This is a genomic window from Aeromonas sp. 604443 (assembly GCF_049170315.1).
GTDB classification, from domain to species: Bacteria; Pseudomonadota; Gammaproteobacteria; order Enterobacterales; family Aeromonadaceae; genus Aeromonas; species Aeromonas veronii_A.
In genome coordinates this window covers 1-57,373 of record NZ_JAAKMI010000017.1, presented here as the reverse complement: position 1 = coordinate 57,373, position 57,373 = coordinate 1, and the positions used below count along the sequence as shown (strand labels likewise).

General features: G+C 61.0%; 50 protein-coding genes (1 of these 50 cut by a window edge). 27 read left to right on the top strand and 23 right to left on the bottom strand.

Annotated elements, in window-relative coordinates; all coding sequences use genetic code 11:
• Positions 1-3,250 carry the 5' portion of a pullulanase-type alpha-1,6-glucosidase gene (gene pulA / locus G5380_RS18615; RefSeq protein WP_421352999.1) on the bottom strand. 815 nt of this gene lie to the left of the window's left edge, so 3,250 of the gene's 4,065 nt are visible here — the first part of the coding sequence; the start codon lies at positions 3,248-3,250; its stop codon lies off the left edge, out of view.
• Positions 3,251-3,512: 262 nt separating this feature from the next.
• Here pulA and G5380_RS18610 point away from each other — a divergent pair, with 262 nt between their 5' ends.
• Positions 3,513-3,926, top strand: coding sequence for a hypothetical protein (locus tag G5380_RS18610; protein ID WP_216952830.1), 414 nt, complete (start codon positions 3,513-3,515; stop codon positions 3,924-3,926).
• A 142-nt stretch (positions 3,927-4,068) separates the two neighbouring features.
• On the opposite strand, the gene G5380_RS18605 is transcribed toward G5380_RS18610, so the two are convergent.
• Positions 4,069-4,581 carry a mechanosensitive ion channel domain-containing protein gene (locus G5380_RS18605; protein ID WP_005354921.1) on the bottom strand — a complete coding sequence of 171 codons (513 nt, stop codon included), beginning with the start codon at positions 4,579-4,581 and terminating at the stop codon, positions 4,069-4,071.
• A 13-nt stretch (positions 4,582-4,594) separates the two neighbouring features.
• Positions 4,595-5,560 (bottom strand): zinc transporter ZntB, encoded by a 966-nt coding sequence (zntB, locus tag G5380_RS18600; RefSeq protein WP_162895478.1) that lies wholly within the window; start codon positions 5,558-5,560, stop codon positions 4,595-4,597.
• A gap of 140 nt (positions 5,561-5,700) precedes the next feature.
• Between zntB and G5380_RS18595 the strand changes: the two genes are divergently transcribed.
• A complete protein-coding gene (locus G5380_RS18595) occupies positions 5,701-6,150 on the top strand; it encodes a YaiI/YqxD family protein (protein WP_005335916.1) in 450 nt (149 codons plus the stop codon).
• A gap of 125 nt (positions 6,151-6,275) precedes the next feature.
• Positions 6,276-6,776 carry a metal-dependent hydrolase gene (locus G5380_RS18590; RefSeq protein ID WP_216980260.1) on the top strand — a complete coding sequence of 167 codons (501 nt, stop codon included), beginning with the start codon at positions 6,276-6,278 and terminating at the stop codon, positions 6,774-6,776.
• Positions 6,777-6,840: 64 nt separating this feature from the next.
• Here G5380_RS18590 and G5380_RS18585 read toward each other — a convergent pair whose 3' ends face one another.
• Positions 6,841-8,046 carry a NupC/NupG family nucleoside CNT transporter gene (locus tag G5380_RS18585; RefSeq protein ID WP_216952829.1) on the bottom strand — a complete coding sequence of 402 codons (1,206 nt, stop codon included), beginning with the start codon at positions 8,044-8,046 and terminating at the stop codon, positions 6,841-6,843.
• Between the two features lie 544 nt (positions 8,047-8,590).
• On the opposite strand from G5380_RS18585, the gene dbpA reads away from it, so the two are divergent.
• Positions 8,591-9,970 carry an ATP-dependent RNA helicase DbpA gene (gene dbpA / locus G5380_RS18580; protein WP_421172272.1) on the top strand — a complete coding sequence of 460 codons (1,380 nt, stop codon included), beginning with the start codon at positions 8,591-8,593 and terminating at the stop codon, positions 9,968-9,970.
• A gap of 89 nt (positions 9,971-10,059) precedes the next feature.
• Complete coding sequence (locus G5380_RS18575; protein WP_005341481.1) at positions 10,060-10,350, top strand: YkgJ family cysteine cluster protein; 291 nt, start codon at positions 10,060-10,062, stop codon at positions 10,348-10,350.
• A 26-nt stretch (positions 10,351-10,376) separates the two neighbouring features.
• Here G5380_RS18575 and G5380_RS18570 read toward each other — a convergent pair whose 3' ends face one another.
• The gene (locus tag G5380_RS18570; RefSeq protein WP_323936299.1) at positions 10,377-10,784 is read right to left on the bottom strand and encodes a hypothetical protein; all 408 of its coding nucleotides are present in this window, start codon (positions 10,782-10,784) and stop codon (positions 10,377-10,379) included.
• A 268-nt stretch (positions 10,785-11,052) separates the two neighbouring features.
• Between G5380_RS18570 and G5380_RS18565 the strand changes: the two genes are divergently transcribed.
• A complete protein-coding gene (locus tag G5380_RS18565; protein ID WP_323936301.1) occupies positions 11,053-12,447 on the top strand; it encodes a PepSY domain-containing protein in 1,395 nt (464 codons plus the stop codon).
• 75 nt (positions 12,448-12,522) lie between these two features.
• Here the strand turns inward: G5380_RS18565 and G5380_RS18560 are convergent, their stop codons facing one another.
• Positions 12,523-13,428 carry a 1,4-dihydroxy-2-naphthoate polyprenyltransferase gene (locus G5380_RS18560; protein ID WP_182963191.1) on the bottom strand — a complete coding sequence of 302 codons (906 nt, stop codon included), beginning with the start codon at positions 13,426-13,428 and terminating at the stop codon, positions 12,523-12,525.
• A 208-nt stretch (positions 13,429-13,636) separates the two neighbouring features.
• Between G5380_RS18560 and G5380_RS18555 the strand changes: the two genes are divergently transcribed.
• The 8 genes from G5380_RS18555 (at position 13,637) to G5380_RS18520 (ending at position 24,821) form a co-directional block, all read left to right on the top strand.
• Complete coding sequence (locus tag G5380_RS18555; protein ID WP_421352998.1) at positions 13,637-14,959, top strand: isochorismate synthase; 1,323 nt, start codon at positions 13,637-13,639, stop codon at positions 14,957-14,959.
• A gap of 32 nt (positions 14,960-14,991) precedes the next feature.
• The gene (menD, locus tag G5380_RS18550; protein ID WP_421208978.1) at positions 14,992-16,749 is read left to right on the top strand and encodes a 2-succinyl-5-enolpyruvyl-6-hydroxy-3-cyclohexene-1-carboxylic-acid synthase; all 1,758 of its coding nucleotides are present in this window, start codon (positions 14,992-14,994) and stop codon (positions 16,747-16,749) included.
• Positions 16,709-17,506 (top strand): 2-succinyl-6-hydroxy-2,4-cyclohexadiene-1-carboxylate synthase, encoded by a 798-nt coding sequence (gene menH, locus G5380_RS18545; RefSeq protein WP_421208979.1) that lies wholly within the window; start codon positions 16,709-16,711, stop codon positions 17,504-17,506. Before menD ends, menH begins: the two co-directional genes overlap by 41 nt.
• Entirely contained in the window at positions 17,499-18,359 is an 861-nt protein-coding gene (gene menB, locus G5380_RS18540; protein WP_005363149.1) for a 1,4-dihydroxy-2-naphthoyl-CoA synthase, read from the top strand. The genes menH and menB overlap by 8 nt, the downstream gene beginning before the upstream one ends.
• Positions 18,359-19,288 (top strand): o-succinylbenzoate synthase, encoded by a 930-nt coding sequence (menC, locus tag G5380_RS18535; protein ID WP_005335937.1) that lies wholly within the window; start codon positions 18,359-18,361, stop codon positions 19,286-19,288. Before menB ends, menC begins: the two co-directional genes overlap by 1 nt.
• Entirely contained in the window at positions 19,281-20,708 is a 1,428-nt protein-coding gene (menE, locus tag G5380_RS18530) for an o-succinylbenzoate--CoA ligase (protein ID WP_421352997.1), read from the top strand. The genes menC and menE overlap by 8 nt, the downstream gene beginning before the upstream one ends.
• A gap of 218 nt (positions 20,709-20,926) precedes the next feature.
• Complete coding sequence (locus tag G5380_RS18525; protein ID WP_421352996.1) at positions 20,927-23,686, top strand: collagenase; 2,760 nt, start codon at positions 20,927-20,929, stop codon at positions 23,684-23,686.
• Between the two features lie 187 nt (positions 23,687-23,873).
• The gene (locus tag G5380_RS18520) at positions 23,874-24,821 is read left to right on the top strand and encodes a SanA/YdcF family protein (RefSeq protein WP_263084830.1); all 948 of its coding nucleotides are present in this window, start codon (positions 23,874-23,876) and stop codon (positions 24,819-24,821) included.
• Between the two features lie 84 nt (positions 24,822-24,905).
• On the opposite strand, the gene G5380_RS18515 is transcribed toward G5380_RS18520, so the two are convergent.
• The 3 genes from G5380_RS18515 to G5380_RS18505 form a co-directional block, all read right to left on the bottom strand.
• Complete coding sequence (locus tag G5380_RS18515; RefSeq protein WP_421208982.1) at positions 24,906-25,520, bottom strand: superoxide dismutase; 615 nt, start codon at positions 25,518-25,520, stop codon at positions 24,906-24,908.
• A 17-nt stretch (positions 25,521-25,537) separates the two neighbouring features.
• On the bottom strand, positions 25,538-26,017 hold the full coding sequence (locus G5380_RS18510) for a hypothetical protein (protein ID WP_005354955.1): 480 nt from the start codon (positions 26,015-26,017) through the stop codon (positions 25,538-25,540).
• A 174-nt stretch (positions 26,018-26,191) separates the two neighbouring features.
• The gene (locus G5380_RS18505; protein ID WP_005335957.1) at positions 26,192-27,208 is read right to left on the bottom strand and encodes a chemotaxis protein; all 1,017 of its coding nucleotides are present in this window, start codon (positions 27,206-27,208) and stop codon (positions 26,192-26,194) included.
• A gap of 201 nt (positions 27,209-27,409) precedes the next feature.
• Between G5380_RS18505 and G5380_RS18500 the strand changes: the two genes are divergently transcribed.
• A complete protein-coding gene (locus tag G5380_RS18500) occupies positions 27,410-28,129 on the top strand; it encodes an SDR family NAD(P)-dependent oxidoreductase (RefSeq protein ID WP_421208983.1) in 720 nt (239 codons plus the stop codon).
• Here the strand turns inward: G5380_RS18500 and G5380_RS18495 are convergent.
• Both G5380_RS18495 and G5380_RS18490 read right to left on the bottom strand, forming a co-directional pair.
• On the bottom strand, positions 28,116-30,182 hold the full coding sequence (locus tag G5380_RS18495; RefSeq protein ID WP_421352995.1) for a tRNA(Met) cytidine acetyltransferase TmcA: 2,067 nt from the start codon (positions 30,180-30,182) through the stop codon (positions 28,116-28,118). The two genes, G5380_RS18500 and G5380_RS18495, sit on opposite strands and share 14 nt — an antisense overlap.
• The gene (locus G5380_RS18490) at positions 30,179-30,490 is read right to left on the bottom strand and encodes an HlyU family transcriptional regulator (protein WP_100652668.1); all 312 of its coding nucleotides are present in this window, start codon (positions 30,488-30,490) and stop codon (positions 30,179-30,181) included. The genes G5380_RS18495 and G5380_RS18490 overlap by 4 nt, the downstream gene beginning before the upstream one ends.
• A gap of 137 nt (positions 30,491-30,627) precedes the next feature.
• Here G5380_RS18490 and G5380_RS18485 point away from each other — a divergent pair, with 137 nt between their 5' ends.
• The 3 genes from G5380_RS18485 to G5380_RS18475 all read left to right on the top strand — a co-directional run bounded on the left by G5380_RS18485 (position 30,628) and on the right by G5380_RS18475 (position 32,085).
• Positions 30,628-30,834 carry a bacterioferritin-associated ferredoxin gene (locus G5380_RS18485; RefSeq protein WP_005335965.1) on the top strand — a complete coding sequence of 69 codons (207 nt, stop codon included), beginning with the start codon at positions 30,628-30,630 and terminating at the stop codon, positions 30,832-30,834.
• Positions 30,835-30,978: 144 nt separating this feature from the next.
• On the top strand, positions 30,979-31,455 hold the full coding sequence (bfr, locus tag G5380_RS18480) for a bacterioferritin (protein WP_005354959.1): 477 nt from the start codon (positions 30,979-30,981) through the stop codon (positions 31,453-31,455).
• Between the two features lie 171 nt (positions 31,456-31,626).
• The gene (locus G5380_RS18475) at positions 31,627-32,085 is read left to right on the top strand and encodes a methylglyoxal synthase (protein WP_005354960.1); all 459 of its coding nucleotides are present in this window, start codon (positions 31,627-31,629) and stop codon (positions 32,083-32,085) included.
• Between the two features lie 89 nt (positions 32,086-32,174).
• On the opposite strand, the gene G5380_RS18470 is transcribed toward G5380_RS18475, so the two are convergent.
• Positions 32,175-33,326 carry an iron-containing alcohol dehydrogenase gene (locus G5380_RS18470; RefSeq protein ID WP_181269305.1) on the bottom strand — a complete coding sequence of 384 codons (1,152 nt, stop codon included), beginning with the start codon at positions 33,324-33,326 and terminating at the stop codon, positions 32,175-32,177.
• Between the two features lie 143 nt (positions 33,327-33,469).
• Positions 33,470-33,925: a hypothetical protein gene (locus G5380_RS18465; RefSeq protein ID WP_019446593.1), complete on the bottom strand. Its 456-nt coding sequence runs from the start codon at positions 33,923-33,925 to the stop codon at positions 33,470-33,472.
• Positions 33,926-34,398: 473 nt separating this feature from the next.
• Between G5380_RS18465 and G5380_RS18460 the strand changes: the two genes are divergently transcribed.
• Positions 34,399-35,871: a C69 family dipeptidase gene (locus G5380_RS18460; RefSeq protein WP_421352994.1), complete on the top strand. Its 1,473-nt coding sequence runs from the start codon at positions 34,399-34,401 to the stop codon at positions 35,869-35,871.
• 61 nt (positions 35,872-35,932) lie between these two features.
• Here G5380_RS18460 and G5380_RS18455 read toward each other — a convergent pair whose 3' ends face one another.
• From G5380_RS18455 to G5380_RS18445, 3 genes are read right to left on the bottom strand one after another with little or no spacing between them, the layout of a single operon-like run.
• Complete coding sequence (locus G5380_RS18455) at positions 35,933-36,679, bottom strand: SDR family oxidoreductase (RefSeq protein ID WP_376899560.1); 747 nt, start codon at positions 36,677-36,679, stop codon at positions 35,933-35,935.
• 56 nt (positions 36,680-36,735) lie between these two features.
• Complete coding sequence (locus G5380_RS18450) at positions 36,736-36,981, bottom strand: DUF3624 family protein (protein ID WP_376899558.1); 246 nt, start codon at positions 36,979-36,981, stop codon at positions 36,736-36,738.
• A gap of 31 nt (positions 36,982-37,012) precedes the next feature.
• Complete coding sequence (locus G5380_RS18445) at positions 37,013-37,534, bottom strand: GNAT family N-acetyltransferase (protein WP_368157408.1); 522 nt, start codon at positions 37,532-37,534, stop codon at positions 37,013-37,015.
• A gap of 186 nt (positions 37,535-37,720) precedes the next feature.
• Between G5380_RS18445 and G5380_RS18440 the strand changes: the two genes are divergently transcribed.
• Positions 37,721-39,160, top strand: a complete 1,440-nt coding sequence (locus tag G5380_RS18440) for a RimK family protein (RefSeq protein ID WP_376899556.1) — start codon at positions 37,721-37,723, stop codon at positions 39,158-39,160.
• An 83-nt stretch (positions 39,161-39,243) separates the two neighbouring features.
• Here the strand turns inward: G5380_RS18440 and G5380_RS18435 are convergent, their stop codons facing one another.
• Together G5380_RS18435 and G5380_RS18430 are read right to left on the bottom strand one after the other, a co-directional pair.
• Positions 39,244-40,872 (bottom strand): alpha-amylase family glycosyl hydrolase, encoded by a 1,629-nt coding sequence (locus G5380_RS18435; RefSeq protein ID WP_421208989.1) that lies wholly within the window; start codon positions 40,870-40,872, stop codon positions 39,244-39,246.
• 109 nt (positions 40,873-40,981) lie between these two features.
• Positions 40,982-42,949 carry a TonB-dependent copper receptor gene (locus G5380_RS18430; protein ID WP_421352993.1) on the bottom strand — a complete coding sequence of 656 codons (1,968 nt, stop codon included), beginning with the start codon at positions 42,947-42,949 and terminating at the stop codon, positions 40,982-40,984.
• On the opposite strand from G5380_RS18430, the gene G5380_RS18425 reads away from it, so the two are divergent.
• A complete protein-coding gene (locus G5380_RS18425) occupies positions 42,938-43,198 on the top strand; it encodes a hypothetical protein (protein WP_421352992.1) in 261 nt (86 codons plus the stop codon). The two genes, G5380_RS18430 and G5380_RS18425, sit on opposite strands and share 12 nt — an antisense overlap.
• Here G5380_RS18425 and G5380_RS18420 read toward each other — a convergent pair.
• Positions 43,195-43,452: a DUF2442 domain-containing protein gene (locus G5380_RS18420; RefSeq protein ID WP_011704466.1), complete on the bottom strand. Its 258-nt coding sequence runs from the start codon at positions 43,450-43,452 to the stop codon at positions 43,195-43,197. The two genes, G5380_RS18425 and G5380_RS18420, sit on opposite strands and share 4 nt — an antisense overlap.
• A gap of 259 nt (positions 43,453-43,711) precedes the next feature.
• Here G5380_RS18420 and G5380_RS18415 point away from each other — a divergent pair, with 259 nt between their 5' ends.
• Positions 43,712-45,676: an LTA synthase family protein gene (locus G5380_RS18415; RefSeq protein WP_421352991.1), complete on the top strand. Its 1,965-nt coding sequence runs from the start codon at positions 43,712-43,714 to the stop codon at positions 45,674-45,676.
• A gap of 91 nt (positions 45,677-45,767) precedes the next feature.
• Here the strand turns inward: G5380_RS18415 and G5380_RS18410 are convergent, their stop codons facing one another.
• Positions 45,768-46,238, bottom strand: a complete 471-nt coding sequence (locus tag G5380_RS18410) for an Lrp/AsnC family transcriptional regulator (RefSeq protein WP_005336001.1) — start codon at positions 46,236-46,238, stop codon at positions 45,768-45,770.
• A 143-nt stretch (positions 46,239-46,381) separates the two neighbouring features.
• Here G5380_RS18410 and G5380_RS18405 point away from each other — a divergent pair, with 143 nt between their 5' ends.
• Positions 46,382-46,900, top strand: a complete 519-nt coding sequence (locus G5380_RS18405) for a cyclin-dependent kinase inhibitor 3 family protein (RefSeq protein ID WP_421352990.1) — start codon at positions 46,382-46,384, stop codon at positions 46,898-46,900.
• On the opposite strand, the gene metA is transcribed toward G5380_RS18405, so the two are convergent.
• A complete protein-coding gene (gene metA, locus G5380_RS18400) occupies positions 46,901-47,848 on the bottom strand; it encodes a homoserine O-acetyltransferase MetA (protein ID WP_227341866.1) in 948 nt (315 codons plus the stop codon).
• 144 nt (positions 47,849-47,992) lie between these two features.
• Here metA and G5380_RS18395 point away from each other — a divergent pair, with 144 nt between their 5' ends.
• The 4 genes from G5380_RS18395 (at position 47,993) to yidA (ending at position 53,300) form a co-directional block, all read left to right on the top strand.
• On the top strand, positions 47,993-49,231 hold the full coding sequence (locus tag G5380_RS18395) for an HD-GYP domain-containing protein (protein WP_201937853.1): 1,239 nt from the start codon (positions 47,993-47,995) through the stop codon (positions 49,229-49,231).
• A 53-nt stretch (positions 49,232-49,284) separates the two neighbouring features.
• Positions 49,285-50,436 (top strand): competence/damage-inducible protein A, encoded by a 1,152-nt coding sequence (locus G5380_RS18390; RefSeq protein WP_421352989.1) that lies wholly within the window; start codon positions 49,285-49,287, stop codon positions 50,434-50,436.
• 285 nt (positions 50,437-50,721) lie between these two features.
• Positions 50,722-52,389: a DUF342 domain-containing protein gene (locus tag G5380_RS18385; protein ID WP_421352988.1), complete on the top strand. Its 1,668-nt coding sequence runs from the start codon at positions 50,722-50,724 to the stop codon at positions 52,387-52,389.
• Between the two features lie 101 nt (positions 52,390-52,490).
• Complete coding sequence (yidA, locus tag G5380_RS18380) at positions 52,491-53,300, top strand: sugar-phosphatase (RefSeq protein ID WP_421352987.1); 810 nt, start codon at positions 52,491-52,493, stop codon at positions 53,298-53,300.
• Positions 53,301-53,410: 110 nt separating this feature from the next.
• Here yidA and G5380_RS18375 read toward each other — a convergent pair whose 3' ends face one another.
• Positions 53,411-56,494, bottom strand: coding sequence for a transglycosylase domain-containing protein (locus tag G5380_RS18375; protein WP_309508295.1), 3,084 nt, complete (start codon positions 56,492-56,494; stop codon positions 53,411-53,413).
• Positions 56,495-56,702: 208 nt separating this feature from the next.
• Entirely contained in the window at positions 56,703-57,020 is a 318-nt protein-coding gene (gene tmaR, locus G5380_RS18370) for a PTS system regulator TmaR (protein ID WP_005336024.1), read from the bottom strand.
• Between the last annotated feature and the right edge of the window lie 353 nt (positions 57,021-57,373).

Genomic DNA, 57,373 nt, shown 5'->3' with positions numbered 1-57,373 from the left:
CAGCGGCAGACCAGGCCCCCAGCGTCAGCTGGCCGTTATCATAGGCGGCGCCGCTGGCGATGCTGTCGACTGCGCGATGCTTGCTGCTTAGCACCATACCGCTCAGATCGATCGGCTGATCGTTACCGTCACGGAAGTCGCCGATGCTCTGGCTCTGGTTGCTGGCGTTGATCATCACCACCAGACCGTCGATGGCCGGATCCAGATCCGCTCCGGCACTGACGCCATCATCCACAGTCATGACGATAAGGCCCGGCACCTGATCCGGGCCGGTATTGCGGAAGTCGACCCGCTTGATCACCTCGGCGCCACTGCCCAGACGCAGCAGGCGGGATGAGTTGCGCAGCTCCGCCAGCTCCTGATAGAAGCTCACCATCTGCGCCATCTCGGCCGAGCCCGGCTTGGCATGCTTGCCGAGCACCTGCTCGATCAGTGGATAGTTGTCGCCATCCTTGTCCTTGCGCGGCAATCCCTTGTCGAAGTTGTTGTCGCCCAGGGTGTAGTCGACCTTGTTGTACCAGTCGCCCGAGTCATAGCTGTCCCGCTCCATGGATTTGGAACGCAGCAGCTCGACACCGGCGTGGGTGAAGGGAATGCCCTGACCCAGCATGGCAGTCGCCAGCGAGACCCCCTGCATCCGCACCAGATCGGCTCCGGCAGGCGCCTTGTAGATCAGGTTGTCGAACAGGGTCTGGTTGTCGTGCTTGTCGACATAGTTCTGCACTTCCACCGGATCCTGGGCATAACCGGCAGGCTGACCGTTGTAGTCGATCTCGGCGCCTTTCTTCGGCATGCCATCCTTGTCGGTCAGCACGAACTCCTTGAGGTTGCCCGCCATGCCGAGCCGCACCAGATCGGACTGGTGCAAGGCCGTCGCCAGATCCACCTTGCTCATTTCGTTAGGATCGACGAAGGCACCGTTGCCAAAGCCCTGGGTCTTGCGAATGGTATCGCCACCGTCGAACGGACTGCCGCCGCGCACCGCATCGCGCAAGCGATCGGAGAAGGAGCCGATACCGGTACCGCCCAGATGCTTCTGGGTAGCCTGCACGAAGCGCTTGTCATCCTGCACTTCGCCGAAGTTCCACCCCTCGCCGTAGAAGTACATCTCGGGATTGACCTTCTTCACCGCGGCCAGCGCCTGCACCATCTGATCTTTCGGATGGTGGCCCATCAGGTCGAAGCGGAAGGCGTCGATCTTGTAGTCGCGCGCCCAGGTGACCAGGGAGTCATCCATCAGCTTGGCAAACATGGCGTGTTCCGGCGCCGTGTTGGAGCAGCAAGTGGAGTTCTCCACCGAGCCGGTCTCCGGATTGAGGCGCTGATAGTACCAAGGCACTATCTTGTCGAGCACCGACTTGGGGCCGAGCCCGGATTCGTTGGTATGGTTGTAGACCACATCCATCACCACGTTCATGCCGATGTTCTGCTTGATGGCCTTGACCATCTCGCGGAACTCCAGAATACGTTTGGTGCCCTCGGCGTTGGTGGCGTAGGAGCCTTCCGGCGTGGTGTAGTGGTAGGGATCATAACCCCAGTTGAAGGAGTCGACGCCGCGCAGGTAACCGGATAGCTCCTGCACCTGCGGATTATCCTTGCTGTCGCCCCCTTGCAGGTCGGCCAGCACATCTCCCACGGTCTGGCCGCCACCGCAATAGCCACCAAATTTGGATGTTTTCACATCCGGATTGACCTGACAGAGCTTGCTGAAGTCATCGCCGAGATTGGCCACCTTGGCCGGATCCTCGTTGACGGTGGCGATATCGAACACCGGCAGCAGGTGCAAGTGGCTGACGCCGCTCTTTGCCAGCGCTTTCAGATGGTTGACCGGTACAGAGTCGGGCTGGGTCAGGCCGACAAACTTGCCGCGCTTCTCTTCATCGGTGGAGGCATCGTTACCGGTCAGGTCACGAACATGGGCCTCATAGATGGTGATATCGGCGGGGTTCTGCTGGCTGTGGGGCGCCTTGAGGCTGTCCCACCCTTCCGGTTTCAGGGCCGGATCGTCGAGATCCACTACCTGACTGAACTCGGAGTTCATCGCCAGACTCAGGGAGTAGGGATCGGTCACCTCGTAGTGCTCAACCTTGCGGCTCAGCGGATGGTAGACCTCCATATCGTAGCGATAGAACTGGCCGATCAGCTCACTGCCCCCTTCGTAACTCCAGCTGCCGCTGGCGCTGTCGAAAGTCATGGCCACCTCACCACTCTTCTGGTGGCTGGCGTTGTAGAGGGCCAACTTGACCGACTTGGCGGTCGGCGCCCAGAGGCGGAAGGTCACCCGGTTACCCTCTACCACTGCGCCATAGCTCAGCTTGGTCGCCTCTGGGGCATAGAGCGCATCGAGAGCGCCGGCGCTCTGCACCAGGGTCGCCCCCTGCAGGATACCGTCGGCATCAGTGCCGATAGCCACCAGTTCCCCCTTGAGCAGGGGCTTGAGATCTTTACCGGCAGGCAGGGCGAAGGCGGCCGCATCCTTGAGGTGCGGATATTTGGCCTGCTGCTCGGCAGTCAGGCTGGTCGCGGTCAGGCTGATATAGGGGAAATCGAACACCCCATCGGCATTGGCCTTGATGGTGCCCGAGTCGGTGTAATAGAGGCGAACGTGGGGCTTGTCCTTGCCCCCTTGCCAAATCAGGGTATTGCCATCGATCAAATGAGCGCTGGCCCCCGCCACGCCAAAGGCGGCGGTAAAGGCTTCGGCACGGCTGCCAAACAGATCTTTCTTGCCCGCGACAATGGCCACGGTGCGATCCGGGTGCTCACTGAAGATCACCTTCATATCGCTGCCGGTCAGGTTGGCCAGATCGCCGTTGCGGGCGATAAAGTTGATGCACCCTTCCACCTTGTTGAGCGGAACGACCCAGGCCGGACCAAAGCTGTCGGCGGTGGCCGGTGTCTTGCTCTTGTCATCCCACCCGGTATTCAGGCCGCTATCTGCCGTTGCCTGGCAGGCGTCGTTGTTCCAAAGGTGCAGGCTGTAGCTGTCAAACGGTGCCTTGGCGCCTTTGGCTGCCGACTGGGTATCCACCAGTGCAATGACCACCTGATTGTCGCCGGCAACCAGCAACTCTTTCGGGGGATCCATCTTGGGCAGACGAGCGACAGGCCCATCGGTGACTTCAGGTGTAGGCGGTGTAGGGGGGACGGGGTTCACACCGGAGGCATCAGAGCTGTTGTCATTACAGCCAGACAAAAGCGCGAGCAGTGAGGCTGTTACCAGCGCCACTTTGGTCTTTTTCATATCCATATTTTTATAATTCCCGCTGTAGTTAGTCTCGATAGTCGAGCACCCGGTCATTGCCAGGCGGTGCCATATTAATCAGCGGCAATCGATTCAAATGTGAGCGAGAGGGCAAAAAAACCATCCAGTTTCAACAAGATAACGTTTTCAGACTGAAACTTCGATCCGGCTCACAGACCTCGCGGCCATTTGGCCTCATATCTGGAAAACGGCAGTCACGGGGTCAGAAAAGCAATGTCTGATCAAGTGGATAGACAAGGAGTAAGCAATGAAACGGATTGAAGAGCAGGCAAGACGACTCGATCAGGAGTATCAGGCGATCGGGCAGCTGTTCGACCAGTTCTGCCAGCAGGCTGGCGCCCTGGCCGAACAGTATCACTTCTTCAACTGGCCCGATTATGAAGACTCACCCCCGCTGAGCCGCGCCTTCACTCTGCTGGGGGAACCCCGCGAACTGCGGCTGCGCTGTCAGCCCGGTGAACGCTCCGCCCTCAATGGCCTGATCCAGGTGGTCTCGGAGGATGGCACCATAGATGCCAGCCTCGGATTTCGCGCCGATGGCCAGTTGCTGCTGGAGTCCGGCAAACTGCTGGACAACCCGCCCGGACTGCTGCTCAAGTTGCTGCTCGGCGCAATCTGGCAACACAAGCCGCAGGCCGATCTCTCACAACAGGAGATCTAGCTGCGGAGCCAACTGTTGAGTCGTTCTGGCTATTGTGGCCGCAGCACGCATCCACAATAGCCTGTGTCGAATGAAGGCGTGGTGGATTTACACCAGAGCATCACTCCTCGCTACGCCCAGCCCCCCGGCAGCAAATGTCCTGCTACTCCGGTTGCAGCGGTTCCGCCACCTTGCCCTCCAGCTTTCTGACCGGCTTTTGCAGGATCAGGTTGGCCGGATAGGTGACCAGATCGCCGTTGTCATCACGCACCCGCACGTAGAAGAGGCCAATCTCGGTGATGACGCCGGTGACCGAATCATCCTTGTCGAGGATGCGGATCCGGTCGCCAATCTTGTAGGGGAAGGCAAAGAAGATGGTGATGCTGGCGGTGATGTTGGAGAGGATCGACCACTGGGCGACCATGGCGACCCCCAATACCGCAAAGAAGGAGGACGCGAGCACCACCAGTCGGGAGAAGTCGAGCCCCCACACCCCGGCCAGCACCAGCAAGGTGGCGCAGCCGAGCAGGAAGTGGAACACATGGGCCACGTAGAGCACCCGGTTCTCGCTCACCTGCCTGCTCTGACCGAGCGCCAGCAGGCTCTTGTGAATCAGCCGCCGGATCAGGGTATGCCCCAGCAACAGCAGTAGGGTCAGACCAATTGATTGCCACATGGGTTATGCCTCCTTACCACCAGCGCCGATGTTTGAGCCAGATAGCCAGCCCGCTGGCCAGCGCCACCAGCGAACCACAGAAGACCCAGAAGGCGGTCGGATTCTCGGCCCCGGGAATGCCCCCCAGGTTGATGCCAAACAGGCCGGTCAGGAAGCTGGCAGGTAAAAAGAGCAGCGCCATCACCGACATCTGGTAGGCGCGGCGGTTGGTCGCCTCCGCCATCAGATTGTTGATCTCGTCTGCCAGCACAGCGGTGCGTGCCACTCCCGCATCGAGGTCGTCGAGCCAGCGCCGCAGCCGATCGGCGATATCGAGCAGACGACGGCGATCATCCTCATCCAGCCAGCTGATCTTCTCGTTGGCAAGGCGCGCCACCAGATCCCGCTGGGGGGAGAGGTAGCGGCGGATCATGATGAGCTGCTTGCGGATCAGCGCCAAGCGGCCATTGGCGGGCATGTCGCGCATCAGCACCATCTCCTCCAGATCGAGGATCTTGTCGTGCAGTTCCTCGACAAACTCCCCCGCCCGATCGGTCAGGGCATCACAAATCTCCACCAGCCAGTCGGCCGGGGTATCGGCGCCGCCCCCCAGCTTGAGCTGGTTGAAGACATCCTGCTCGGAGAGCAGCGGACGACGACGGCTGCTGATGATGAGATCCGGGGTGATGAAGATGCGCAGCGCCACCATCTCTTCGGGCCTGTGATCCTTGTTGTGGTTGATGCCGCGCAGGATCAGCAGCACCGTCTCCCCCATCCGCACCAGCTTGGGACGATTGCTCTGGCCGAGCAGCGACTCCCTGGCCGCCTCGCTGAGCAAGGGGGTCTGCAACAGCCAGCGCGCCGAATCGGGATTGCCGTAATCCAGATGCAGCCAGCCGGGATGTCCCGCCGGGACTTCGCTTCCCGCCATCAGCGGCGCCATGCCCCCCTTGCCATCCAGGGTCAGGGCATAAATCACTTCACCGGGCACCCGATCCATCTCGTCTCCTTCTCGTTTCATGTGCTGGCCCCAGCTTACACCAAAGGCGGGGCCGACTCAGCCCCGCGCCGGGAAGGGGAGGCCTGTGTTAACATGGCCGCTCTCGTTTTCCATCCGCTTTCACTACAGGAAACCATGCCATGCCCATCTGGGTTGATGCCGATGCCTGCCCCATTCCGGTCAAGGAGATCCTCTACCGCGCCGCCCACCGCGCCCAGGTCGTCACCACCCTGGTGGCCAATCAGGGATTGCGGGTGCCCCCCTCGCCTTTCATCAAAACCCAGCAAGTGGAGAAGGGATTCGATGTGGCAGATCATGTCATCGCCCAGCAGGTTCAGCCCGGCGATCTGGTGATCACCGGTGATATCCCCCTCGCCTCCTGGGTGATCGATGCCGGTGGCGAGGCGCTCAACCCCCGTGGCGAGATCTACACCCGCGAGACCATCAAGGCGCGGCTCGGCATGCGCAACTTTATGGAAGAGCTGCGCTCGGCCGGCGTGCAAACCGGCGGCCCGGCCCCCTTCAATGCCGCCGACAAGCAGCGCTTCGCCAACGCCCTCGACAAGTGGCTGGTCAAAGGCAAGTTATAAATAGGCTATAAAGGCGCCCAATTTGGGCGCTTTTTCGCCGTAACATCCTGATTTTTAAAATAAGAGCTGACCACAACCGTCAGGCTGGTAAGATGCGCCGCCATCTTGTCCACGCCGTAATCATCATGACCGCCCAAGGGCACCTGCTCTTCTCCGTTACCTGCACCCTGATCGCCCACAAACTGCAGCTCACCCCGGCCCTGGCAGATGCCAGTCTGTGGCAGACCATCCCTGCCGCGCTGGCCAGCGCCCTGTTGCCCGACCTCGACCACCCCAAATCGGTGCTGGGGCAACGACTGCCGTGGATCTCGAAACCTCTGTCGCGGCTGTTCGGGCATCGCGGTTTCACCCACAGTCTGCTGGCGGTCGCCGCTGCCGTCTGGGGGCTGAACCAGAGCCTGCCGCCGGACACCTTGCCCATGGGGGTCAAGGATGCCCTGATCGTCGGCTACCTCAGCCATCTGCTGGGGGACTGGCTCACCCCGGCGGGCATTCCGCTCTTCTGGCCCATCAAGCGCCGTTACCGCCTGCCAGGCTGGTCGCTGCGCAGTGGCGGCGCCATCGAAACCGGCTTTTGCACCCTCACCCTGCTGGTTGCCGGCTGGTGGTGCGGCTGGCGCCTGTAAGCCAGAAATAAAAAAGCCCCTGACGAGGTCAGGGGCTCAAACCGTGGCAGATGGCACTAGAGGATCAGATCATGATGCCTGCGATAACAGCAGAGAGCAGGCTGACCAGAGTTGAACCGTAGACCAGCTTCAGACCGAAGCGGGAAACCATGTTGCCCTTCTCTTCGTTCAGCGCTTTTACCGCACCGGCGATGATGCCGATGGAGCTGAAGTTGGCGAAAGAGACCATGAAGATGGAGAGGATGCCGACGGTACGCGGGGAGAGCTCGGCAGCAATCTTGCCCAGATCCATCATGGCCACGAACTCGTTGGTCACCAGCTTGGTCGCCATGATGGAGCCCGCTTGCAGCGCTTCACCACTCGGGATACCCAGAATCCAGGCGATTGGATAGAAGAGGTAGCCCATGACGTACTGGAAGTTGACACCAAACGCCAGCTCGAACAGGTAGTTGACCAGGGCGATCAGGGCAATAAAGCCCACCAGCATGGCCGCCACGATAACGGCAACGGAAAAACCGGCCATGATGTACTCGCCCAGCATCTCGAAGAAGTTCTCTCTCTTCGGCGTATGGTGCTCGTCGCCCTCGGCCAGCGCCTTGGCATCGGTCACGGTATTGTCCGGCTCGTACGGGTTGATCAGCGACAGCACGACAAAGGTGCTGAACATGTTGAGCACCAGCGCAGCCACCACGTAACGCGGCTCGATCAGCTGCATGTAGGCACCGACGATGGACATGGAGACGGTAGACATCGCCGTCGCCGCCAGGGTGTACATCTGCTTCTCGTTCAGGTGCGGCAGGATGTTCTTGAGCGCGATGAAGTTCTCGGATTGACCGACGATCATGGAGCTGATGGCGTTGAAGGACTCCAGCTTGCCCATGCCGTTGATCTTGGCCAACACGGTACCGATACCGCGGATCACCAGCGGCAACAGGCGGATGTACTGCAGAATACCGATCAACACGGAGATGAAGACGATGGGCATCAACACCATCAGGAAGAAGGTAAATGAACCTTCATTCATCATGCCGCCAAATACAAAGTCGGTTCCCTGCTTGGCAAACTCCATCAGCTTGGTGAAGCCGGCCGCGAAGCCACCCACCACAGCCAGACCCACTTCCGAGTTCAACATGAACCAGGCCAGCGCCAGCTCGACCACCAGCAGTTGGCCGATATAACGCAGCTTGATCTGTCTCCAGTTGTGGCGGTTAGCCAGCAGAGAAAGAGCGAGGACCATCACCAGTCCGAGCACAAAGTGAACGTATTCCATACCTGTAGCACCTGAGTGAATTGTAATTTTCGACCGGCGCCATCATAGACATTTGCACATTTAAAAATCAGAGAGTCATCACAATCCCGTGTAATAATATGCATGCAGGATAATACAAACGTTTTTAAATTAATTACGCAACAACCTGATATTAATCGCACAACTTTGACGACGACAAATTCATTAAAAAACATGATATTACATAATTAAAATGGCATTTTCATGGCCCTCCAAAATATCTTGATATCATTTTCGCAACATTGTGCTTAATGCCACACTCGCCAATAGAATATTTTTCAACCATTATATTTAAACAACAGAAATGGCAAACGTTTATCCGCAATAAATAATTACACGCATGTTTGAATAATTACCCCGATATCCTTTCACATATTGCTCACAACCAATCTGGCAACAAATACCCCCATAATGTGCCCCCCATGGCCAGCCGTTCAAAAATCCGCCACATCCGGTGCCACATTCTGGTATGATGCGCGGCCTTAGCGCTCGCGCATCCCCGTTTTCTCCGAAATAGAGTCCTTTTGTGAACAACAGCGAATTTAGCAGCCTCAATCTCTCCCCCGCCCTGCAAGAGAACCTCACCAGCCTGGGTTACCTGCAGATGACCCCGATCCAGGCCCAGAGCCTGCCCCTGGTGCTCGATGGCAAAGACCTGATCGCCAAGGCAAAAACCGGCAGCGGCAAGACCGCCGCCTTCGGCCTCGGCCTGCTGGCCAAGCTCAACGTCAACCGCCTCGAAGTGCAGGCGCTGGTGCTCTGCCCGACCCGCGAACTGGCGGATCAGGTGGCCACCGAGATCCGTCGTCTGGCGCGCGCCCTGCCCAACGTCAAGCTGGTGACCCTGTGCGGCGGCACCCCGACCGCACCGCAGTCCGCCACCCTGAGCTTTGGTGCCCACATCGCTGTTGGCACCCCGGGTCGCATTCTCAAACATCTGGAGCAAGGTACGCTGGAGCTCTCCGGCCTCAAGACGCTGGTGCTGGATGAAGCGGATCGCATGCTGGACATGGGCTTTGGCGAAGATATCAACCGGGTCATCAGCTATGCCCCCCAACAGCGTCAGACCCTGCTCTTCTCCGCGACCTATCCGGAAGGGATCGCCCAGATGAGCCGCGGCGTGCAGCGCAATCCGGTCGAGGTGAGCGTGGAGTCCCTGCACGAGGGGAGCGCCATCGAACAGAAGCTCTATGAAGTGCCTGCCGGTCATCGCCTCGACGCCCTCACCTGGCTGCTGAGTCACTACCAGCCCAGCTCCTGCGTGGTGTTCTGCAACACCAAGCGCGCCTGTAACGACGTGGCCGACCATCTGGCCGCCAAGGGCTTCTCGGCGCTGGCGCTGAATGGCGATCTGGAACAGCGCGAGCGGGATCAGGTGCTGGTGCGCTTTGCCAACGGCAGCGCCACCATTCTGGTGGCCACCGATGTGGCGGCCCGCGGCCTCGACATCAAGGAGCTGGGCGCCGTCATCAACTACGAGCTGACCTATGATCCGGAAGTGCACGTGCACCGCATCGGCCGTACCGGTCGTGCCGGCCAGCAGGGTCTGGCCCTGAGTCTCTATCAGCCGAACGAGGCCCAGCGCGTCAACTTTATCGAAGAGTACCAGCAAGCTCCGATGCCGCTGGGTGATCTCGACAGCATCGGCCGCGACATCAAGCCGATCGCCCCGCAGATGGTGACCCTCTCCATCGATGCAGGCCGCAAGACCAAGGTGCGGGCCGGTGACATTCTGGGTGCCCTGACCGGTGAAGGCGGCATTGCCGGCGCCGACGTCGGCAAGATCCAGATCTCCGAGCAGTACTCCTACGTCGCGGTGAAGCGCAGCGTGGCGAGCGCCGCCCTCAAGCGGTTGCAGGAAGGCAAGATCAAGGGGCGCAGCTACCGCGCCCGCAAACTGGGCTAAGGTTCTTTGCAAGTCGTTAGCCAGACCACAGGCGCCTGACAGGCGCCTGTTTCATATCTCCGATGCCGCCATGCGGCAAGACAGGCACCATGACCCAAGCAATCCAAACCGATGTGAGCTGCCAAAACTGCGAAGCCTGCTGCTGCCGCCTCGAAGTGATGCTCTTTACCGATACCGGCGTGCCGGACCGTTATGTACTGGAACGGGATGGCGAGATACCGGTCATGCGCCGGCTGGACGATGGCTGGTGTGCGGCCCTCGACCGCAACACCATGATGTGCCGTATCTACGAGGTGCGGCCGCTGATCTGCCGTGAATTCGAAATGGGTGAGCCCGACTGCGTTGACGAACGGGACAAGTGGTTTATCAAGCTGGATTGAGCCAAGGCCAGTCAGGATAAGGGTGGTCAAGCGCTCGCAGGTTCACAGGGAGCAGTGCTGAGCTGCTCTCCCAGCCACTGTATCGCCGCTGCCTCCTGCTCGAAATAACGTACCGCCCGAAAGGGCAATCCCGTGAAGATATTATCCGCCAGATAGCGCTTGAAGCCCCCCACGAAGACCACCGCCAGAAACTGACAGCCACTCTCGGCACACCAGCCAAACTGGCGACGAAAACGGGCCAGCACCTCGGGCCCGGCCGCTTCAAACTCGGTCGCGACCTCGACAATCCCCCAGGGGCCATCCATCAATCCGGCCAGTTCGTGACGAAATCGCGCCTCATAGGCCATGGCACCTGCCAGATTAAAAGGGCCACTCGGGCGGCAGATCAGCATCTGGCCACTGCGCTCCATGTCAAATTGCCCATGTGGCTGCATGACTGCTCCCATTCCGTTACCACCACCATTGCCTGCAAATTGTTACCACAAGGTAATAATTTATAAGGAAAAGTCCAGCAGCAAACAGGCTTTCCCCAAAGCGTGGTCATCCTATCCAGCAAACCGTCGGCACCTCATGTTACCGACATCCCGCACTGAACCGATCTCAAGATGTGTGATTGCAGTTAACGAAACGTTACTGCTATTATCCGCGCCGCCACAAACATTCCACCTGCCGAAAGGTTTGGCACCTCAACAAGGATGTGCAATGAAAAAAAGGGACTCGAGTCATTACCAACGGATCTGGCGCTGGCACTTCTACGCCGGTCTCTTTGTCGCCCCTTTCCTGATCCTGCTGTCACTGACCGGGATCGTCTATCTGTTCAAACCCCAGCTCGACAACCTGATGTACCCAGAGCTGATGAAGGTCGCCCCCGCCAGCCAGACCCTGAGTGCCGACCAGCTGCTGGCCAAGGCGATGATGACCATGCCCGATGCCAGCCTGCGTAAATATCTGCCGCCTGTCGCTCCCGATCAGAGCGCCCAGTTCATCGTCAATCGGGGCGAACAGGAGCTGACCCTGTTTATGGATCCCGCCAGCGGTGCCCTGCTCGGCACCATGGATAACAAGTGGAATCTGCAAGCGGTGGCTCGCTCCCTGCACGCCGACCTGCTGCTCGGCCCCACGGGGGATCGGCTGATCGAACTGGCCGCAGGCTGGGGAGTGGTACTGCTGCTGAGCGGCCTCTACCTCTGGTGGCCACGCAAGGGGCCCGGGGTGGGCGGCATCCTCTGGCCCAGAGTCAGCCAGCGTGGCCGCCTCTGGTGGCGGGATCTGCACGCGGTGGTCGGCTTCTGGGGCGCCGGTTTCCTGTTGCTATTGCTGCTGAGCGGCATGACCTGGACCGGTTTCTGGGGCGATCAGTTTGCCGCGGTCTGGAACCGCTTCCCCGCCACCATGTGGAATGAGGTGCCCAAATCGGCACCGCTGGCCCGAAGCCTGAATCAGGCCCACGAGCAGACCGTCCCTTGGGCAGTGGAGAACACCCCTATGCCCAGCTCGCAGCCGGTCGATGAGGGGCACGATCACGGTGCCATGAACCACGGCGAGCACGAGGGAGTGGTGATGGCCAGCCAGCGGATCCCGCTGCAACAGGTGGTCGAGATCGCCCATGAGCGGAGAGTCCAACCGGGTTACAGCATCACCCCGCCGGTCGGCGCCACCGGCGTCTACACCATCGCCCTGTTTGCCGACGATCCGCGCAACGACGCCACCCTGCATATCGATCAATACAGCGGCAAGGTGCTGGCCGATGTGCGCTGGCAGGATTACGGCCCGGTTGCCAAGACGGTGGAGAGCGGCGTCATGCTGCACATGGGCAAGCTCTACGGCTGGCCCCATCAGCTCGCCATGCTGCTTATCTGCCTGATGGTGCTGGCCAGCGCCGTGAGCGGCCTCTGGATCTGGTGGTGCCGCCGTCCGCAGGGCCGTCTCGCCGCGCCGCCACTGCCCGCCAAATTGCCGCCGATGCGCGGTGCCATCGCCCTGCTGATCCTGCTGGGAATCGCCTTCCCGCTGGTGGGCGCCTCCATGATCGCCATCTGGCTGCTGGATACCCTGATTTTCTCCCGCCGCCCTCTCAGGGTGGCACGCGCCAGCTAAACCGGCCAAAACCAAAAAGGGCTCCCATCTCGGGAGCCCTTTTCATTATTCGCCTTGGCGCGCTGCGACCAGCTGTCAGGAGAGCGCCAACCCGATGGAGAGCAGCAGGCTGAACAGAAAGGCGCTGATGGCGGTCTTCTTGAGGGAACCGGTCAGCACCTCGCCATCGTAGCTTTCGCGAAGGGTCTTGGCCGCATCGCTGAGAGGCTTCATGGCGGGCAGGAAGATCCACGGCCAGAAACTGGCGGGCTGGATCAGGATAAAGGCGATGGTTGCCAGCAGCGCCGCCCCCAACAGTACCCAGTGATAAGCGATGGCGCGGTTGCGGCCAAGGCGCACCGCCAGGGTGATCTTGCCGCTGGCGGCGTCGGTCTCGATATCGCGCACATTGTTGATATTGAGCACGGCGGTGGCCAGCAGGCCACAGGCGGTGGCGGGCAGCAGCAGATCCCACTCCAGACTCTTGGTGAAGAGGTAGTAGGAGCCGAGCACCCCCAACAGACCGAAGAATAAGAACACCGAGATATCGCCAAACCCGCGATAGCCGTAGGGAGTCTTGCCCACGGTGTAGGTCACCGCCGCGACAATGGCCGCGCCACCCAGCACTACAAATGCCAAAATCTGCAGCCACTGGCCGCCGAAGGCACAGCCCAGCAGCAGTAGGCCACTGGCCACCGCCGCCAGCGCAGTAAGCCCCATCGCCACGCACATCTGCTTTTTGGTGATAAGACCGGAGACCACCGCCCGCTGCGGGCCGATCCGCTCACCGTTGTCGGCGCCGGAAACCGCATCGCCGTAATCGTTGGCCAGATTGGAGAGGATCTGCAGCAGGATGGCGGTCAGCAGAGAGAGCGCCATGATGGTGCCATCGAAGGCACCACGACTGGCAGCCAGCCCGGAGCCCAGCAGGATGGAAGAGCAGGCGAGCGGCAGTGTTCGCAAACGCGCCGCCAGCAACCAAACAGAGAAGGTATTTGTCATTTTGTGATGGCCAAACAATCGGATATTGATCGTGTTAAGGGTTATCGAACCGGATTTGGGTATACTTGGCCCCGGAGAGTGAAGCTCCCGCGGGCGATTTACATGGACGAATGGGCAGATAATATATAGGAAATCATCGCCCTTTGGCATAAACCTACGGCATCCAGCTACCGGATCGCTCGTTACTACCCGGCTCAGAAAAGAATCCATGTTGGCTCAGACCCATATCAAGCAACAACTGGACGCCCTGCGTCACAGCAACGTCAGCGGCTTCGTACGGTTGCGAGTGGCGATCGAAATCCGCTCCTTTCTGGGCTGGCTCGCTGCGCAAACCCTCTATCCCCGCATCTACTGGCAGGCCCGTGGAGAGGCTCGTCCCGAGTATGTCGCGCTGGGCGCCATCCATGAACTGACCGAGCCGCACGCCATCAAGCAGGTGTGCACTAACACAGCCAACCAGCATCATGACGACAGCCCTCGCTACTATGGCGGACTGGCGTTCGATCCGGCCCAATCCGGCTGGCAAGGGTTTGGCCCCTGCCGTTTCGTGCTGCCCCGTATCGAGCTGGTGCGCCGTGGTGAATGCGTCAGTCTCTGCCTCAACCTCTGGCTGGATGAAAACAATCTCGAGGCCGAACTGCAGGCGGCCGAAGCCGCCCTCGATGCCCTGCACCCGGAAGCCCCGCTGCCCGCCCTGCAAAAGCAGCCCTGGCAGCGACAGGATTGCCCCGGCCCCGCCCAGTGGCAAACGCTGGTGGAGCGCGTCACAGCCCCCGATTTTCAGGCCCACACTCCCAAGGTGGTGCTGTCGCGGGAGAGCGTGCTGACCAGTCCGAACCATGATGCGGATATCAATCCCTGGGCCATGCTCGACCAGTGGGCCCGCCACGCCCAGGACTGCTTCCACTTCGGTTTTCAATTCTCCCCCGAGCAGGCCTTTATCGCCTGTTCTCCCGAGCGGCTCTACCGCCGGGAAGATCGCCACCTCTTTACCGAGGCGCTGGCGGGCACCATTCGCCGCTCCGGCGATGAAGAGGTGGATGCCCAACTGGCCGCCGAACTGCTGGCCGACAGCAAGAACCGGCTGGAGAACCGACTGGTACACGCCGACATCCTGAGCCGTCTGGCACCACTGACCCACGATGCCACCCTGACCGAGCCGCGCATTCTCAAACTGCGGCTGCTGCAACATCTCAAGTGCGATATCGAAGCCGAGATCAAGCCCGGGGTCTGCGACTGGCAGTTGCTCGACGCCCTCCACCCGACGCCGGCGGTGGGCGGCGCTCCGCGCGAGGCAGCGCTCGCCTTTATCCGCGAGTTCGAACCCTACGATCGGGGCTGGTACGCCGGAGCCTGCGGCATGCTGAGTCGGGAGACGTCCGAGTTCTCGGTCGCCATTCGCAGCGCACGCATTCAGCCGGGCAGCGTCACTCTGTTTGCCGGTGCCGGCATTGTCGCCGGTTCCGAGCCTGTCGCCGAGTGGGCCGAACTCGACAACAAGATCGCCAATGTGCTCTCCCTGCTGGGATAGTCATTCACCCTTTTCACGCTACGAGAGCCCCTATGCCCACCCGTAAAGAGCCTGCCAGCGAAGAGTTTGCCTGCCCCCCGTTTTCGAACCAGCACGCCACCTTCAACCACGTCTGGTCCTCCCTCTTGCTGGAGGAGCTCTTTCGCCTCGGGGTGCGCGACATCGCGCTGGCCCCCGGCTCCCGCTCTGCGCCGCTGACCATGGCGGCCGCGGCCCATCAAGGCTTTCGTCGTCACCTGCACTTTGACGAGCGCGGCCTCGGCTTTATGGCGCTCGGGCTGGCCAAGGGGAGCAACCGGCCGGTGGCGGTGATCATGACCTCGGGCACCGCGGTAGCCAACCTCTGGCCCGCCGTGGCAGAGGCCCAGCTCACCTGCGTGCCGCTGATTATTCTCTCCGCCGATCGCCCCCACGAGCTTATCGACAACGGCGCCAATCAGGCGATCGACCAGCAGGGGATCTTCGGCCACTACCCCGTCTATCAACAGAACCTGCCGAGCCCCACCCCGACCATTCCGGCGGCGTTTGTGCTGAGCTCGGTGGACCAAGCCTTGGCCAAACAGGTGCTCACCCCCGGGGTGGTGCACTTCAACTGCATGTACCCCGAGCCCCTCTACCCGGGCGAGCACTATCAGGATTTCTCCGACTATCTGGCGCCTCTCGGTGACTGGCTCTGCTCGCGCAAGCCCTGGAGCCCGTGGCAGCAAAACGAGCCGAGCTGCCCACCTCAGGCGGAGTGGGAAACCTTTCGCCAACAGCGCGGTATCGTTGTGGCTGGTCGCATTACCGACCCGAAGCAGGCACAGACCGCCGCCGCGCTGGCGGAGCAACTTGGCTGGCCGCTGCTGGCGGATCTGCAGAGCCAGATCCGCTTCGATAGTCGCAACCTCATCCACATAGATCTGGCGCTCAACGACCCTGAATTCGTCGCCGAGCTCGGCCGCGCCGAGGTGCTGCTGCAATTTGGCGCGCGGCTTGTCTCCAAGCGGCTTGGCCAGTTCATCAAACACCATTCATGGCAGGATTACTGGCTGGTGGATCCGCAACCGGCGCGGCTCGATCCCGACTACCGGCTGCGCAACCGGCTGCTGTGCAGCGCCAGCGCCTTTGCTGCGGCCCATCCGGTCACCACCCGGGCCCCTTGGCACACATTGGCCGAGCTGCAACACAACGCCAGCCAGCAGATCGCCGCCGCCTGCGAGTACTTCTCCGAGCTTGGGGTCTGCCATCGCCTCAACCGCCTGATCGAAGGCCAACTGTTTGTCGGCAACAGCATGCCGGCACGACTGATGGATATGCTCGGCGAAACGGGCAAGGGGCCGAGCCGGGTGATGACCAACCGCGGCGCCTCCGGCATCGATGGTCTGATCGCCACCGCCTACGGGTTTGCCCAATCAATCGAGCAGGACAGTGATGAGCCCACCACCCTGCTGCTTGGGGATCTCAGCGCCCTGCACGATCTCAATAGCCTCGCCCTGCTCAGCAAGGCGAGTCGACCGCTGGTGGTGATCCTGCTCAACAACGATGGCGGCAGCATCTTTCGTATGTTGCCGGTGCCCACCGAAGGGGAGCTGCTGGAGAGCTACTACCGGCTGCCCCACGGCCTCAGTTTTGAACATGCCGCCGCCATGTTTGGTCTCGCCTATCGGGCACCGACCACCCTGCTCGAGTTCGAACAGGATTACCGCGCAGCCCTCCAACATGGCGTTACCTTGATCGAGATCCGGGTACCGAGCGAGCAGGTGGCCGATGATCTCAAGGCGCTGGGGGCCGCCATCCGTGGCAAATAAAGATGCCAATGTGCCGCTGGTGTTGCTGCACGGCCTGCTGGGGGATGGCGGCGACTGGCAACCGGTGATCGACCGGCTGCCTGCCATCCGCTGCATCGCCCTCGATCTGCCGGGTCACGGCCAGTATCGCGATCTCAACGTCAGCGACTTTGAGCAGAGCCACCAGTGGCTGGTCGCCGAGCTGGCCAGCCGCAACATTGAACGCTATCTGCTGGCGGGTTACTCGCTGGGTGGGCGACTGGCCCTCTATCACGCCAGCCGCGAGCCCGCCGGGCTGCGGGGACTGCTGCTGGAGAACTGCCACCCGGGTCTACCGGCCAGTGAGCGGGCCGCCCGCATCCAGCATGATGAACAGTGGGCGCAGCGCTTCGAGCGTGAGCCCCTGGCTGACGTGCTGGCAGACTGGTACCGGCAAGGGGTGTTTGCCGATCTTGACGATGCGGCCCGGGCCCGCCAGATCGCCCGCCGCCTTGGCAACGACGGTCAGGGCATCGCCACCATGCTGCGCGCCACTTCGCTAGGCAAGCAGCCGGATCTCGCCCCCTGGCTCATGGCGAGCCAGCTGCCGGTTACTTATGTGAGTGGCAAGCGGGATCACAAATTCCATCAGCTGGCTTGCCAGCTGGCGAACCAAAATCGCAGAATCAACCACTTGGTGCTGGATGGCGGCCATAATCTGCACGCCCATCAGCCTGATAACTTTGCCCGACTCCTCGCGGAGTGGGTCAACCAACAAGAAGAGACGAGTCATGATTGAAGCAATGACGGAAGCTGAACTGTATGCACCTGTTGAATGGCAAGATTGCTCCGCCGGTTACGAGGACATCCTCTATCACAAGTCCAACGATGGCATTGCCAAGATCACCATCAACCGTCCCCAGGTGCGCAACGCCTTCCGCCCCCGCACCGTCAAAGAGATGCTGCAAGCGCTGGCCGATGCCCGTTATGACGATCAGATCGGCACCATCATCCTGACCGGTTTTGGCGAGAAAGCCTTCTGCGCCGGTGGCGACCAGAAGATCCGTGGCGACTACGGTGGATACCGTGATGACGAGGGGACTCACCACCTCAACGTGCTCGACTTCCAGCGCGACATCCGCACCTGCCCGAAACCTGTGGTTGCCATGGTGGCCGGTTACGCAGTCGGTGGCGGCCACGTGCTGCACATGATGTGTGACCTGACCATCGCCGCCGACAACGCCCAGTTTGGCCAGACCGGCCCGAAAGTAGGCTCCTTCGATGGCGGTTGGGGTGCTTCCTACATGGCTCGCATCGTCGGCCAGAAGAAGGCGCGCGAAATCTGGTTCCTCTGCCGCATGTACGATGCCCGGCAAGCCCTCGACATGGGTCTGGTCAACACCGTCGTGCCGCTGGCGGAACTGGAGCGTGAAACCGTGCGTTGGTGCCGCGAAATGCTGCAAAACAGCCCGATGGCGCTGCGCTGCCTGAAAGCCGCCCTCAACGCTGACTGTGATGGTCAGGCGGGCTTGCAGGAGCTGGCGGGCAATGCCACCATGCTGTTCTACATGACCGAAGAGGGTCAGGAAGGCCGCAACGCCTTCAACGAAAAGCGTCGCCCCGACTTCTCCAAATACAAGCGGAACCCCTGATGACACTAGCCCTGTATCGCTATCAACTGCCTTTTACCCAGCCACTGACCTTTCACGGCAAGGTGGAGGTGGCGCGAGAGGGGCTGTTGGTGCGCATCAACGACGGCTGGGGGGAAATCGCCCCCCTGCCCGGCTTCTCGAAAGAGAGCCTGCAACAGGCAGAGGCAGAAGCCCTTGCCACGCTGGCGGCCCTGGCCGCCGGTGACACCCCGAACCCCGTGCTGCCGTCGGTGCAATTTGGCCTCGACTGCGCGCGCCGGACTTGGCCCGAACAGCGCAACCCGCTGCCGGAGCCCTATCCCCTCATTCAAGGCTCCCCCCAGGAGCTGCTGCGCAACTGGAAAGAGTGGCTGCACCGCACGCCTGGCAAGGCCAAGCTGAAGGTGGCGCGCTACCCGATGCGTGACGAGCTGGCGCTGATCCGCCTGCTGTGCGATCGCCTCCCCTCCCTCAAGCTGGTGCTGGATGCAAACCAGGGCTGGACCCGCGAGGAGGCGTGGACCTTCTGCGGCCACCTCGACCCGAATCGCATCGAGTATCTGGAAGACCCTTGCGCCGACTTTGCCGACATCGCCTTTGTCGCCAACCGCACCGGCATGCCGGTGGCGCTGGACGAACTGCTGGCGCAGGGCAAGCCGTGGGAGCCGATCCCGCAACTGCGCGCGCTGGTGCTCAAACCCACCCTGCTCGGTTCGCTGGCCAACTGCGAAGCGCTGATCGCCCGCGCCCGCGAACTGCGGCTCAAGGTTATCATCTCCTCCTGCTTCGAATCGGATCTGGGCCTGAACCAGCTCTTTCATCTGGCAGGCGAATGGGCTCCCGAACAGGCGCCGGGTCTGGATACCCGCCGCTGGATGGCAGGCAACCTGCTGGGGGAAGATGGCAAACCGGATCTGAGCCGACTGGAGCAACTGTATTACCGTGATTGACCCCTCCCGTTCACCCGAACAGACACCTTGCCCGGTACGCCACCGGGCAATCACAGCCCCGAACCGCATTGCCATCCACGCAGTCTCCCCCCTCAGTTACCGCCAGCTCGATGCACGCCTCAACAGCCTGTGCCAACAGCTGGAACAAGCCGGAGTGCGCCGTGGCGATCATCTGGCTGCAGTGGTGCGCGGTGCGCTGGAAGATGTGCTGCTGGCATGGGCCTGCGTGCGCAGCGGCGTGGTGTTCTGCCCGCTCAACCCCGCCTTTCCTCTCGAAAAGCAGCGCGAGCTGGCGGTGCAACTCGATGCCGATGCCTTCTGGTCGGCAGGGGAGATCCCGGCAGGCAACTGGCAGCCCCTGCAGCTCGACTTCACGCGCGAACGGCCAGCAAGCGAGGAAACATGGCCGCTGGCATCGACCCAGCTCAACAACATGATCCTCACCTCCGGCTCCAGCGGTACGCCGAAAGCGGTGGTGCATCGGCTCTGCAACCACCTGGCCTCGGCACGCGGCTCTGCCACCCTTATTCCCCTCGATGAGGCCTGCGGCTGGCTGCTCTCCCTGCCGCTGTTCCATGTGGGCGGCTACGCCATCCTGTTTCGGGTCTTTCTGGTGGGCGCCACGCTGGTGCTGGATCAGCGTGAACGCTCCCTCAAGGAGCGGCTGGAGTGCCAGCCCATCACTCACCTCTCGTTGGTGCCAACCCAGCTCTGGCGCCTGCTGGCAGAGGGTTTTGATCCCGCCCGAACCCGCCTGCGCGAGCTGCTGCTCGGTGGCGCCGCCATCCCGCAACCGCTGGTGAAGCGCCTCTGCGCCATGGGGCTCGAACCCAAGGTGAGTTATGGTCTCTCCGAGATGGGCAGTCAGGTCTGCACTGCGTTACCCGGCGATACAGGCGTAGTTGGCAAACCGCTACCGGGGCGGGAAGTGTGCATCAGTGAGCAGGAGATCTGCGTGCGCGGCGCCACCCTGTTTGCCGGTTACTACCGGGCTGGCGAGCTGGATCTGCCCCTCGATGACGAAGGCTGGTTTCATACTCGCGACAAGGGGAGGTTCACTGCGGCAGGGGAGCTGCTGGTAGAGGGACGGCTCGATAACCTCTTCATCTCGGGTGGCGAAAACATCCAGCCCGAAACCATAGAGCAGCGACTGGTAGATCATCCCGCTGTCGCCCAGGCGCTGGTGGTGCCGGTACCGAGCGACGAGTGGGGGCAACGCCCCGCCGCCTTTATCGACTGGCACGGCGAGCCGGTTCCCGACTCAGAAATAGCTGCCTGGATCCGTGCCACCCTGCCCGGCTTTATGGTGCCCGACCACTGGCTCCCCTGGCCCGATCTTGGTGGCAATCTCAAGCCCTCTCGCCAACGGCTGGGCAAGGTAGCCCGACAACAGACCACTCGGGCACGACAAGCTGAATGAGATCGGACTCACAATTTACCGATCTTCTTTGAAAACAAAAAAGAAACATGTGAGTCCTCACTGCGGCGCCAACCCACGATAATTCGATCAGACTCAAAAAGACACCATCTTATTGATTTATCTGATTTTTAATTGGCAATTGATATCCCTTTGGAACCGTTTAAATTGCCTTGCGATTACTCGCAAGACAATACACAAACAAGAACAAAGGGATAAAAATGAACCGTTCAGGTACCGGGTGGCTGCTGCTGGCAGGCCCCCTGCTTTTGGCTACATCCTCGGCGCAAGCCAACTACTCCCCCAATGACTGGCGACAGTATCAGCTGACTGGCGAATCGAGCCGGCAACTGGCCACTCGCATCACCGAGATCACCTACGAGCTCAAGGCGCGCAGCAGCAATGCTCCTTACCAACAGCTTAGGGTCTACCGTCGCTTCGACTGGCAGAGCAGCGATCTCGCCGCACTGGCCGAGCAACAGTGTGGCGAGCCGCAGCTCAAGGTAGATGCGGGCTGGCAGATCCGCTTCGTGCGCTGTGAAGATCGGATTCCGGCGGGCAAGCTCATTCCCGCCAGCAGTTATGACTTCGGTTATGGCCTCAAGCAGGGTCGCTGGGAGCAGCTGGCGGGCACGCCGACCGCCCAGCGGCAGGATCGTCTGCCGCTGCCGCAAGCCATCATCCTGGGTCAGAGCGAAAGGGAGCTGGATCGCTGCGAACTCAACCCGCAGGGCCGCTGCGCCGAGTCGGAGTGGCACTATCAGCCGCAGGATTGGCAGCAGTTGCAGGTACTTGAAGAGACCCCGAGTGAGCGGGATGGCCGGTTGGAGCAGATCTTTTTCCGTCTGCAACCGGTGGCAGGCAGTCAGGCTGCCGCTCAGGTCAGCGAGATCCACGTCTGGCGTCGCTATCAGTGGCAGCTGGATCAGCTCACGCCTCAGCAGGAGTGTGATGAGCCGCAGGAGCGCAAGGAGGGGAGCAACACCATCCGCTATCGCATCTGCCGTCAGGTGATCCCCGCTGGCAGCGAGGTTCAGGTAACGCTGCAAGATAGCGGCTACCAATACCCGGTCGCTGGCGGCGAGTGGCAACCCCTGCCAGAGAGCAAAGAGTGGCAGGAGAGCCGGGTGCTCAATCGCCCCATCGTGCTGGCCAGCAAGGAGGAGCAACTGGAGTGCCGTCGCGCCAACGGTCGTCTCTGCTCCGAGCCCGAGCAGCCCGATGTGGATCTGCTCGACAGCGATGCCGCCAAACTGGTGGCTGACGTGAGCGGCCAGAACAGTCCTGCCTGGCAGGCGGATTACGGCCACGATGACGCCAAGCTGATGGCGGTGGTGCGCGGGATGCGTGCCCTTCTGGCGGCCAACCAGCCGACCCATCCGGCAATGGACAAGCTGCTCTACTATGTGCGCGCCCACAACTACCACGGCGGCGTTGGCAAGGAGAGTGATCAGGCCGCCCGGGCACTGGCCGGGGTGATGATTGACCTGCTCAACCACCCATTGCTGCTGGGAGCTGAACCACAGGATCAGGCTGGCACAGTGCTGGAAGCCTGGAGTGTAGCGGCGCAGGGACAACTTGGCCAAGCCGCCTTCCGCCAGAGTGCCGCTCCCATGCTGGCCCAGCTCAACCAGGCGCTCGGCTATGCGGTGCAACATGCGGCGCAGATCAATGGCCACAAACCCTGGGCCGACGGCCTGTTCGAGCTGCTCAATCTGGTCGATCAGAGCGCCTCTTACGGTCAGCAGGCTGACTTCAGCGCAGCTGTGCTGCAGCAGGAGGCGGCATTGCGCCAGAGCCTGCTGCAACTGGGCCTGAGCGAACTGGCCCTCTGGAAACAGCGCGATGGCTCACGGGATCTGTTTATCTTCAACAACATCCTCGATGCCCACAGCCGCCTCTACCAGATGATGCGCTACCTCCATCACACCAGCCCGGATAAGGCGATCGCCTATCGCCAACAGCTTGATCGCGATGTCATCGCCATCATGCGCCAGCAGGGACTGGTCCCGGGCGGCCAGCATCCGGCTGCCATGCTGGAAGAGGTCTCCCTGACCCTCTCCAGCTACTACCTCACCTACACGGATCGCACCAGCGAAGCCTGTGTCAGCGGCGAGTTTGTCGGGCTTTGTACCCCGATCCGCATGGAAGATATTCTGCCGTTCGAGCACACCTGCTCGCCCACCCTGCGTCTGCGCGCCCAGGATCTGACCTTGGCTCAGGCCGAAGGGATCTGCCGCGAGCTGGGTGATGAAGAGCAGCGCTTCCACCAGCAGATGGAGACAGGCTGGCAACCGGTGGCCGATGATCACAACGAGGCGCTGGAGCTGGTGATCTTCAACTCCTCCGCCGACTGGGGCCGCTACGGCAGCGCGCTGTTTGGCGTCTCTACCGACAATGGCGGCATCTATATCGAGGGGGATCCGGCTCGCCCCGGCAATCAGGCCCGCTTCTTCGCCTATGAGGCAGAGTGGAAACGCCCCGCCTTCCAGGTGTGGAACCTGCGCCACGAGTACGTTCACTATCTGGATGGCCGCTTCAACCAGTACGGCAGCTTCGGCCACTATCCGCTCAACCGCACCACCTGGTGGGCCGAGGGGATTGCAGAGTACATCGCCCACGGCCAGTGCTTTGCCCGGGGTCTGGATAACGTGGCAAACCGCCCCGCCAACCAGCGCCCGACACTGGCGGCGATCCTCCACCTTGACTACGACCAGGGTGGCGAGATGGTCTACTCCTGGTCCTATACCGTGCACCGCTTCCTTAACGACACCGGTCGCGGCGCCAGCTGGCTGGCGCTGGCACAGGCGCTGCGCAATCCGGATCGGCAGCAGGCGATGAGCGACTTCGAAGGGGAGCTGGACCGGCTGATCGCCAACGACAGCGACGCCTATCAGGCGTGGCTCGCCCGGGATCTGCTGCCCTGGTGGCAAGCCAACAAGGAGTCAGACGCCTGCAAGGGTAACGACTCCGCCCACTGATAAACCTTCACCGACTAGAGGGGCTGCCACCGCAGCCCCTATCTTCATCCTCCCGCTCTCCCGGCCTCTGCTGCGACAACCTCTGCCCGAATGAGGTGCCCGCCCGTTATCAAGCCTGACGCCAGCGGCCGAGTTGTAATAGAATGCCGATAGCCACTCCCAACTTCAGACCCTGACCGCACCGCGCATGAAGAAGTTTGCCAAGATCCTCCTCGCCTGCCTCGTTTTGCTGCTGGCCCTGATTGCCATGCTGCTGGGCTACAGCGAGTGGATCGTCTCGGATGCCCGTCACTACACCTACGATCAGGTAGACAAAGTGCCCTACAACCGGGTTGCGGTGGTGCTGGGTACCTCCAAATATCTCTCCGGTGGCGGCCCCAACCACTACTTCAAATACCGTATCAAGGCGGCGGCCGAGCTCTACAACAATGCCAAGGTGGACTTCATCATCGTCTCCGGTGACAACGCCACCGTGCAGTACAACGAGCCACGCCAGATGCGCCGCGCCCTGATCAAGGCGGGCATCCCCGCCTCCGCCATATATATGGATTTCGCCGGATTTCGCACCCTCGACTCAGTGGTTCGCGCCAAGGAGGTATTCGGCCAGGAGCGCTTTACCGTGGTCTCCCAGGGCTTTCATAACGAGCGGGCCATTTTCATCGCCCGCCATTTCGGTATCGATGCGGTCGGCTTCAATGCCGAGGATCCCAGCGCCTATCAAGGGATCCGCACCCGGGTGCGGGAAGTCTTTGCCCGCCTGATGGGGCTGCTCGACCTCTATGTACTGGACAAGGGACCCAAGTTCCTCGGCGCTCCTGTGCCCATCGGTCTGCCTGTGCCTTGCCAGTCACTGAGCACCATCGGCAGCCTGCAACCCTGCCTAAAACAACCCAAATCGGCGGTGGATGAGGCCAAGCCAGCGGCAGTTTCTGCCGCGGTTGCCACCGAGTCGGCTACTCCATCTGCCTCGGCCGTGACTGAACAAGTCACGCTAGCTTTATCCGCTGCGGCAACGACTGAGCCGGTCACTCCCGCCAAATCCGCGGCAGAAACCACCGCCAAGACGCCCAGCGCGGCCTTGCCCACATTGCCGGTGGCCCCTTCAGCCGCCAGCGCCAGCACAGCCGCACCATAAACAGATGACCCGCCAACTGGCGGGTCTTGGTATTACAGCACGGGTTGTGGCGGCGATCCTGCACACCCATTCCCAGCGACCAGGTCAGCCTCTCGCCGCTTGATAACGGCGGGCCACTTCGGGCCAATCCACCACCTGATAGAAGGCAGCGATATAGTCAGGACGCTTGTTCTGGTACTTGAGATAGTAGGCGTGCTCCCACACATCCAGCCCCAGGATCGGGGTATGGCCATGCATCAGGGGACTATCCTGATTGGCACTGCTCTCCACCTGCAATCTGCCCGCCTTGTCCACCACCAGCCAGGCCCAGCCGCTACCAAAGCGGCTCAGGGCCGCCTGAGTGAAGGCCTGCTTGAAGGCATTGAATCCCCCCAATTCCCGCTCGATGGCCAGAGCCAGCTCACCACCCGGCTCACCGCCCCCCTGCGGGCTCATCACCAGCCAGAACAGGGAGTGGTTGGCATGGCCGCCACCATGGTTGCGGACCGCCCCCTGCAGGGCGGTTGGCAGAGTATCGAAGCGGCGCAGCAGCTCTTCAACCGGCATTGCGGCCAGCTCTGGTGACCCTTCCAGCACGGCGTTGAGGTTGTTGATATAGGTCTGGTGATGACGGCTGTGGTGGATCTCCATGGTCAAGGCATCGATATGGGGTTCCAGTGCGTCGTAGGCATAGTTCAGGGCTGGCAGGGTATGGCTCATGATGACCTCTGTTCGGATTAATGGAGCCGGGATGAGGGCTCGCTCTGACACAGGCAGTGACCGAGCGAACGCATGATCCCGGCGTGGCTGCCGTGGCGCTGTACGAACGTCAGCAACTCGGCACGGGTTGTGCGGGTATGGCGCAACGCGGCTTCTCGCAGGCGAGAGGAGCAAGCGGGGGAGTGACAGGTCGCCAGCAGGCAGTCGTGCACATAGCAGAGCAGGTCGGCGGCGCGATCGGGCAGAGTCATGGCCACCAGCAGATCCGCCAGATTGTGGTGAGCCACAACCAGCGCCGCCACCGCCTCATCGGCGTCATGCCACTGCACCAACTGCTGACGAGCCAGCCAGAGCGCCTGCTGATAATGAGCCAGCGCCTGATGATACTCGCCGCAATCAAACAGCCGATTACCCTCTCGGGTCTGCTGTTTCCAGTGACTCATGCTGCTGCCACCTTCGGTCGACTCGACCCACCCCTTCACCCAGGTTGCTGTCATATGCTTCACACCAACAAATGATAATAATTATCATTACATGAATCATATCCGGGAGACAAGGGGCGTCGGGATCGCAGCAAACAGCCAAAACAGCGCGGCCACGCCTTGGCAAGGAGTGGCCGCTTGAGGCACCGGTCAGTGAATTCGACCGGCTAATTGCAAGTTAACGGCAGGTCAGATGTTGTTGGCTGGCGAAGGCGGGGCGATCCCCAGCAGCATATGGTCCATCATGCCTACCATGCGCCCTATCTCGGGCTTGGTGATGGTATCGTTGGCCCCCAGTTGCAGCGCTTTCTGGCGGTTGTCATCGCTCATCAGGGAGGAGAACATCACGATGGGCATCTCCTTGTAGGAGGGGGTATCCCGCAGCCGCTTGAGCAGGTGCATACCATCCATGCGCGGCATCTCCACATCGGTGATCACCGCATTGACGAAGCCGGTCACCGGCATCCTCTCCTCCTGGGCCAGACGATCGAAATCCGTCATCATCTCCAACCCCTCGCCGCCGTCCTTGGCCGTAATCACGTTGTAGCCAGCGGTGCGCAGGGTGGTTTCGATCATCTTGCGGATAAAGGCCGAGTCGTCCACCACCAGAATGGTCTTGCCCTGACGCAGCGCCATCATGCGATCGTCGATGAGCACCTTGCGATCCTGGGTGACGTCGTACTTCTCCATGCTGAGCTCGGGGTTGATATCGGCGATGATCTTCTCGAAATCGAGGATCATGATGAGGTTGCCATCGCGCCTGACCACGGCCACCACGCAGTCGTTCTCCCCCGCTTCCAGAAACTGGCTGGGGGACTCCACATCCTCCCAGGAGACCCGGTGGATCCTGCTGACGCTATCGATCAGAAAACCGTTGGCCATCTTGTTGAAGTCGGTGACGATCACCACCTTGTGGCTGGGGTCAGGGTTGGTCTTGATGCCGAGCCAGCCCGCCAGATCCACCAGCGGGATGAGCCGATCCCGCAGGGAGAAGACCCCCACCATATGGCGCTGGGCGTTGGGGTAATCTGTGGTCTCAGGCACCCGGATCACCTCGCGCACCTTGGCGACGTTTATCCCGTAATAAGCGGTTTTTTCACGGCCGTCCGGTAGCTGCTTCTTGAGGTGAAACTCGATGATCTCAAGCTCGTTGGTGCCACTTTCGGTCAGGATAGATTTACGCTCTTCCCCATCTTTGGACATCATGGTGACTCTCATTCTGGTTGCGCGGGCAGCAGACCGCTGCGGTTTTCCCTCAGTATAGGAATGGAATTCACCCAACGGCTCGGATCTCGGCAAGATTGCATCGTTAACCGCTTGATCCCGCAGGCTGGCGGGAGCGTATCTGCCAATCAGGACAACATTGGCGGATGGTGAAATCCATCATGCACTCACAAGGAGCCTGAGATGAGTGAAGGTATCGTCGTGATTGGCGCTTCTGGCGGTATCGGGGCGGCTCTGGTGACACACTGGTTGGCGGCGGGTGTCGGGCCAGTGATTGCCATCAGCCGTCAGCCCGCACCTGCTGGCCTCTCATCGCCGGGTCTGCACTGGCTATGTTGCGATTACAGCGATGAGCAAATGACAGAAGTGGTGGCCCACATCGCTGAGTTGGCACCGAGACCCTATCGGGTGGTGATCTGCAACGGCATCCTGCATCAGGGGGAAATTCAGCCGGAGAAGCGGCTCGAAGCAGTCAATCTCGATGCCATGAGCCGCCTCTACCAGACCAATGCCTTGCTGCCGCTGCGCTGGATCAACCAGTTGTTACCGCTGTTTGGCCGCGAGCCTTGCATTCTGGCCGTTCTCAGCGCCCGGGTCGGCAGCATTGGCGACAACCGAACGGGCGGCTGGTATGGCTATCGTGCATCCAAGGCCGCCCTCAACATGCTGCTCAAGTGTGCCGCCATCGAGCTGGCCCGGCGGGCCCCCGGCGTCAAATTGCTGGCCTTCCATCCCGGCACCGTGGATACCCAACTCTCCCGCCCGTTTCACGCCAATGTACCGGCGGGAAATGTGCAGAGTCCCGAGCTGGTAGCCGACCATCTGATTAACCTGATGAACCGGCTGCAACCGGATGGCGAGCTGAGCTTTCTCGACTGGCAGGGCAAACCTATCGAGTGGTAGAGGAACTCAAGAGACGCGCCAGCAGCGCCCGCAAACTCTTGATCACGGCGGGCTTGCCCGCCAGTTGCAACCTCGCGGCCAGCATTCCCCAGTCAGCATATAGCCAGATGGCTGCGATCAGCAGATAACGCTCGTCAGGGGTCAGCGAAGCCAGAACATCCAGATGGCGCGCCAACCACAGCTGCAAGCTGGATTGGCTCAGTTCGAACGGCTTGTGATGCAGGGCAAAGCACTCAACCTCATCACGCTCGAACTCGCCAAGCTCCGCTGCGGTAGCAGTGCTGCCTTGCAGACATTGCCATACCAGCTCGGGATCCAATCCTTTCAACTCACCCGCCAGCAGGGTCGGCAGCTGGCGTACAAAACGCTGCTGCCACTGCTCCAGCTCGGGCTCATGTTCGGGTTTCAGCGCTTTGAGCAGCAGGGCTGCGTGGCAGCCGCTGGCGGCATCCCGCTGCAGGCCGATGCGCAGTACCGTCAATCCAGCCTTGCGCCAGAAAGGGAGCAGGTCGGCGCTGGCCGAAAAGGCAGAACCGAGGTAATCGATCCCCGCCTGACGATAATGTTCTTCAAGCCTGCCAAGCAGCAGCGAACCCAGCCCGTGGCGGTGTAGCTCGGGATGGATGGCGATACGCATCACCCGGGCGTAGCTGCGCGCCCCCGCGGTTTTGAAACCGGCATGGGCCAGCAGCGACTGGGGCAGCAGATGGCCGCGCGGACGGCGGCGCCCGGCCCAGATCGCCTCGGCCAGTTCAGGGTCAATTCCCCCTTCCCGCGCCACCAGCGCCACTCCCAGCAAGCTCTCATCCTGCTCCAGCAGATGGATGTCGAGATCCGGGCTCTCCAGCAGGGATCTGAGATCGCTCGGCGTAGTCTGGTAGTGAGCCAGCACCAGCAGGCCGAACAGCTGGTTGAGCAACTCCTCGTCGCTCGCCAGCGCCTCTTGACTGAGCAGACGCCAGCTCGGGCTGGTCGGCGGCAAGGGCGTTGCTACTTCGGCATTGAGGCCGAGCAGGCGGAAGATTAGCGGCTCCAGCGGATCGCGCTCACTCCAGCGAATGGGCTCAGAGAGGTGGATCTCCTGCCACTCCGGGGTCTGGCTATCGAGCACCCGCTTGAAGCGCAGGTGAAAACCGCGCCCCGTCCCCTCGTAACCGTGCTCGGTGGTGGCAAACACGATGCGGCTATGGCGGGCCAGCATGGCTTCGAGCAGCGGGGTCGGAATGGCGGCCGCTTCATCCACCAGCAGCAGATCGGGATTCATCGCCTCGTGCACCAGCCGATCCGGCGAGCAGTAGCTCAGTCCGGTCAGCTGTTCCGGCGTAGTATCTAGCCCGCGAGCGGCGTGGGCAAACAGGGTCGCTACCGTTGCCTGCGAGGGGGCCGTCACCACTATGTTCAGCGAGGGTTGCTGGCGCAGCAGCTCGGCGGCAGCCAAGCCCAGCAGCGTACTCTTGCCACGGCCACGGTCGGCGCTCAGCACCAGCGGCCGACGGCGATGACCGTGCAACACCTTGTGGATGGCGGGCAGCGCCCGTGCCTGATCGCAGCTCAGCCTGCGCTCTGGCCCAAGCGGTTGCCACGGCTGTGAGCAAACCGGCGGCTCCAGAGAGAGGGCCGGATTCCCCGCCAGCAACCGCACCAGCCGGGCGATAAAGCCGTGACCGGCCCGACCCGCCTCCTCCGGCTGCGCCACCAGCCGGATCCGGTCAGGATCCGGCCATGCAGGCCACTCTACTCTGGGCGGGGTCAGCAGCAACAGCAAGCCACCGGCGCATAGAGTACCTGCCAGCGCCCCGAAGGCATCGGGATGAAAGCCGCTGAAAGCGTTGAACACCAGCGTGTCGCACTCCTGACCGAGCCGCTGCTGCGCCTTGGCAGCGGGTTGCGGGGCATAACACTCGGGCCCGGCACCCAGCCAGAATACAGTCTCGCCGAGCAGGGATTGGGCGCGGGCAATGCAGTCGGCCTCCTCCCCCTCCAGCCAGATCAGGCGCCGTTCACCGGCGCGGGCCAGCGCCTCGCGCAGCAGGGTGACCTCTTGCAGAGTCATGAAGCCTGGCTGTCAGCCGGTTTGCGGGGTTCGAACATGCGATCTCCCATCTGATCGATAAAGGTGTGGGCCTTCTGCACCATGAAACGCTCGGCATCGGCCGGATTGGCAAACAGATCGGAGCGGATGAAACGATGGGTGTGCAGCACGCCGTCCAGCTCCTTGGTGATGCGCCCTGCCAGTCGGTACTGGCCACCTTCTGCCATGGGTTCCGGATAGATGAGATAGCCGGCATATTCGGTGGGGGTGACTTCCGGTGCCTTGGTCGGCTCGCCCCCGAACAGGGCGCTGAACAGTTTCTTGAACATGGTGCTCTCCTCTGGTTGCCAGCATTGTCCCCAAGGGGTTGCACAGTGGCAAGCAGGGGATCTTATTACCAATGGTTATTTGCACTACGAACCATTCTCATTTAGATTTCATTTAATTTCAGCGCGAGGTAACCACCATGTATGTCTGTTTGTGCCGCGGCATCACAGATACCCAGATCCGCAAAGCGGTGCAGTCAGGTAAAAGCGAATTCCGCCAGCTCAAGCAGTCGCTCGAGGTGGGCGCCCAGTGCGGCAAGTGCGTACGCATGACCATGGAGATCATTGCCGCCGAGCTCGACAAGATGGAGCAGGAGCAACCCGTGCTCTACTACGAAGTGGCCTGATCCTGACACCTCTTTTCTGATGCGACCCGCCAACAGGGTCACCCCTTTTCTCAGGTGAGCTGGCTCGCCAGACCTCTTGTTGTCATTTTTCTGGACTAAGCTCTAACGATCGAAGCCTCAGGCACGAACCAAGGAGCACTGTCGATGAAAGGAGATCCCAAGATCATTGCCCACCTCAACAAGGTGCTGGCCAATGAGCTGATTGCCATCAACCAATACTTCCTGCATGCCCGTATCTACGATGACTGGGGCCTCAAGGCGCTCGGGCACAAGGAGTATCACGAGTCTATAGATGAGATGAAACACGCCGACGAGCTGGTCAAGCGCGTGCTGTTTCTGGAAGGGCTGCCCAATTTGCAGGATCTGGGCAAGCTGCGTATCGGTGAAACGGTGGAAGAGATGCTGCGCTGCGACCTGTCGCTGGAGATGGATGCCATCCCCGACCTCAAGGTAGCCATCGCCTATGCCGAGTCGGTGCAGGACTACATCAGCCGCGACCTGTTCCAGGAGATCCTGGAGGATGAGGAGGAGCACGTGGACTGGCTGGAGACCCAGCTCGATCTTATCGATCGCATCGGGCTGGAAAACTACCAGCAGTCGCAACTGCATCACGGCTCCTGAGCCAGCAGGCCAGCAAGCAAAGAGACCCGCCAGCGCGGGTCTCTTCATTTGAGCAGCCATGACCCGAAAACTTTTCGACAGGATCACAGTTAATACGCCCGACACAGCATCTGTCATGGCTTTCGATTAGGATACGGCTCTCTGCCAATAACAATGCTACGGACGATTTCCATGGAACAGATTGCACGCGAGATGGCGCCCCACAAGCGGGTGGCACTGGTGGCTCACGACAACATGAAGACCCCTCTGCTGAACTGGGTGATGCGCCGCAAGGAGGAACTCAAGCTCCACCACCTCTATGCAACCGGCACCACCGGCACCATGCTCGGCAAGCAGGCACAACTGCCCATCACCTGCCTCTTCTCCGGCCCCATGGGGGGCGACCAGCAGCTCGGCGCCCTGATCGCCGAAGGGAAGATCGATGTGCTGATCTTCTTCTGGGATCCCCTCAATGCGGTGCCCCACGATCCGGACGTGAAGGCGCTGCTGCGCCTCGCGGCAGTCTGGAACATCCCGGTAGCCACCAACGAAGCGACCGCCGACTTCATCATGGACAGCCCCCATATGCGCCAGGCGTTCAGCGTGCAGATCCCGGATTACGCCGGTTATCTGAAGGCTCGCACCGAGTGATCGGCTAACCCGTCATGCAAGAGGGCCGCAACAAGCGGCCCTCTTTAATTGGGAAAATGCATCAGCCAGGGAAACAAACCGGCGCCGGCTTATAGCGCGCGGGCGAGAATGCGTGCCACCCGATCCGGGTCGATATCCTGCTGCTCACCGAGCGCGGTGCGCCCCACCCGCTTGAGATTGGAGCAGACCGCCGGAATGCAACTTTCGCTGAGGCCATAATCGGCCAGCCGGGTACCCAGTCCCATCTTCTGGAAGAACTGCTCGGTGCGGATAATCGCCTCTTCGATGCGCAGGGCCTTGTCCTCGCGGGTCGAATGCCACACCCGCTCGGCAAACTGGGCCAGCTTGTCCTGCTTCTGGCTCGCCCGCTCACGGAGCAGCGAAGGGAGCACCACGGCCAGACTCTGGCCGTGATCCAGCCCGTAGAGCGCCGTCAGCTGATGGCCGATGGCGTGAGAGGCCCAATCCTGCGGCACCCCACAGCCGATAAGGCCGTTGAGCGCCAGACTGGCGGCCCACATCAGATTGGCCCGTACCTGATAGTTGGTAGGCTCCGCCAGCGCCCTGGGGCCGTTCTCCACCAGCACCTGCAGCAAACCTTCCGCCAGCCGATCCTGTACCTCGCCTCCCACCGGAAAGGTGAGGTACTGCTCGGCGATATGGACGAAGGCATCCACCACGCCATTGCCGGTCTGGCGCGGCGGCAGGCTGTAGGTGGTCGCCGGATCGAGCACCGCAAACTGCGGCTGCACCAGCGGGCTTCTGAAGGAGATCTTCACATCCCCCCGGCTCACCACCGAGGTGGGATTGCTCTCGGAGCCGGTGGCTGGCAGGGTCAGCACACAGCCCATCGGCAGCGCCTTGTGCACACTCGCCTGTTTACCGCAGATATCCCAGGGATCATCCCCCTCGTAGCAGGCGGCCGCCGCGACAAACTTGGTGCCATCCACTACCGAGCCGCCGCCGACGGCTAGCAGGAAGTCGATGCGCTCGCGCTTCACCTGCGCCACCGCCTCCATCAACAGCTCGAATCTGGGGTTGGCGCCGATGCCGGAGAACTCCTGCCACGTCACCCCTTCCAGCGCCCGGGTCAACTGCTCATAGACGCCGTTTTGCTTGATGCTGCCTCCGCCGTAGAGCACCAGTAGCCGGCTGCCGGGCGGGATCAGTTCGGGCAGGCTGGCGATCTGCCCCTCGCCGAAACAGATACGGGTCGGATTGGCATATTGGAAGTTGTACACGGCGGACTCCTCGACTGGCTCAATGCGCGGACATTGTGCGCCTGTGGGGAGGTGAGGTCAAAAGAGGTGGCAGGAGCTTGCCCATCGGCGGTCGACACTGGCCCATCGGTGCCGACCGGGTAGATCTCAGAACAGCGGCAGGATCAGGCAGTTTTGGCCTCATCTTTGGATGAGCTCTTCTTGCCGGTCAGGCGATCCATCGCCTCCTTGAGCATCGCCTCTCGCTGCTCGTTGAGCGGCTTGCTCTGCTCCGCCCGCTCTTCCGGCGTCAGCTTCTTGTTATCGGCGATGGTCTTGAGCTTCTCTTCGATCTCGTTGAACTTCTTGCGATCGAAACCGAGCGCCTTGTCCACCAGCTGCTGCACTACGCCCCCCTTGTCGGAGCTCATATCCAGCGCCGGTGGCAACTTGTTGTTCTTGGCCAGATGTTCGTAGGTCAGCACCTGCTGGGCCTGGCCGGTCATGCGCTGGGTGGAGAGGCTGACCATCTCCTCCCAGCCACCACCCTGACCGCCGCTACTGGCACTGTTGAGGGTGGCGAGGGCGCGGTTGTTGGATGCGCTCTGGGCAAGCTGCTGGCTGTAGGGTTTGATATCCATGGGGGCTCCAATTCGGTGCGCATCTGCGGCAATGGGCACAGGCTGATCCGGTCACATGGGGCGTCATGCCCCACCATTATCAATTAAACCAGCAAGTTACAGGCCAACTTGTCAGATAGTGCGAGATCCAGAGATATGGCGGATCTCACCACGCATCCCTCGCAAGCAGGCGTCAGAATCATGACTCATCTGCTGCCGGTTCACGCTGTTTTGGCACATTTTGCCGTCCACGCGCCACGATGCCAGAGAAAAGTCAGGAACAGCCGTTCGATCACAAAATAAACAACCACTCAGGAATACAATTTTGGCGCACATAACAACCAGCCAGCCGTGTCATGGATGATCTGTTCGTCAAACCAATAACAGGCAGACCAATCTGTCGTGCTCACTCCGCTGCCAGTTCGCAGTTGCAGCCTCCCCACACCTCATCCCCTCGTCTGACTCTCACTCACCTCAACCTTTCGGGCATAACTATGAAAAAACACACCTTGAGTCTTCTCTCCGCCACCCTGCTCACCCTGCTTGGCACCAGTGCCGACGCCTGTACCGGTCTTATCGTCGGCAAGGGGGCCAGTGCCGATGGCAGCGTGATGATCGCCAGAAACGAGGATTTTGGCGTCAACAACTGGAACAAGTACCTCGCCTTCCGGCCCGCGCAGCAGAACGAGGGCAAACTCTGGAAACTGGGCAACGGGCTGGAAGTGCCGATGCCCAAGGCGTTCTTAGCCTACTCCGCCATCCACGACTGGGATGCCACCACCAGCGACCCGGCAGGCAAATATTATGAAGAGCGCGGCATCAACGAGTTCAACGTCGCCATCTCGGCCACCACCAGTGCCGAGGTCAACGACAAGGCCCGGAAAGCCGATCCGCTGATCGAGAAGGGAGTGATTGAAGCCATCATCCCGACCCTGATCCTGCCGCAGGCCAAGACGGCCAAAGAGGGGGTCGAGCTGCTCGGCCGCTATGTGGAGCAATATGGCGCCGGTGAGGGCAATAGCCTCTATCTGGCAGATGTGAACGAGGCCTGGCTGATGGAGATCGGCTCCGGCCACCACTGGATTGCGGTGCGGGTGCCGGACGACAGCTACGCCATGGTGGCCAACGGCCTGCGCATCCACGGCGTCAATCTCGACAGCGCCGATGTGCTGCACTCGCCCAAGCTGCTGGAGTTCGTACGCGAACACAAACTGCTGGATAACGCCGACCCGAAAGAGTTCAACTTCGCCAAGGCGTTCGGGGTCATTGCCGATCCCTACAACGTGGATCGAGAGTGGCTCGGCCAAAAAATGCTGACTGCCAGCCACCCGCAGCCGACCCGGCAGGCGCAATATCCGCTCTTTATGAAGCCGGATGCCCCCATCGCCGTGCCGGACGTGGCCAGGGTGCTGAGCGCCACCTATGACGGTACGCCGCTCGCGGGCAAGGCGGAGCGGCCAATCCGCGTCGATCGCCAGCTGGAATCCCACGTCATCCAGCTGCGCAAGGAGATGCCCAAAGAGCTGCAGGGGCTCATCTGGCAGAGCTATGGCGTGCTGGCCGAATCTGTGATGGTGCCGCTCTACAACACCCTGGAAAACTATCCCCTGCCCTATCGCACCGGCAGCGACAGCTACTCCGATGATTCCGCCTACTGGCAGTTCCGCAGCCTGACCGCGCTGGCCAACACCGATCCGGACAAATACCAGCCGCTGCTGCGAAACGTCTGGAGTAAGGAGAGCAGCAAGCTCTACAAGGAGGTGGCGCTGCTCGACAAGAGCCTCAAGCAGGCCTACGCCAACGACAAGGCCACCGCCATCGGGCTGGCCGCCGACTACTCCTATGGCCAGTTGGAGCAGACCTATCAGATGGCCAAAGACCTGCGCTACAAGCTGATGACGGATCTGACCAAGAGCAGCGAGAAGGAGTATTCGCCGGAGGAGTTCAAGAAGATCATGAGCCTGTAATCGGCTCGCCAACGCAAAGAGGCTCCCAAGGGAGCCTCTTTTGTTTCAGCCAATGCAGCGATCAGCGACGGCTGATATTGAGCGGGCCGAAGGTCTGGGCCACCGGCATGATCTCGATGCTGTTGATGTTGACGTGGGCCGGTTGCTGGCTCACCCAGAGCACGGTATTGGCGATATCTTCCGGCTGGATCGCCTCCACCCCCTGATAGACGGAGGCCGCCTTGGCGTCGTCACCGTGGAAGCGCACGTTGGAGAACTCGGTGCCGCCGCACAGGCCCGGCTCCACGTTGGTGACGCGGATGGCGGTGCCCGCCAGATCGGCACGCAGGTTGAGGCTGAACTGCTTCACAAACGCCTTGGTGGCGCCGTAGACGTTGCCGCCCGGATAGGGGTAGGTACCGGCGATGGAGCCGATGTTGATGACATGCCCGCGATTGCGCGCCACCATGCCCGGCAGCAGCAAGCGGGTGAGCAGGGTCAGACCGCTGATGTTGGTGGCTATCATCTGCTCCCAATCTTCCAGATCCGCCTTATGAGCCGGCTCCAGCCCCAGCGCCAGACCGGCGTTGTTGACCAGCAGATCCACCTCGCTCCACTCGACTGGCAAAGCGGCGATGGCAACGCGGGTGGCCGCCTTGTCCTGCACGTCGAACGCCAGCGGCAGGAACTGCGCGTCCAGCTCGTCGGCCAGCGCGGCCAGCCGCTCGGCGCGGCGACCGGTGCCGATCACCTTGTAGCCCGCCTGCACCAGCTGGCGGCTGATGGACTCACCAAAACCGGACGAGGCGCCCGTTACCATTGCAATCATCTGAACCTCCATATCTACACCGATATTGTTATTTATCTGTTTGAATCTATTCAGATTCATTCATCGCTCAATTCACGTCCGGTCGCCTTGCGCCAGACAAATACCACCAGATGGAGCAGCAACAGGCCCGAGCCACCCAGCGCAAACAGCAGGGCGGTGAGGGCGTTGACCGAGGTGTCGGCACCGCACCACCACCAGACCAGCCAACCACTCAGGCCGATGACAAAGGTCTGGATGGCACAGACCGGGCAGCGCCCCAGCTTGGCCCTGATGGCGGTGGCAAGACAGTTGTCGCAGCTCATCCTGCTCCTCGATTCTGCTCGTGCAACATGATCAGTTGGCCTGCGCAGGCGGCTTGCGCGCCTGAGTGCGAGCCACTCTGCGCCGCTCACGCTCCTCGTCGCTCACCAGCGGCAGCACCAGCCGGTGGGCGTGCTGGTCGCGGCCATAGTAGTCCGCCAGCCGCTGCTGGGGACGAAATCCCAATCCCTGATAGAGCGCCAGCGCCTCTTCGTTGGCATCCGCCACTTCGAGGCGAATCGCCCCCCAGCCAGCGGCCTTGCCCTCGCGGATCACCTGCTCCAGCAGGCGGCGGGCCCAGCCCAGACGACGCACCGTCCAGCGGATGGCCAGCGCCTGAATGACCAGCCGATCCCAGCCTCTGTGCTCCAGCAGGCAGAGATAGCCCATCAGCTGATGTTTCTCGTCCAGCAGCAACAGGGTGCGCCCCTTGGCGTGGGCCAGCAGATAGTGCCAGCGGCTGCGGCCAAAGGCGACTTCGGGCGGAAAACAGTAGCGTTCCAGATTCACGATGGCGCCCAGATCATCGGTTCGGGCCGCACGTACGGTCAACACGGGGAGTCCTTGTTCGGTTATTTATCCTCAGCACCAAAAATGCGACTTGTATCACAAGTTACCAAGGCGTCATATTAGGCACTGTAACCTCTTGTTTCCCCTCGCGCCATTGTCGTGCTTGTCGGTGCATCGAAGCCCACTGGGGATCCTGCCTGTTCAGGCAGTCTGATCTGTGGAGCCGAAAATATGAGTACCTATGTCATCGTCGAAGAGCTGGGCGACTGGCCTTGCCATGCCGATTATCTGCTGACCGCCCGCACCTATCTGCAACATGGCGTGCCGACTACCGGCGGCCGACCCCGCATCATCAACCTCTGCCGCAATCTGGAACACCTTAGCGCAGGCTACTACTGCTCGCTGCTGGCCCAGGCACGCGGCCACCACTGTCTGCCGGGTCTGCAGGCCATCAGCCGACTGCAACCCCAGCAGCCACCGGCCAAGCTGTGGCGCAAGGCACAAGGGTGGCTGGCCCAGCAGAGCGAGGATCGGATCCGGGTACGTGCCATCTTCGGCCAGTGTGAACAGAACGAACTGGCGGGGCTGGCCCGCTACTACTACGGCCTGAGCCAGTTGCCGCTGCAGGAGCTGACCCTCAAGCGCGGCCGCCACGGCTGGTCGGTCCGCCAGCAGCAGAGCCTGTCGCCGCTGGAACTGAGCCAAAGCGAGAAGGAGCTGATGCTGCACCACGCCCAGGCGCTGGTGGGGACCGGTGACGAGGAGCAGGCGGCGCCGCTCTACCAGCTAGCCATTCTGGTGGATCCCGATGATGGCCGTGCCAGTAGTGACGGGCTGGCGCTGGAGCGCTTTATCAAGGCGGCTGCCGCCCAGGGGATCCGGGCCGAGATCCTGCCACCGTCGGCCATAGAGCGGCTGCCGGAGTTCGACACCCTCTGGCTGCGGGCCGAAACCGCGGTCGGTCACTACACCTTCGAGTTTGCCCACCGTGCCGAACAGCTGAAGATGCCGGTGATCGACAGCTCCCGCGCCATCCTCGCCTGCAGCAACAAACTCTATCTCTACGAGCTGATGGTGCGCAGCGGCGTGCCCATGCCGCCCACCATGGTGGTGACCCGTCGTGGCCGCCACCATGTGGACGAGCTGGTACAGCGGCTCGGCCTGCCGTTGATGGTGAAGGTGCCCGACGGGGCACAGGGACGGGATCTGGCCATGGCCAGCGACGAGCAACAGCTGGCCCGGCTGCTGGACGAGGGGCTGGGCCGCTCCGCCCTGCTGCTGGTGCAGAGCCGGATCCCCGCCGAGTTTGACTGGCGCATCGGCTTTCTCGACGGCTCGCCGCTGTTCGCCTGCCGCCGCTACCGGCCCGAACCCGGCAACCGCATTCGCCGCCGCAAGCACCCCCTCGACATGAGCCGCATCGAGGCGCTGCCGCTCAACGAGGTGCCGGAGCGGGTACTGCAGACCGCCCGCCGCGCAGTCCATCAGCTCGGCAATGGCCTCTACGGGCTCGATTTGCGCCAGCAAGGGCGCGACTGCGTGCTGCTGGAGATCGTCGATAACCCCTGGATCCGCGGCGATATCGAAGACATGGAGGCGCAGGATCTCTACGAACGACTGGCCCGCGCCTTTCGCCAGCGGCTGGAAAACAGGGGCCAGACCACCGCATAACCCGCCATGACTTTGTCGCCCACAATGACAGAGAGGGCCCCGCGATGGCGCCCTCTCTCATATCAACGCGTGCTGTGGCTGACTTATTGCAGACGCAGGAAACGCCCGCTCAAGGGCGGTATCTCCACCGTCACACTGCTGCCGCCGATGGCCAGACTCTCGCCGCTTTGCAGATCCACCAGCGCACTGCCACTGCGCAGCTTGCCTGTAGGCAGGTTGTAGCTGAGCGCCGTGGTGGAGAGGTTAAGCAGGTAAACTATCTGCTCCCCCGCCGTCTGCTTGATGTCACCATAGAGGCTGCCCTCGGCCACCAGTTTGACTCGCTCTCCCTGATAGAGAGCGGGGTGCGCGGCACGCATCGCCAGCAGCTGGGCGAGCCACTGCTTGAGCTCGGCCTGTTCGCTACCCGGCACAAAACCGGTGACAGCGGGCACCTTGCCGTCGCTGCGGGCCACATGATCGTCGCACAAGCCCTGCGCCGCACAGTCACCGCTGACCTTGGCAGCAAAGCCCGGCACCTCGTCGCCAAACTCCTCGCCATAGTAGAAGGTAATCGGGCCGGAGCGAGCCGCAATAAAGCTGAAGGCCGCCTTGTGGCGCTGCCAGTACTCGGTCGACTTGAAGTTGCCACGCTCCAGCAGATCACCGAAACGCACCAGATCGTGGTTGCCCAGCATCAGATTCGGCATTGCGTGATTCGGGTAGTTCTCCACCTTGTTCCAGCTGGCGTCAAGCACGCTGGCCCCCTGCCCGCCCTTGCCGGACTCCTCGACCGCCAGCGCCTGCACGATGCCGTAGCGCAACGGGAAGTCAAAGGCTGAAGAGAGCGCCGGATTGTCGCTGCTGCCGTAAGCCTGGGCGCGAATATCGTCAGCCCCCTTCCACACCTCGCCCACCATATAGCCAAGGGTGCCCCACTGCTGACCGGCTGCCTTGCGCGCTGCGCTGGCCTGCTCCACCTCGCTGCGAATGGCGCGCCAATCATCCAGCCCAAGCTGATAGGCTTGATCGAGGCGCCATCCGTCGATGCCGTACTGCTCGACCCAGTAGCGGGCTACCTCCTTGAAGTAAGCGAGGCTCTCCGGCTTGCTGTAATCCACCAGCTGGCCGGGATAACCCGCACCGCCGCTGGTGAGGGCTGGCTGACGCCCCTCTGGCGAGGGCTTGCTCACCCCCACCTTGTTGACATGGCCAAACACCCCGTCGAGGAAGACATAGAGGCCGCGCTGGTGCGCCCCGTCCACCAGCTGTTTGAGCTTGGCATTGCTGCCAAAGTTGGGATCCACGGTAAAAAAGTCGCAGGCGAAGTAGCCGGTGGCATCAAGCTTGTTATCGCCGCCTTGCCCCGCGCAGGAGTCGAACACCGGGGTGAGCCAGATGGCGTTGACGTTGAGACTCTTGATGTGGTCGAGACTGTCGATGATCCCCTGCAGATCGCCGTTGTGCTGGGAGGGGCCATAGCCGACGCCGTAGTTGGCACTGCCGTCACCATCGGCAAACGACTCCACCATTACCTGATAGATGCGCAGGTTGCAGGCGAGTTGATCGTCGCCATAGCAGGCACGACTGGCCGTGGAGACCGGAGGGTGAGTGACCGGCGGATTGACGACGGGGGGAGCGCTCTCCCCACCTGAACTACCGCTGCCGCCGCAAGCCGCAAGTAACAGGGCGGCCCCGAGCAGGCCGCCATAGCGTAACGTTCCCTGTTTCATTGTTATGTTCCCGCTGTGAGAGCAGGCGTCTGATACGCCTGTTTTTCACCATGATAGCGATGCTCACACAGCGGTGTCTGTGACTGAAAACGTTATCTGACTCAACTGGTTAGAGCACCCCTGCCGAGACAAAACGGTAGTTGAGCGAGAGCCAGTAGGAACGGCCCGGCTCGGGGATGCGGCCGCTCTGCTCATAGCCCAACCCCGCCTGACTGGCGTGCACCGACTTGGAGAGGTGCTCGTAGTAGAAGGTGTCGAACAGGTTGTCCACCCCGGCCGAAAGCTGCCACCCTTTGGCAAACTGCCAGGCGCCGCTCAGGTTCATGGTGAAGAAGCCCGGAGTCTCCCCCTGATCCTGACCCGCGACCGTGCCGGAACCGACGTCCACCCGATCCTGCGCCGCCACCGCGCGCCCCAGCAAGGTAAAGCTCAGCGCCTCGTCCGGCTGCCAGCCCAACGCCAGCTTGCCATCAAGCGGCGGCATCTGGGCCAGCGGCTTGTTGTCGCTCTGGTTTTCGCCATAGACCACCGCCAGACCACCATCGAGACGCCACTGCTCGGCAAACTGCCAGCGCCCCTCCAGCTCGCCACCCCGGGTCTGGGCATCGATATTGCGCGCCTTGTTCGACTTGCTGTTGTAGAGCAGGTAGTCCTTGATGTCGGCGCTAAAGAGGGAGAGGGTCAGGTCCAGCTCGCGACTGCGCAGGGCCAACCCAGCATCCCACTGGCGACTGCGCTCCGGGTTGAGGGTAAACGGGGTACTGTCCTTGCTGCGCTCCCAGTAGTCCGGCGCACGCTCTGCCTGCCCCCAGGCCAGATAACTGGACCAGCGGGGCGACCACTGGTACTCATAGCGACCGAAACCGCTGTCGAGGTGTTCGGTCTCACTGTAGAGAGTCTGATCCCCCGCACCATAGCGAGTTGTCTCGACCCTATCCTGCCGGTAACCCCCCTTGTAGCTGTGAGCCCCCTGCTGACGACCCAGTTCGGCGAAGCCGCCCTGCTGCTCGAAACGCAGGGTGCGCTGACGATCTTTGGTGGCATAGTCGACCCCACTCCGACTGCGATGCTGATCCCGGTTGCTGTCTAGCCCTGCGGTCAGCAGCCAGTCGGCAGGCAGGGCGATATCGTTGGCCCAGCGCCCGCCGGTATTGCGGCGATCCGGGTTGGAGAGCATCTTCATGCCGCTGTTTGGCCGCAGGCTGAAGTTGTCCATGATGTGGTCTATGTAGTTGTCCCACAGGGTCAGCTCGCTGCGCTGCCAGTGAGTGGTGACCTGCTCCTGCTTGAGCTTCAGCCCGAAGGATTCGCGATCAAACATGGGGCCATCCATGGTGCGGTCCGCATAGGCGGCGCGGGCGTTGCTGCGCTCGGCGGTCAGTTCCAGCCAGGTGTGCTCCCCCGGCGTCCAGCCCAGCTGGGCGGTGCCGTTCTCGCGGCGATAGAAAGATCGCACCTTGTTACCGTGACCATCGCGGTAATCGTCGCTATCGGAGTGGGTGAACTGACCGCGCAGATAGCCGTCGGTCGAGCCCGCCGTCATATCCACCATCTGATCATCACGGCCAAAGCTGCCATAGAGGGCCGAGGCATCGGCCTTGAGGCCCGGTGCGGTGAACTCGGGCCTGTCCCGCTCGAACAGTACGGTTCCCGCCAGGGTGGCACCCTGCTCGAGGGATTGCGGCCCCTTCAGCACCCGGATCCGGTCAAAGGATTGGGGGAACACATAGGCGGTGGGCGGGTCCATCCGGCCGCCACACCCACCGGCCAGCATGCCGCCATCCATCTGCACGTTGAGGCGGGACATCCCCATCCCCCGCAGCACGGGATCGCCACCGAGCCCCCCTTTGCGCACCATGCTCATGCCGGTGACATTCTTCAGATAACCGGCGCCGTCGGCAGCGGGCATGGGGGAACCGGGCTTCTTGGGATCCAGTGTCACTTCAAGTGTGCTAGCGGGGCGGGTTGCCACCACCACCATAGGATCCAGCTGTTGAACCGATTCCTGACCGGCAGCGCCGTGACAGGCGAGCCCACCAACCAGCAGGGCAAGGGGTGTGCGCATATGACAAGCCATACATTTTCCTTATGTATTTGTTTGTTTTGTTATTTTCATTCAACCAACCAAACCTTTCAGCAAGGGAAAGGTTTGCCATCTGGCCGCAAAAAAGGCCTGCGGCGCGAAAGCGGCAAGCCTCTGTCAGATGAAGCGAAGGCAAGTTGGCAAAATGTTGCGCAGGTTTTACCCAAATTGGGTAAGGAAGGCAAACGCTCAAACATTCCCGTTACAGGAATCTTGGGATGGCTCACAAAAACAGGGGGTTAGCTGAAGGCTTCCCGCTCGTCGATGGGCTTGATCAGGTGATAGACCTCGTGGGCCGACAGGATGCAGCCGGCGGGCCACTCCAGCTGGTGGTGGCGATTGATGAAGACCCGGGCGCAGCGCCGCTCCGAATCCAGCGCCGCAAACAGCGGCTGGGTGCGCCAGGGGGTCAGATCCAGCGCCCCCGTGGTACCGTCCGAGAGCACCACGAACAGGCTCCACCCTTGCAAATATTCCACATCGATAAAGACCGGCATCCCTTCGGCTCCGATTGAGAAAATTCGCGGCAATTATAAACACCAGCGCTCCATCCATACACGCTGTGGCTCACATTTTACCCAGCAGATTATGCTGTGCTCATTAGTGGCGCGACATCACATTTTTAGATGATAAATGTGTTAATGCCGACTTTTAACAAACTTGAATGCAACCTTAACCAATTCGATCTGTCATAACCTCACAACAACTAAAAAAACGTCTGTGGACAGACGTTTACAGTCTCATTCAGGAACAAACATGACAGATCTAAAACAGCGACTCGGCCCGTTCTGGCCCTTCGCCGTCTTCTGCGCGCTCGCGCTTTTTTCTCTCTCTTTCAGCCGAATCGCCCTCGGTCTCTGGCAACTGGAACGGGTGGATGCCGTGGCCGGTTGGCAGGAGATGCTGCTGCAAGGGATCCGGGTCGACTTTGCGACCCTCTGCTGGGTCTGGGGTGTCCCCGCCATGCTCACTCTGCTGCTGGCAGGCCCCCATGCCATCGGCCGGGGCTGGCTGCAACTGATGCGCGTCTGGCTGACCGTCGGACTCTGGCTGATGCTGTTCCTCGAGATCTCCACCCCCTCGTTTGTCACCGAATATGGCGTGCGTCCCAACCGTCTCTATGTGGAGTACCTCATCTATCCGAAAGAGGTGTTCGCCATGCTGTGGGCGGGGCGCAAAGCCGAGCTGCTGCTGGCGTTACTCTTCAGTGGCGCCGTGCTGACCGGCGGTTGGTGGCTGAGCGGCCGTCTGGTGCATGGCCTCAGCTTCCCCCGCTGGTATCTGCGTCCGGCCTTCGCCCTGCTCATTCTGGCCATAGGTTTTCTCGGTGCCCGCTCCAGTCTCGGCCACCGCGCCCTGAACCCGGCCATGGTCGCCTTTGCCGAGGATCCGCTGGTCAACTCGCTCACCGTCAACTCCGCCTACTCCCTCTTCTTTGCCATCAAACAGATGGGCGCCGAGGAGGATGCCGGCCAGTTTTACGGCGAGATGACCCCTCAGAAGGTGCTCGAAGTCATGCGCAAGGAGAGTGGCCGTCCGGCCAGTGATTTCAACTCAGATCTGCTGCCCAGCCAGACCTTCAACCAGGCGAGCTTCCAGGGTAAACCGAAGAATCTGGTGATCCTGCTGCAGGAGAGCCTGGGCGCCCAGTTTGTCGGCTCCCTCGACGGCCTGCCGCTTACCCCCAACATCGACGCCCTGTCGCAGCAGGGCTGGGCCTTCGAGCAGCTCTACGCCACCGGCACCCGCTCGGTGCGCGGTATCGAGGCGGTACTGACCGGCTTCACGCCGACCCCGGCACAGGCGGTGGTCAAACTCGGCAAGAGCCAGACCAACTTCTTCACCATCGCCGATCTGCTCAAACAGCGGGGTTACGACACCAGCTTTATTTATGGCGGCGAGAGTCACTTCGACAACATGCGCAGCTTCTTCCTCGGCAACGGCTTCACCACCATCGTCGAACAGAAGGATTTCGACAATCCGGTGTTCAAAGGCTCCTGGGGCGCCTCCGATGAGGATCTGATGGCCAAGGCCGACGAGACCTTCAAAGCACTGCACAAGGAGGGTAAACCTTTCTTCAGTCTGGTGTTCAGCTCCAGCAACCACGATCCGTTCGAATTCCCGGACAACCGCATCGAACTCTTCGAGCAGCCCAAGCAGACCCGCAACAACGCGGCCAAGTATGCGGATTACGCCATCGGCGAGTTCTTCAAAAAGGCGAAACAGTCCGAATACTGGAAGGACACCCTGTTCCTGGTCATCGCCGATCACGACAGCCGGGTCGGTGGCGCCAGTCTGGTGCCCATTCCCCGCTTCCATATTCCGGGGGTTATCGTGGGCGATGGCATAGTGCCGAGAAAGGATTCGCGTATCGTCAGCCAGATCGACATGGCGCCTACCCTGCTCTCCCTGATGGGGATCAGTGCCGACTACCCCATGCTCGGCAAGGATCTGACCCGTATGCCCGCCGACTGGCCGGGGCGCGCCATCATGCAGTACGACAAGAACTTCGCCCTGATGCGCGGCAAGGATGTGGTGATCCTGCAACCGGAACGGGCGGCAGAGGGCTATGTCTACGACAATGCCAGCGAGAAGCTGACTCTGGCGGCGCAGCCGGACGCCTTGAAGGAGGATGCCCTCGGTCTTGCCCTGTGGGGCAGCATGGCCTATCAGAAGAGTCTCTATCAGACGGCCAAGGATGAACGCACCGCAGCCAATTGAGCCACCCGAGCAAATTCAATCGATAGCAGAATGGAAAAAACCGCCAGCTGGCGGTTTTTTCCATCTATCCATACCGTCGGCCCACAGGCCGTTATGGCTGGGGAAAGCAGGGCAGGGAGCGGCTGAACTTGTGCTCGAATACCAGCGAGGTTTCGAGGTGCACCACCTCCTCGCGGGAGGTGAAGTGATCAAAGACAAAGTTGCGCAGGTGCTCGGTGTCGGAGACACAGAGGTGCACCAGAAAATCATCCTTGCCCCCCATGTGGAACAGGCTGATCACTTCGGGCAGCGCCAGAATGGCATCGCGGAAAGCATCGATGATCTGGCGGCTGTGGCGGGCCAGTTGCAGGGAGACCATGGCCTGAATGTGGCCACCGAGGGCCTGATAATCCACTTCGCAGTGCGCTCCCTTGAGCACGCCATCCTGCTGCAGCTTGCGCACCCGCTCCAGACAGGTGGAGGGGGCAACACCGACCAGCGCGGCCAGATCCTTGTTGGTCATGCCCGCATCCCGAAACAGATGGGCCAAGATATCCAAATCCAGTTGATCCAGGTTTCTCATCTTAACTCCTTGAACCGCTCAATTTTTTAGACTCTGCCCGTAAACCGGGGCAAACACAACGGCCATTGACATCCCCCCTGCCCCGCCTATCCTTGGCGCCATTCACCGGCCGCAGCCCTGCGGCCACCACGCGAGGATCCGCCATGCACCCGTATCACCCCTTCTGGAGCCTTGAGGTTCCCCGTGTCGACGGTCAGCTGCTGCTGACCCCCTGCCCCGGCACCCAGCAGGTGCCGCTGACCCTGGCGCTCGATCAACTGCGGTTGGCCGGTGCCCACGGGGTGGTGACCCTGATGACAAGCGCCGAGTTGATCCGACTCGAACTGGCGCAGCTCGGCCAACAGGTCGAGCACGAAGGGATGCGCTGGCTCCACCTGCCCATCGAGGATGATCTGGCCCCCGATGCAGCCTTCGAGGCCGCCTGGCAACAGGCGCTGCCGCAGCTGCGCGAGCTGCTGGGGGATGGCAAACATCTGGTCATCCACTGCAAAGGGGGCAGCGGTCGTACCGGTCTGGTCGCCGCAGCGCTGCTGATGACCCTCGGCCAGCCACAGCAAGAAGCGATGGCCGCCATCAAGGCCCACAGACCCAAGGCGTTTACCCTGGCCTGCCACCGCCAATGGCTCGACAGGCTGGCCCAGCGGCTGGAGCTGGGCGACTGACTACTTGCCCCCTTGGTCATAGGTGAAGACCTTGCCGATATCCTCCACCCGATAGCTGGTGAGCTGATAGACGTAGTAGTTGAGCCAGTTGGCAAACAGCAGATGACCATGGCTGCGCCAGCTGGCGCGCGGGGTCTTGCCCGGATCGTTATTCGGGTAGTAGTTGACCGGAATAGCCGGGTCAAGGCCCGCCGCCAGATCCCGTTGGTACTCCCCATCGAGAGTCAGGGCGTCGTACTCCGGATGCCCGGTGACAAACACCTGACGACAATCCTTGGTCGCCGCCAGATAAACCCCCGCCTCTTCTGACTCGGCAAAAATCTGCAGATCGGTGTGGGCGCGGATCAAATCGCCATCAAACGCCGCATAGCGGGAGTGGGGCGCGACAAACTCGTCATCGAAACCACGCAGCAGCGGTTCGTGCTCATCGAGGCGATGATGATGATACACACCGGAGAGCTTCTCGCCACGGGTCTGCTTCTCCATGCCGTAGAGTGCCTTGAGCGCCGCCTGCACCGCCCAGCAGAGGAACAGGGTGGAGGTAACATGCTGATGGGACCACTCGATGATCTCGACGATACGCGGCCAATAGACCACCTCCTCGAACTCCACCAGCCCGAGCGGCGCCCCCGTGATGATCATGCCGTCGTAGTTGTTGCCACGCACCTGCTCGAAGTCGTGATAGAAGTTCTCGAGATGGGCCTGCGGCGTGTTCTTTGACTCCCTGTCATCAATGCGCAGCAGATCCACATCCACCTGCAGCGGCGAGTTGGAGAGCATCCGCATCAGCTGGATCTCGGTCTCAATCTTCTTGGGCATCAAATTGAGGATCAGTACCCGCAGCGGGCGGATGTTCTGGGTGACGGCCCGGGATTCCGTCATCACGAAGATGTTCTCCTGCCCCAACACTTCGGCTGCGGGCAACTGATCCGGGATCTTGATCGGCATGCTTACTCCCTGTACTGCATCGGTAAATATGTCTGGACATCCAGAAGCCTATAATAAAGCTCCCACCCTGTCATCAGATACCTTTTGTATTCACTCTCGCCTTTGACTAGCATACGGCTCAGTATCTCCCCTGCATCCAAGATAATGACCGGTATCAAGATTTCCGTAGATCGACTGCAAGTCGGCAACTATGTCTCCCTGCCACTGGGGTGGCGCGAACACCCCTTCCTGTTTTCCAGCTTCAAGATCAAGAATGAAGAGGAGATCGAGCTCATTCGCCGACTCGGTCTGAAACTGGTCACCATCATTCCCGACAAGAGCGACGTTCCGCCCAAGCCCCTCAATCAGGTACAGCCTCAACCACAAGAGAGCGCAGACGCCGCCCAGCGCCAGGCTCAGATGCAGCAGGAGAAGGACCGCCGCATCGAGCAGTTGCAGCAGTATCGTCGCAACCTGCAGCAGTGCGAGAAACAGTTTCAGCAGTCGCTGGCCCAGGTGCGCAGCGTGATGAGCAAGCTCCAGTCCCGCCCCCTCAATGCCATCGGCGAGGCGCAGGAGCTGGTCAACGCCATGACAGAACAGCTGCTCTCGGTGGACGAGATGGTGCTCCATCTGGTCTCCGACAGCGAGGATGGCAACAACCTCTACTTCCACTCCCTCAACGTCAGCGTACTCAGCATGCTGCTGGCCAAGGAGTGCAACATGTCGGCCGACCAGATCCGCCATATCGGTATGGGGGCGCTGTTCCACGACATCGGCAAACTGAAGATCCCGAGCCAGATCCTGCGCAAGACCGAGCCGCTCACCAGGCCGGAGCAGAACCTGATGGCCCAGCACCCGCGCTACGGGCTGGATCTGCTCAATCTGGCCAAGGATTTCCCGTCGGAAGCGAAGGGGATAGTGCTGCACCACCACGAATATCTCGATGGCAGCGGGCCGGAAGGGCTCAAGGGTGGCCAGCTCGATCAGCTCACCCAGATGGTGTCTCTGATCAACGAGTACGATAACCTCTGCCACATGCAGGCCAAGGTGCCTTACTCGGCCCTGAGCGGCCTCTACAAGCAGCGCAAGGCCCAGTTCAATCCGGAGTACCTCAGCATGCTGATCCGGTTGATGGGGATCTATCCCCCCGGCAGCGTGGTGCAACTCTCCAACGGTCAGGTGGGGCTGGTAATGTCGGTCAACGCTTCCCGCCTGCTCTACCCCTCGGTGCTGGTCTACGATCCGCGCATTCCCCGTCAGGAAGCCGCCATCATCGACCTGCAGCAAGCCGAACTGTCGATCGCCAAGGTGATCCACCCCAAACGGCTGCCGCCCGCCGTGTTCGAGTATCTCAATCCGCGTACCCGGATCAGCTACTACTTCGAGCACAACAAAGCCTGATTGTGTTGGCCAGAGGCCAACCGTTGTCACCCGTTTCACCCAAGGAGCCCGCCATGCGTATCGAGATCATCAGTACCGGAGACGAAATAGTAACGGGTCTGGTGGTGGATACCAACGCGGCCTGGCTCAGCGCTCTGCTGCTGGAGCAGGGCTGGCAGGTGCGCCGTCGCCTGACGGTGGGGGACAACCTCGCCGACCTGAAAACGGTGCTGCAAGAGAGTGCCAGCCGCGCAGAGGTGGTGCTGGTGTGTGGCGGGCTCGGGCCCACCGCCGACGACCTCACCGCTCAGGCGGCAGCCGAGGCCTTTGACCAGCCGCTCACCCTCTTCCCCGACTGGCTCGCTACCATCGAAGCGCGCTACGCCAGCCGTGGCCGCCCCATGGCACAAAGCAATGCCAAACAGGCCTGGTTGCCACAGGGGTGCGAGATCCTCGACAACCCGGTCGGCACCGCCTGCGGCTTTGTGGTGCGAAGTGGCCAGAGCCAGCTCTTCTTCACCCCGGGCGTGCCGTTCGAGTTCAAGCAGATGGTGCGCGAGCAAATTCTGCCGCGCCTCAAACAGCTGGCCGGGGCACAGATCGATACCGAGCTGCGTCGCTTTTACACCTTCGGCGTCTCGGAGTCGGCCCTCAGCGATATGCTGGATGGCGCCCCCTGGCCGATGGGTATCGAGCTGGGTTACCGATCCTCCATGCCCCTTATCGAGCTGAAACTGATCGGCCACGGCGCCAGTGCCGCTGATATGGAGAGTGCCGAGCGCCGACTGCTGGATACGGTCCGCCCCTGGCTGGTTGGCTACGGAGATACGGAACCGGCGCAGCAGATCCTCGCGCTGCTGCAAGGCAGGCCGCTGTCTCTGCTGGAGGGAGAGAGTGGCGGCGCCCTGCTGGCGCTTTGTCACGGCCATCCCCGGCTGGAGGCCAACTTCAGTACACAACTGGCCGATGAGCTGGCGCAATTGCCGACCGCCGATGCGGGCCTGCAACTGACCATAGGGCGAGAGGGGCCAGAGGGAGTGCCACTGCTGCTCAGCGCCGATGGCATGCACATCGGTCAGACAGTCAAGGTCAGCCACCCCGACCCGGAGAGCCGCCGCAAGATCCTCGCCTTTGCCGCCCTCGACATGCTGCGCCGCCACCTGTTGGACGAGCCGGTACTCGGCAAGTACCTCACGCTGGACAGAACGACACAACGCGGCGGTTAACCACAATCCCTCACCCGGCCAGTGCAGGCCATGCCGCTGGCTGATATATCCGGTCACTCTCCGGCATCCCTCTTGGCGTCATCACCGAACAGAACGCCATTTATACGACCACGATTTATCCGTCTCTTGTCACCGATCCGACCTCAATTCATTGACCATTCAGAAGAAATATCTGAATACTGCCCACTCTCAGGGTTGGCGACTCGCTTTATTCATCACAGAGAGATTAAATGACAGTAGAGGGGAAAACCGAGCCCCCCTCTCCCCACCAGGCAAGGAGATGCGGTGTTAAGCAAAGAGTGGCTGCTGCTATCAAGCGATATGGAACTGGTCTGCCTGCGGATTGCCGCCGGTCTCACCAAACCTGTCACGGAACAGGATGTGCAGGCTCTGCTGCTCGCTTCCAACTGTCGCCGCTATCAGCCGCTGCCCGAGGGGATCAAACAGGCCATCAGCCTGCTCAATACCCTGTTGAGCAATCCCGTAGCCCCCGCACCTACCAGCCCCATACCGATTGGCAAGCGCCAGGATGCCAGACTTGCCATGATGGTGGAGAAAGATCGAATGAGTGCCATCGCCCAGATCACCGCAGACTGGGGTGGCAAGTACATCACGCTGGAACAACTGCAAGAGGCAATCGGCCAGAGCGAGATCAAACTGGGGGTGAGTGACGCCCTGCTCACCGCCGCCATCCAGTCCGCCAAGGAGGCATCCCCCGGCACCCTGCTCAAGCTGGTCATCGCTCGTGGTCAACCTGCACAAAATGGTGAGGACACCCGTTACGAGCGGCTGGTGGAGACTCCGGCCGAACGGATCCTCAAACCACAGGAACTGGATCATGGCAAAGTCGACCTGCGGGATCTCGGCTCCATCGTCACCGTCAAAGCCGGGGCGCCTTTGATGCGACGTCATCCGGCCACCCAGGGAGTGCCCGGCTTTACCGTGACAGGCCAGGAGCTGCCCGCCAAGAATGGCAAGGACAGCCCGATGAGCGCTGGCGAGGGCACCTTTATCTCCCCCGACGATCCCGATCTGTTGATCGCCGGTCGGGCAGGCCTGCCCTGTCAGGAGAAAGCGGGCATGAAGGTGGATGAAGTGCTCACCGTCAAACAGGTAGATGTTCGCCACGGCCACATTACCTTTGAAGGGGGATTAATCGTCAATGGCGACGTCAATCCAGGCATGAAGGTGCGGGTCAGCGGCGATATCGTCATCGGTGGATTTATTGAAGGGGGCGTGATCGAGGCCGGCGGCAGCATCACGGTTCGCCACGGCATCATAGGACGCCGCAACGAGCAAGGGGAGTACCTCTGTCAGCTCAATGCGCAGGGGGAGATCCACGCCAGCTACGCCCAGTATGCGCAACTTGAAGCCGGGGGCGACATCCAGATCCAGAGTCAGCTCAGCCACTGTTATAGCCGCAGCGGGCAGGATATCAAGGTGGGTGACAGCAGCATGCGCAAAGGCACCCTGCTGGGTGGCACCAGCATAGCCAACCGTCTCATCATGGCCCCCAGCCTGGGGGCCGAGGCCGCCAACCATACCCGGTTGCAGATCCTCGGTGGCTATTTCACCCACAAGGAGCAGGAGACCCAGCTGAAGGTTCGTCAGCAGGAGTGCCAGGCTCAACTCGACAAGATCAAGGCGCTGGTGATGAAGCTGCTGCAACTGCCCGGCGATAAACGCAATCCGGATACCCTGCGCAAACTCAAACCAATCCGGGATCACCAGTTGGCAGAGCTGACCCTCATCCACGAACAGATCACGACAAACCATGAAGAGATGCAGAGCTTGATGGCACAAATGGAGGTGATCGCCACCCAGCATCTGTTCTCCGGCATCGAGGTCGAGATGGCCTGCTTCAAACGCAAAGTCACCATCACCCGAGGCCCTACCCGCCTGACTATTCACGACGAGCAGCTGGAGATGACCCCTTACGAGGGGCACAGCTAGTTGAACCATCCGCATCGACCGTGATCCCGCCGTCGATTTTCGCTACACTCGCCACTTCCTTGGCCCCACCGGGCGGGCCAGCCAGACTCAGGTAGTGAGAGATGTACAAGCTGATCGCATTGGATATGGATGGCACCCTGCTCAACCCGCAGGGCCAGATTACTCCCCGCACCCACGCCGCCATCAGTGCCGCGCGCGCCAAAGGGGTAACCGTAGTGCTGGCCTCCGGCCGGCCGCTGGAAGGGATGAGCCGCTATCTGGAAGAGCTCGGCCTCACCACAGAGCATGACTATGTCATCTGCTACAACGGCGCTCTGGTACAGCAGGTTGCCGATCAGCGCATCATCCGCAGCCAGCTGCTGACCGGCAGTGACGCCAGCGCCGTCGCCAAACTGGCTGATGAGCTGGAAGTGAACGTCCACGGTTTCTCGGTCACCCGTGGACTGATCAGCCCCCGTGTCAGTACCTACACCGAGCACGAATCTCGCCTGATCGGCATGCCGATCAATCTGATCGACTTCGCCACCCTGCCTGCCGACGAGCAGATCATGAAGGTGATGATGATCGACGAGCCGCCCCGGCTCTCCCGGGCCATCGAGCGACTGCCTGCAGAGCTCTATGAGCGCTATACCGTGGTACAGAGTGCCCCCTTCTTCCTCGAGTTCATGAACAAGCAGAGCAACAAGGGAACCGGCATCGCCGCGCTGGCCGAGCACCTGGGCCTAACCGCCGATCAGGTGATCTGCGTCGGGGATGCGGGCAACGATCGCCACATGATCGAGTACGCAGGCCTCGGAGTTGCGATGGGCAATGCCACCAACGAGATCAAGGTTCTCGCCCAGCACACCACAGCCCGCAACGATGAAGATGGTGTGGCTCAGGTGATCGAGCAGTTCGTACTGAACGCCTGATCGCAATCGAGCGTCGCTGTGTCCAATAAGGAAATAAAAACGGGGAGGCTGTCAGCCTCCCCGTTTTTTTCTGGTCAGTTATCTGCGTGATGAGCGTTAATTCGCTCGCATCACTGGTTCGCCAGACACTGGGTATGGGAGCCCGGTTGCAGGTAAGGCGTGAGCAGGGGAGCCATTCCCTTGAGCACCTGCACCGGCAGCGCCGAGGTGAAGCGGAACTTGTCAGACTGGCTACCCGGTACATAGGCGGTCAGGGTACCGAAGTGATCCTCACCCAGATAGAAGACGAAGGTCGCGGTACGGTTGCGCGCCAGCGAGCTGGTCACGTTGCCATAACGACCGACAGTTTCGATGCGGTTATCCCCGGTCCCGGTCTTGCCCCCCATTTGCAACACAGTGCCATCCGGCAGGGTAAAAGCTCCGGCGATACGTCTTGCCGTGCCCCCTTCAACCACCTTGGAGAGCGCACTGCGCAAGGCGGCCGCCACCTCTGCCGGCATCACCCGGGTTCCCTCGGTGTGCTGCGGCTCAAACTCGGTCTCGAAGGGCGTCCCCTTGGCGAACGAGAGGTGTTCGATACGCAAAGTTGGCGAGCGGATACCGCCATTCTGGATAATCCCCATCAGCTCGGCCAGTGCTGCCGGGCGGTCGCCGGAGCTACCCAACGCGGTCGCCAGCGAAGGCACCAGATGGTCGAACGGATAACCGAGCTTGGCCCAGCGCTGATGGATATCGAGGAAGGCTTCAACCTCCAGCATGGTGCGGATCCGGCTGTCACGAGCACTGCGATGGCGAGTCTTGAACAGCCAGCTGTAGACCTCCTGCCGCTCGTCACGACTGGCCGCCACCGCGTCGGCAAAGGTGGCCTTGTCGAACTCCTTGAGATAGGCCAGCAGCCACAGCTCCAGCGGGTGAACCCGGGCGATGTAGCCCTGATCCGGAAGTGAATACTTGCCCGGGCCATAGCTGACGTAGAGCTGATTGACCCGCTTGGCGCTCAACTTCTCCCGCGGCAACCGCTCCGCCAGGAAGGCAGCAAATGCAGCTTCACTGGCTTCCGGCATCAGGTAGCGGTGAACCGCCGCCAGACGTACCGCACTCGGCTTTAGACCGTCGAGGAAGGTATCGAGTTGCTCCTCGGGAGTCTTGCCGCGATATTTGCGCCAGAAGCGCAGCAGATAGGTCTGGCCCTCTTTGTCGGCAAATTTGGCCAGATACTCCTGACGACGGGGATCCTTGTCGTCCTTCAGCAACTGGGCACGGTTGCCCTCCTTGTAGAGGCTGTAGCGCACGATATCCCGCATCAGCCGTACAAAGGGCAAGTTAATCGACTCACGCAAAGAGTCACGCAACGTCGGAATGCGATTGTTATCCTCGCGGCGGAAGTTGTTGAAGGTGTGCATGCCGCCACCGGTAAAGAACCCTTCGTTGGGGCTGGCGGAGTATTTGCGATCCAGCGCCGCTTCCAGCATCACAGGCAGGCTCTTGTCCTGAGCCGTCATCAGATAGGAGATGGCCCAACGGCTGAGGTTGTCCTGAGAGACGGCAGCCAGCTTGCGCAGATTCTCGACCGGCATCCCGGCATAGTTGTCGTGCAGCTCGGCCACGATCTCCAGATAGGTAGTCAGTACCCGCAACTTGGCGGTTGAGCCCAACTCCAGCTTGGAGCCTTCGTTGATATCGAACGGCTGATCGGTGTTGTCGGTCTGTACCCGCACCTTGAACCCATCCGGCGACTTCTCGAACAGGGTGAAGCTGTAGCGCACATCGCCGGTCTTCTCCGGCGAGAGCAGGCGCTCACCAAACAGTCCCACCTGAGCGGCAAACGTCGGGTCGGCCAGCTGTTGCAGATAACGGGAGATTTCGTTCTGCAGCGGCATGTTGAGGCTGGTATCGGCGGTCAGATCCATCCGGTCAAGGTCATAGAGCTGCACCCCGAGCTGACGGCTCAGGCGAGTACGGGCAACCTGCAACCCCTTGTTATTGTTCACCCGGGTGATAGCCGGGGACTGCAGGAAGTCCCGGAACGTAATCTTGGCCTTGAGCGCCGCCTCCATCAGAGGTGGCGTGATCATCCCCTCCTGCACAAACAGGCGCAGGTAGCTGTCGGTCAGGGTAGCCAGCGCCTCTCGCCCCTGAGCCAGATAGTAAGAGGGACGGCGGTGCGCAATCATCAAAGAGACAACCTGACGCAGGGCAAGTCCCTGTTCGGCCAGCGGTGCGTTCTGGTTGCGGGCGGGGTCCAGCAGACGGTTCACGTCATCGACATTGGCACCAAACCAGACCCAGAGACCATCCCCCAAACCATGCACCTCACCATATCCCGGCGCAGCCGAGAGCGGTACCGAGTTGAGGTAGGCCCAGGCGACCAGCTTGCGCGCTTCGAGGGTTTCCGGCCCGAGACGATAGGCACGCACGCTGGCAGAGGCCATCTGACGGATCTTCTCGGTCGGCGACAGGGTCAGGCCATCCGGCGAGTGGCGATACTTCTCCACCTGGGTCGCCAGGGTACTGCCACCGGCAGATTGATCCTGCATATCGAGCGCCTTGCCCACTTGAGAGAGCGCGGCCTTGGCAAAACGGGGCCAGTCGACCGCCGGGTTGGCCAACGGCTCTTCGTTGCTCAGCAAGTCGCGGTTCTCGATAAACAGCAGCGACTGGATGACGAGCGGCGGAATTGAGTCAAAATCCGGATAGTGATGGGTCGGATACTTGAATTGATAGAAAGGTTCTGCGCGGCAATCGTGCAACGTCAGGCCAGCCTGCACCTTCTCGGTATAGGGCACGAAGAAGCCACGACTGGCGTAGTCATAGAGCGCGTCGGAGAAATGCACCTGCTTGCTGACTTCATAGCCCCGCTGAAGCAAACGCTCCTGCATCATCGGCAGTTGCACATAGCCGAGCCGCTTGTCGAACGGGCCATCCTCAGGGAATGCGATCTGCTTGCTCTGGCCAGGCTCGACCTGATAGGTGAGCTTGGCGGCATAACGGGATATCTCCTGAGATTGCAGCTTCGAGGTTTTCATCTCATAGCCAACCAGAGCGATCACCGCCCCCAGGCACAATAAAAAGAGAAAACAGAACAGCCAACGCCACCAGGGACGGCGCTTGCGCTTTGGGTTCCCGTCCGAGGTCTGGACAGATGAATCTTGAGATGCCACTTGTGTCAAATCCGTCTGTTCTGATGCGCCCATATCAGCCCCACCATGGTTGCGCAATTTATTGTGTTTCACTCAAGCTTAGTCTTTTCAAGTCAATGGCTTGAAACTATTGACCGCTTTGTAGTGATGGTAACAGGGCAATTCTAAAAAGGGGAGCCGATTGTTGCAGGAGTGGCAGAGATCAGAGCTGATAACAAAACACCGGCCAGTGGCCGGTGTCTTTTAAGCAAAAGCTGAACGCTTACTTGTGAGAGCTCATGCCCTTCAGTTTGGTGCTCAGCTCTTTACGCTCTTTGGAAAGCTCGGCGTTCTTGATGATGTGGTCATCCACGCGCTCTTCATAGTCGGCACGCATGTTGGCGATGATCGCCTGCACATCATCAATACTCATGCCCGGCTTGATGTAGTCGCTCAGGTTGTCGAGCAGCAGCACGCGCTTCTGGTTGTCACGGATCTTTTTCTCGTTATCCGCAATTTCACGCTTGAGTTTGTTCTGGCGACGGGACATACGCACATATTCCAGTACATCGCTGAAGGTGGACTTGTTTACTTGTTCCATATCGATACCACTGACTTAAGGTTGATAAAAACTGGCCAAGTTACACCTGGAACCCGGCAAACTCGGCGCGGGACAGGCAAACTCAAGATGCCCTTACTCTACCGAGTTATAAGCGAGATACAACCCTAATCGCGCGCCATGAACAGAGTTTGGCCAAAAGTAAACCAGTTAAAATAGCCAGTAATCCATCAGATAAGGGCTTGATATAGATAGAAAATGGAGGAAATGACAGGGCTTTAGTTCTCTTCCTGCAGATAAATGCTAATACAGGCTGTTTAACACGCTAAAAACATCAAAACCCAGTCGTCAGACTGGGCTTTGTGTTGGTTCTGGTGTGCAAACCAGTGGGACTT

Excerpts from the sequence above, each read along its gene's own strand:
- G5380_RS18610 (WP_216952830.1), top strand. The coding sequence starts at position 3,513 with ATGAAACGGATTGAAGAGCAGGCAAGACGACTCGATCAGGAGTATCAG.
- G5380_RS18605 (WP_005354921.1), bottom strand. The coding sequence starts at position 4,581 with ATGTGGCAATCAATTGGTCTGACCCTACTGCTGTTGCTGGGGCATACC.
- zntB (WP_162895478.1), bottom strand. The coding sequence starts at position 5,560 with ATGGATCGGGTGCCCGGTGAAGTGATTTATGCCCTGACCCTGGATGGC.
- G5380_RS18595 (WP_005335916.1), top strand. The coding sequence starts at position 5,701 with ATGCCCATCTGGGTTGATGCCGATGCCTGCCCCATTCCGGTCAAGGAG.
- G5380_RS18590 (WP_216980260.1), top strand. The coding sequence starts at position 6,276 with ATGACCGCCCAAGGGCACCTGCTCTTCTCCGTTACCTGCACCCTGATC.
- G5380_RS18585 (WP_216952829.1), bottom strand. The coding sequence starts at position 8,046 with ATGGAATACGTTCACTTTGTGCTCGGACTGGTGATGGTCCTCGCTCTT.
- G5380_RS18575 (WP_005341481.1), top strand. The coding sequence starts at position 10,060 with ATGACCCAAGCAATCCAAACCGATGTGAGCTGCCAAAACTGCGAAGCC.
- G5380_RS18570 (WP_323936299.1), bottom strand. The coding sequence starts at position 10,784 with ATGCAGCCACATGGGCAATTTGACATGGAGCGCAGTGGCCAGATGCTG.
- G5380_RS18565 (WP_323936301.1), top strand. The coding sequence starts at position 11,053 with ATGAAAAAAAGGGACTCGAGTCATTACCAACGGATCTGGCGCTGGCAC.
- G5380_RS18560 (WP_182963191.1), bottom strand. The coding sequence starts at position 13,428 with ATGACAAATACCTTCTCTGTTTGGTTGCTGGCGGCGCGTTTGCGAACA.
- G5380_RS18555 (WP_421352998.1), top strand. The coding sequence starts at position 13,637 with ATGTTGGCTCAGACCCATATCAAGCAACAACTGGACGCCCTGCGTCAC.
- menD (WP_421208978.1), top strand. The coding sequence starts at position 14,992 with ATGCCCACCCGTAAAGAGCCTGCCAGCGAAGAGTTTGCCTGCCCCCCG.
- menH (WP_421208979.1), top strand. The coding sequence starts at position 16,709 with ATGATCTCAAGGCGCTGGGGGCCGCCATCCGTGGCAAATAAAGATGCC.
- menB (WP_005363149.1), top strand. The coding sequence starts at position 17,499 with ATGATTGAAGCAATGACGGAAGCTGAACTGTATGCACCTGTTGAATGG.
- menC (WP_005335937.1), top strand. The coding sequence starts at position 18,359 with ATGACACTAGCCCTGTATCGCTATCAACTGCCTTTTACCCAGCCACTG.
- G5380_RS18525 (WP_421352996.1), top strand. The coding sequence starts at position 20,927 with ATGAACCGTTCAGGTACCGGGTGGCTGCTGCTGGCAGGCCCCCTGCTT.
- G5380_RS18520 (WP_263084830.1), top strand. The coding sequence starts at position 23,874 with ATGAAGAAGTTTGCCAAGATCCTCCTCGCCTGCCTCGTTTTGCTGCTG.
- G5380_RS18515 (WP_421208982.1), bottom strand. The coding sequence starts at position 25,520 with ATGAGCCATACCCTGCCAGCCCTGAACTATGCCTACGACGCACTGGAA.
- G5380_RS18510 (WP_005354955.1), bottom strand. The coding sequence starts at position 26,017 with ATGACAGCAACCTGGGTGAAGGGGTGGGTCGAGTCGACCGAAGGTGGC.
- G5380_RS18505 (WP_005335957.1), bottom strand. The coding sequence starts at position 27,208 with ATGATGTCCAAAGATGGGGAAGAGCGTAAATCTATCCTGACCGAAAGT.
- G5380_RS18500 (WP_421208983.1), top strand. The coding sequence starts at position 27,410 with ATGAGTGAAGGTATCGTCGTGATTGGCGCTTCTGGCGGTATCGGGGCG.
- G5380_RS18495 (WP_421352995.1), bottom strand. The coding sequence starts at position 30,182 with ATGACTCTGCAAGAGGTCACCCTGCTGCGCGAGGCGCTGGCCCGCGCC.
- G5380_RS18490 (WP_100652668.1), bottom strand. The coding sequence starts at position 30,490 with ATGTTCAAGAAACTGTTCAGCGCCCTGTTCGGGGGCGAGCCGACCAAG.
- G5380_RS18485 (WP_005335965.1), top strand. The coding sequence starts at position 30,628 with ATGTATGTCTGTTTGTGCCGCGGCATCACAGATACCCAGATCCGCAAA.
- bfr (WP_005354959.1), top strand. The coding sequence starts at position 30,979 with ATGAAAGGAGATCCCAAGATCATTGCCCACCTCAACAAGGTGCTGGCC.
- G5380_RS18475 (WP_005354960.1), top strand. The coding sequence starts at position 31,627 with ATGGAACAGATTGCACGCGAGATGGCGCCCCACAAGCGGGTGGCACTG.
- G5380_RS18465 (WP_019446593.1), bottom strand. The coding sequence starts at position 33,925 with ATGGATATCAAACCCTACAGCCAGCAGCTTGCCCAGAGCGCATCCAAC.
- G5380_RS18460 (WP_421352994.1), top strand. The coding sequence starts at position 34,399 with ATGAAAAAACACACCTTGAGTCTTCTCTCCGCCACCCTGCTCACCCTG.
- G5380_RS18455 (WP_376899560.1), bottom strand. The coding sequence starts at position 36,679 with ATGATTGCAATGGTAACGGGCGCCTCGTCCGGTTTTGGTGAGTCCATC.
- G5380_RS18450 (WP_376899558.1), bottom strand. The coding sequence starts at position 36,981 with ATGAGCTGCGACAACTGTCTTGCCACCGCCATCAGGGCCAAGCTGGGG.
- G5380_RS18440 (WP_376899556.1), top strand. The coding sequence starts at position 37,721 with ATGAGTACCTATGTCATCGTCGAAGAGCTGGGCGACTGGCCTTGCCAT.
- G5380_RS18435 (WP_421208989.1), bottom strand. The coding sequence starts at position 40,872 with ATGAAACAGGGAACGTTACGCTATGGCGGCCTGCTCGGGGCCGCCCTG.
- G5380_RS18425 (WP_421352992.1), top strand. The coding sequence starts at position 42,938 with ATGACAAGCCATACATTTTCCTTATGTATTTGTTTGTTTTGTTATTTT.
- G5380_RS18430 (WP_421352993.1), bottom strand. The coding sequence starts at position 42,949 with ATGGCTTGTCATATGCGCACACCCCTTGCCCTGCTGGTTGGTGGGCTC.
- G5380_RS18420 (WP_011704466.1), bottom strand. The coding sequence starts at position 43,452 with ATGCCGGTCTTTATCGATGTGGAATATTTGCAAGGGTGGAGCCTGTTC.
- G5380_RS18415 (WP_421352991.1), top strand. The coding sequence starts at position 43,712 with ATGACAGATCTAAAACAGCGACTCGGCCCGTTCTGGCCCTTCGCCGTC.
- G5380_RS18410 (WP_005336001.1), bottom strand. The coding sequence starts at position 46,238 with ATGAGAAACCTGGATCAACTGGATTTGGATATCTTGGCCCATCTGTTT.
- G5380_RS18405 (WP_421352990.1), top strand. The coding sequence starts at position 46,382 with ATGCACCCGTATCACCCCTTCTGGAGCCTTGAGGTTCCCCGTGTCGAC.
- metA (WP_227341866.1), bottom strand. The coding sequence starts at position 47,848 with ATGCCGATCAAGATCCCGGATCAGTTGCCCGCAGCCGAAGTGTTGGGG.
- G5380_RS18395 (WP_201937853.1), top strand. The coding sequence starts at position 47,993 with ATGACCGGTATCAAGATTTCCGTAGATCGACTGCAAGTCGGCAACTAT.
- G5380_RS18390 (WP_421352989.1), top strand. The coding sequence starts at position 49,285 with ATGCGTATCGAGATCATCAGTACCGGAGACGAAATAGTAACGGGTCTG.
- yidA (WP_421352987.1), top strand. The coding sequence starts at position 52,491 with ATGTACAAGCTGATCGCATTGGATATGGATGGCACCCTGCTCAACCCG.
- G5380_RS18375 (WP_309508295.1), bottom strand. The coding sequence starts at position 56,494 with ATGGGCGCATCAGAACAGACGGATTTGACACAAGTGGCATCTCAAGAT.
- tmaR (WP_005336024.1), bottom strand. The coding sequence starts at position 57,020 with ATGGAACAAGTAAACAAGTCCACCTTCAGCGATGTACTGGAATATGTG.